Source organism: Pandoraea sp. (assembly GCF_041919235.1).
Lineage (GTDB): Bacteria > Pseudomonadota > Gammaproteobacteria > Burkholderiales > Burkholderiaceae > Pandoraea.
The window spans coordinates 114,264-171,215 of record NZ_JAYRUC010000008.1 but is presented as its reverse complement, the minus strand read 5'-3'; the positions used below and the strand labels follow the sequence as shown (position 1 = coordinate 171,215).

The window sequence follows — 56,952 nt, the reverse complement described above, 5'->3', positions numbered from 1 at the left end:
CAAGGAAAAGATTCTGCTTTGCTGCGGCAATGTGAAGGGCGTCGAGAAGGTGGACGACAAGATGTCGGTTTCGACGGCGTCGGCCGAAGCGACATTTCACACCGTAGAGAAGGGCGACACGCTGTCGGCCATCTCGAAAAAGGTCTACGGCGACGCCAACAAGTACAACGCCATCTTCGAGGCCAACAAGCCGATGCTCTCCAGCCCCGACAAGATCTATCCGGGGCAGGTGCTGCGCATTCCGCCGGCCTGATCCGCCACGCGTCTCCCGATGCCCAGCCCGGCCCCGCGCCGGGCTGTTTCGTTGTGGCGGACGGCATGCCCCCTGAGCCCGCGCACGCCAGGCCACACGCGGCTTGCAGCCAGCACCGCGCGTTGCGGAAACCCCCGATTGCGACTATATTGGCGCTCATGAATTCAGGCGCCATCCCGGCTTCGGGCCTTCCTCTCGCACCGCCCTCGCTAAGCCGTTTCGCCATCGGCGGGACGGCCATGCCCGCGCGCGTCGCGCGCTGACTCCCTCCCGGTCGTTACCCGTGCGTGCGGCGATCCGCTTGCATGGGTGCAATGCCGTGAGTGGCCGTGGTGCTGCGGCACACGATGGCGTCGCCTCCAGACATCAAGTACAAACCGAACCCTAAAAGATCCCCACAGGAGAAAGTCATGGCCGACAAGCTGATCATTTTCGATACGACCTTGCGCGACGGTGAACAGTCGCCGGGCGCGTCGATGACACGCGAGGAGAAAATCCGCATTGCGCGTCAATTGGAGCGCCTGCGCGTGGACGTCATCGAAGCCGGCTTCGCTGCCAGCTCGAACGGCGACTTCGAGTCCATTCGGGCGATTGCCGGCATCATCAAGGACAGCACCGTCTGCTCGCTCGCCCGTGCCAACGATCGCGATATCGCGCGCGCTGCCGAGGCGCTCAAGGGTGCGAACTCGTCGCGTATTCACACGTTCATCGCCACGTCGCCGCTGCACATGGAGAAGAAGCTTCGCATGAGCCCGGACCAGGTGCTCGAGCAGGCGAAGCTCGCGGTGCGGTATGCCCGCCAGTTCACGGACAATATCGAATTCTCGCCGGAAGACGGCAGCCGCTCCGAGCTGGATTTCCTCTGCCGGGTTCTGGAAGCCGTCATCAACGAGGGAGCCACGACCATCAACGTGGCCGATACCGTCGGCTACGGCGTGCCGGAACTCTACGGCCAACTCGTGCGCACGCTGCGCGAACGTGTGCCGAATTCGGACAAGGCCGTCTGGTCGGTACATTGTCACAACGACCTGGGCATGGCCGTGGCGAACTCGCTGGCGGGCGTGCAATTGGGCGGCGCACGTCAGATCGAGTGCACGATCAACGGCCTGGGCGAGCGTGCGGGCAACACGTCGCTCGAAGAGGTCGTGATGGCGCTCAAGACGCGCAAGGACTACTTCGGGCTGGAGCTTGGCATCGACACGACGCAGATCGTGCCTGCCTCGAAGCTCGTCTCGCAGATCACCGGCTTCAGCGTCCAGCCGAACAAGGCCGTGGTGGGCGCCAACGCGTTCGCGCACGCCTCCGGTATTCACCAGGACGGCGTGCTCAAGGCGCGCGACACGTACGAGATCATGCGTGCGGAAGATGTGGGCTGGACCGCGAACAAGATCGTGCTCGGCAAGCTCTCGGGCCGCAACGCATTCAAGCAGCGTCTCCAGGAGCTGGGCATCGAGATGGACTCCGAGCAGGATGTGAATGCCGCATTCACTCGCTTCAAGGAACTGGCCGATCAGAAGTCCGAGATCTTCGACGAGGACATTCTCGCGATCGTGTCCAACGAAGCGCAGGCCGAGGGTGGCGAGCATTTCTACCTGGTGTCGATGGCGCAGCATTCCGAGACGGGCGAACGCCCGAGTGCGCGCGTGGTTTTCACCGCGCAGGGCAAGGAGCTCGTGGGCGAAGCCGAGGGTAACGGCCCGGTCGACGCCGTGCTCAACGCCATTGAATCGCAGGTGCAAAGCGGCGCCGAGCAACTGCTTTACTCGGTCAACGCGATCACGACCGGTACGCAATCGCAGGGCGAAGTCACCGTTCGACTGTCGAAGGGCGGGCGCATCGTGAACGGCGTGGGCACGGATCCGGATATCGTGGCGGCGTCCGCCAAAGCGTATCTGTCGGCGCTCAACAAGCTGTATTCGAAGGCCGAGAAGCTCAATCCGCAACTCACGCCGTAATCGATCGTGCGAAGTCGCAGGTGACGGTCGAGGTATTCGTCAGCGTGCCCGCAGCCGGAAGTCCGGCATGCGGGCATTTTGTTGTCGGCGGCGCTTGCGCGATGCGCGCTCAGAACAGGTTGTTCTCGCGCTTCTCATGCAGCGGATCGGGGCTGATCTGCGTGGTTTTGACAATGCCGCTCGGGTCGAAGTAGAAGTTCATCATCGAGAACCAGACGTCGTCCTGCTTGAAGCGATAAGTCCAGACTTCGCGCTTCATGCGCGGAAAATACGACGTTTCCACCGGCTCGCCGAAGTGATGCAACACGTCGGTTTTCGTCCACTTGTCGATCTCGACCTTGTTGAACTCCGGCATCGAGAGCACTTGCGCGGTGCGTAGCAAACGGCCTTGTGCGTCGAAGTCGGCCGCGATCGTTTCTTCACCGAACGGCTTGGTCGGGTAGAGCCAGCGCGTCACGCCCGGGGCGAGCGGGTAGACTTCCTTCGGTTTGCCCAGCCGGGCTTGCACGTCGGCCTGAGACGCGCTTGGCGGCACTTGCTGCCAGGCGGGCGTGTAACAGGCACCAAGCGACAGGGCGAGTGCGCCGGCCGCGAGCCAGCGCAGTGCTGCGACAGGCCGCAAAGCGTTGAGAAGGGCGCGGGTCGGTATCGTCAGGCGGGCGATGTCCGCGCGTGTCCGGGGTGAATGGATCATGGATGGCCTCGCGTCAGTGGGGAGCGGCCGCGCAGCGGCAGGCCCATAGCATACCGCCGTGTGTCGTATCGTGGGGCGCCTCGGCTTGCCGGGGGTGGGTTGGGGCGTTATGATTCGCGCCGAGACAGTCACTGGGGCCTCGATGAAAGTTCAAGTTTTGCTGGCGCGCTTGTGCGCAGCGGTGTGTGCGGCCGGCCTGCTGGCCGTGTCCGGCCTTGTGCACGCTGCGCCGCCGATCCGCCTCGCGCTCATCGAAGGCATGAGTGGACCTTTCGGCAATGCCGGCGCCATGGTCGAGCGCAATATACGCTTCGCTATCGAACGCGTGAACGCGCGCGGCGGTGTGATGCTGCGCGACGGCGCACACCCGTTCGAGTTGACGGTGTTCGACAGCAAGGGCAGCGTGGAGGACAGCCTGGTGCAACTCAAGGCCGCTGGCGATCTCGGTATTCCGTTCGTCTTGCAGGGCAATAGCTCTGCCGTCGCTTCCGCGTTGATCGACGCGATCAACAAGCGAAATGCGCGCGAGCCGGGGCAGCGCATGCTGTTCTTCAATTACTCGGCCGTCGACACGGCGCTTACCAACGAGCAGTGCAGCTTCTGGCATTTTGCCTTCGACGCCAATGCCGCCATGCGCATGCAGGCGCTGACCGAAGCCATCAAGCAAGACGCGAGTATCCAGAAGGTCTACCTGCTCAATCAGGACTACAGCTTTGGCCGGCAGGTCGCCGGACTGGCCCGTCAGATGATCGGTGCGAAGCGTCCCGATATCCAGATCGTGGGCGAGCAGTTCAGCCCGGTGGGACGCGTGAAGGACTTCACGCCGTACCTCGCGCGCATCCGCGCGGCGGGTGCCGATACGGTCGTGACGGGAAGCTGGGGCAACGACCTGACACTGCTCGTCAAGGCGGCGCGCGAACAAGGGATGGAGCTCAAGTTCTACACGTTCTACGGTAACGCGCTTGGCGCACCGGCGGCGTTGGGCGATTCCGGGGTTGGCCGCGTGTATGCCGTGGCCGAGTGGCACCCGAACGTTGGCGGCGAGGCGTCGGATGCGTTCTACAAGGCGTTTCGTGCACGTTATCCGGCGGCGCGCGACGATTATCCGCTGCTGCGCATGAGCGTCATGATCGACATGATCGCCGCAGCGCTCGAGCAGGCAGGCACCACCGACGTGACGACGGTGGCGCGCGCGCTCCAGAACCGTCGAATTCGCGAGGCGCCGGCCGACGCCTGGATGCGCCCGAATGATCATCAGTTGATCGAGCCACTATATGTGTCGGTCATGCGCCGCGCGGGAGAGCCGGGGGTGAAGTTCGACAACGAAGGCTCGGGCTTCGGTTTCAAGACGGTCATGGAACTGCCTGCGAGCAAGGTGGCGTTGCCAAGCACCTGTCGCATGGCCCGTCAGCGGTGAAAGAGGGCGGCGGCGGATCGTTGATTTGTCGTGATTTTGTGGATAATTTATTGAAATTTCCCGGATTGTTCGAGAAATTACGTGACATTTTGACGTGATAACGCCCCGCCGGGCCCCGTCGCTGGCGGCGAAGCATGGAAAACTATGGCGTGCGGATGACAACTCCCGTATAATCGCGCACTTGCAGTTTTGTTTATGTGCGGCAGCGCCGCGCATGTTTTTGTAAGTTCACGGCACGGCCTTTCTTCCGTGACCGCGTGTATCCAAAGGAAAGCAAATGTCTGAAGCAAACACCAAGAAGTCGGACGTCGTGGCGCAATTCGCCCGTGGCGCCAACGATACGGGTTCCCCCGAAGTGCAAGTTGCGCTGTTGACCACGCGCATCAACGAACTGACGCCGCACTTCAAGGCTCACATGAAGGATCACCACAGCCGCCGCGGTCTGCTGCGCATGGTGAGCCGTCGTCGCAAGCTGCTCGATTACCTCAAGGGCAAGGATGCGGATCGCTACCGCGCCCTGATCGAGAAGCTGGGCCTGCGTAAGTAAGCGATTACGATTACGACGAGATGCCTGTATCAGCGTGCTGATGCAGGCATTTTGTTTTTGGGCGCTGCCTGACGGATGTCCTGAGGACGTCTTGCGGGTCGCCAACCTGGCCGTCGTGCCGGGTTCCCGGTTCATGGGGCCTCGTCGGCAAGCAGGGCTTGTGTCATTCCAGCGTCGCCTCAAGACAGGCACGGCAACGGCCGGGCAACGCTGGAATGGCATAACACTCCCCCCTGCAAGGCGTCGGGATCACCCCGGCAGCGATGTCGCGCCGCTGCTGCATTCGCGCGATTCGATATAGGAGTGCAAATGTTCAATAAAGTCGTCAAGTCTTTCCAATGGGGACAAAACACGGTTCGCATGGAGACCGGTGAGATTGCCCGTCAGGCATCCGGTGCCGTGCTCGTCGATATGGACGATACCGTCGTGCTCGCAACGGTCGTCGGCGCAAAGAACGCCAAGCCGGGGCAGGACTTTTTCCCGCTGACCGTCGACTATCTGGAAAAGACTTACGCCGCCGGCAAGATTCCGGGGGGCTTCTTCAAGCGTGAAGGCCGTCCGTCGGAAAACGAAACGCTGACGTCGCGCCTGATCGACCGTCCGATTCGCCCGCTCTTTCCGGAAGGCTTCTACAACGAAGTGCAGGTTGTCGTGCAGGTCGTCTCGCTGAACCCGGAAGTGCCGGCCGATATCCCGGCCCTGATCGGCGCCTCGGCTGCGCTGGCCATCTCGGGTCTGCCGTTCAACGGCCCGGTGGGCGCCGCACGCGTGGCCTACATCGACAGCCAGTACGTGCTCAACCCGTCGCGTGAGCAGATCGCCAAGTCGAAGCTCGACCTGGTTGTGGCCGGTACGGAACAAGCCGTGCTGATGGTCGAATCGGAAGCGCGCGAATTGCCTGAAGACGTGATGCTGGGCGCTGTGGTGTTTGGCCACGAGCAACTGCAAACGGCGATCAACGCCATTCACGACCTCGTGCGCGACGGTGGCAAGGCCGAGTGGGAATGGGCCCCGGCCAACAAGAACGACGCGCTGATCGCGCAAGTGACCGAACTGGCGGAAGCCTCGCTGCGCGCCGCTTACCAGACGCGCGAGAAGCAGGCGCGTACGCAACAACTGCGTGCCGTGACCAGCAACGTGATGGCCAAGCTGGGCGAAGCGGCTGCCGCCAAGGGCGACGCCGCACCGGACGCCATCGAAGTCGGCAACATCCTGTTCGATCTGGAAGCCAAGATCGTGCGTAGCCAGATTCTGGCTGGCGAGCCGCGTATCGACGGCCGCGACACGCGCACCGTGCGTCCGATCTCGATCCGCACGGGCGTGCTGCCGCGCGCGCACGGATCGGCGCTGTTCACGCGGGGTGAAACGCAGGCGCTGGTGGTGGCAACGCTGGGCACCAAGAGCGACGAGCAGATCATCGACGCGCTGCAAGGCGAGTATCGTGATCGCTTCATGCTGCACTACAACTTCCCGCCGTTCTCGACGGGGGAAACGGGGCGCGTGGGTTCGCCCAAGCGTCGCGAAATCGGTCACGGTCGTCTGGCCAAGCGTGCTCTGGTGGCTTGCCTGCCGGGTGCCGACGATTTCGGCTACACCGTGCGTGTGGTGTCGGAAATCACCGAATCGAATGGATCGTCGTCGATGGCGTCGGTGTGCGGCGGTAGCCTCGCCATGATGGACGCGGGTGTGCCGCTGACCTCGCCGGTCGCCGGCATTGCCATGGGGCTGATTCTCGAAGGCAACAAGTTTGCCGTGCTGACCGATATTCTCGGCGACGAAGATCACCTGGGCGACATGGACTTCAAGGTGGCCGGGACGTCGAACGGCGTGACGGCACTGCAGATGGACATCAAGATCCAGGGGATCACGAAGGAGATCATGCAGGTCGCCCTGGCGCAAGCCAAGGAAGGCCGTTTGCATATCCTCGGCAAGATGGCGGACGCGCAGTCGGGCGTGCGTACGGAGCTGTCGGAATTCGCACCGCGCATGGTCACCATCAAGATCAACCCGGAGAAGATCCGTGATGTGATCGGCAAGGGCGGTTCGGTGATCCGTGCACTGACGGAAGAAACCGGCACGAGCATCGACATCTCGGACGACGGCGTGGTGACGATCGCCAGCCCGAGCGCTGAAGGTATCGCAGAAGCCAAGCGCCGCATCGAGTTGATCACGGTGGAAGTCGAAGTGGGCCAGGTCTACGACGGTACCGTGCTGAAGTTGCTCGAATTCGGCGCGATCGTTTCGGTGCTGCCGGGCAAGGATGGCCTGCTGCACATTTCCGAGATCGCCAACGAGCGCATCAAGGACATCAACGAGTACCTCAAGGAAGGCCAGGCGGTGCGCGTGAAGGTGATCCAGCAGGACGACAAGGGTCGTCTGCGTCTGTCGCACAAGGCGCTCACCGACGAGGAAAAGCAAGGTAGCCCGGCGCTGGTCAAGCGCGAGGGCGACGCCCAGTAATTCGGGTGTCGGCATGATGCCGGGTGGCGCGCCCATGTGCGCCGCTTCGCAAGGGAAAACGGCGACGCTTTCGGGTCGCCGTTTTTTTCATGCGTCGCATGGATCGGCGCAATAATGCGGAAAAAATGCGAGGAAGCTATTTACAGAGAAGGGGTTTGTCATTAGAATCTCACTTCTCTGTTCGGGGGGTATAGCTCAGCTGGGAGAGCGCTTGCATGGCATGCAAGAGGTCAGCGGTTCGATCCCGCTTACCTCCACCACGAATTCGAAAGCCTGATTTTCTGGCACATCGAACAAGCAAGATTCTTGCGAAAACGATGTGAAAACTTGAAAATAAAGCTTCACAAGCGAAGAAATGTTGTTTAGAATGGCGTTCTTCGCGAAATGCAGTAAAGCGAAACAGACAAAGTTGTGACGATTTTGTCCCCTTCGTCTAGAGGCCTAGGACATCACCCTTTCACGGTGAGTACAGGGGTTCGAATCCCCTAGGGGACGCCAGAATTGGCGCCGGTAGCGAGTCGGTGTCAGTTTCAAAATGCCAAGCAGTTGGTGGCGTAAAGCCCGCTGAAAGTCAGGCGGGTTTTTTTGTCGGTTTTGGAGCGGTAGTTCAGTTGGTTAGAATACCGGCCTGTCACGCCGGGGGTCGCGGGTTCGAGCCCCGTCCGCTCCGCCAAGACCTACGAAGTTCGGTTGCCTGCGCGTGAAAACGCTGCAATGCCGGACAAGCAGCAAGAATGCAAAGTGAATGACTTCACGATGCTGAAGCAAGTTTGGAGCGGTAGTTCAGTTGGTTAGAATACCGGCCTGTCACGCCGGGGGTCGCGGGTTCGAGCCCCGTCCGCTCCGCCAAACAAAGAAAGCCCAGGCTGATGCCTGGGCTTTTTTTTATCTCCCGACGTACCTATTTCCAGGCCCCGCAGCTGCGTTGTCAGGGTGCGTCGATATCGCTTCCCATCCCTCGAATGCCGTTGCCATCATCGATGCGCGTTTCACGCGCAATTTATTGTATGTGCGCGAATCGTGCGCATTGACGTCCGCCAGCGGCAGAGCGTGGCGGACTGTCGAGCCGCGACGCCCTGCGTCAGCTCGCTCAGCGCACCAGGCACGGTCGTTTCGGATCGAACGTCCAGTCCGGAACGAGATATTGCATGGCGATGCTGTCGTCGCGCGCGCCGAGGCCCTCTTCGAGGTACAGCGCGTGAGCGGCTTCGACCGCGTTCATGTCGATCGTTACGCCGAGGCCCGGTGTGCTCGGCACCTGGACATTGCCGCCGACGATTTGCAGCGGATTCCTGGTCAGGCACTGACCGTCTTGCCAGATCCAGTGCGTGTCGATCGCGGTGATGTTGCCAGGGGCTGCCGCCGCCACATGGGTGAACATCGCGAGCGAGACATCGAAGTGATTGTTCGAGTGCGATCCCCACGTCAGGCCCCAGTCATGGCACATCTGTGCGACGCGAACGGCGCCCTGCATCGTCCAGAAGTGTGGGTCGGCCAGAGGAATATCGACGGACTGCAATTGAATCGCGTGGCCCATCTGACGCCAATCCGTCGCAATCATGTTGGTTGCAGTCGGCAAGCCGGTGGCTCGACGAAATTCCGCCATCACTTCGCGGCCCGAGTAGCCGTGCTCTGCGCCACACGGATCTTCGGCGTATGCGAGCACGTCGTGCTTGTCGCGGCACAGGCGCACCGCCTCGGCGAGCGACCATGCGCCGTTCGGATCGAGGGTCACGCGGGCTTGCGGAAAGCGTTTGGCGAGCGCAGTGACCGCTGCCATTTCGGCGTCGCCTTCGAGTACGCCGCCCTTGAGCTTGAAGTCCTGGAAGCCGTAGCGGGCGTGGGCCGCCTCGGCTAAGCGCACGACCGCGTCGGGCGTCATGGCGACCTCTGTGCGCACGCGTTCCCAATCGTCGCCGGCGGCGCGATTGTCCGCGTAGGGGAGGTCGGTTGCGCGCCGGTCGCCGATAAAGAACAGGTAGCCGAGCATCGCGACTTCACTGCGTTGCTGCCCTTCACCCAATAGCGCAGCGACCGGCACTTCGAGATGTTGGCCCAGCAGGTCGAGCAACGCCGCCTCGAGTGCGGTCACCGCGTGAATGGTGGTGCGCAGGTCGAATGTCTGCAGGCCACGTCCACCGGCATCGCGATCGGCAAATGCGCGCCGCACCCGGCCGAGAATGGCTTGCAGGTTCGCCACCGATTGCCCGACCAAATACGGACGTGCGTCTTCGAGCGTCCTGCGGATCGCTTCGCCACCCGGGACCTCGCCCACGCCTGTGTGCCCGGCATTGTCCTGAAGGATGACGAGATTGCGCGTGAAGAACGGGCCGTGCGCACCGCTCAGGTTCAATAGCATGCTGTCGCGGCCGGCGACGGGAATAACGCGCAGCTCAGTAACAACGGGGGGTCGGCTCATGGCAGGTGGACGTCGATCGGACAATAAAGAAGGGAATGTCGCAACATACGAATTTGTTGTATGTCGTCAGACAACATTTTAAGGAAAGTTCGAACGAATGCCTTTGCGGGTTTACCCGTTTTGCCCGCTAGATGCTGCGGGACATGGCATCTGCTTAGTCGAGACGGTTCGGTGCGGGTGCCGTATCGTCATGTGATCGTACGATGTTGTCGTATAACATCGCATCGACACGCCGAGGTCAGCTTTTGACGCGCACGATCCAGCGCAAGTAGAGCAGCAGGCCCAGCGCGGCAACCGCCAGACTGGCGCTATTGGCGAACCAGAACCCCGCAGCGCCGTGCAGCCAGGCGGGGGACACCCCGCCGATGTTGAAGCCCAGCACGTAACCGCCGCCCAGCCCGACGCCCCAGAGCGATACGGCATAGATGACGGTCGGCACAACCGCGACCTTCCATGCGCGCAGCACGAAGACGGCGTTCACTTGCAGGGCGTCGAATACGTGGTAGAAGGCGACGATGGCAAGTAGGGGCGTCGTGATCGCCGCGACCTGCGGGTCGGAGGTATAGGCTGCCAGGATCAACGCACGACCCAACCACATGAGGGTGGCCAGCGCCACGCCCAGCGTACCGGCAAACTCGATGCCCCGGCGGCCGATCAGACGCGCCCATGCAAAATCGCGCGAGCCGATGGCTTGTGCGGCGAGCGTCGCCGTTGCAATCCCGATCGACATCGGCAACATATACAGGAGCGCCCCGAGGTTGGCGGCAATCTGGTGACCCGCCAGGGTCACATCGCCCAGACGCGCAATGAAAATGGCCATGAACGAGAACGCGGTCACCTCGATCAGGTAGCTCAGCCCCATCGGCACGCCTAGCTTGAGCAGTGCGCGAATGGCCTGCCAGTTCGGCCAGCAGAATCGCGAGAAGATGCCAAACTCGCGCAACGTTGCATGACGCGCCATCAGCGTGAGCCCAAGCGAGCAGGATACCCAGTTGATGGCGGTCGTGGCGATCGCGCAGCCGGTGCTGCCGAGTGCCGGAATCCCCATGCGCTCGACGCCATATATCAGTGCCAGGTTCAGCGGGATCTTCAGTGCCAGCCCGGTCACCTGAATGGCCATGACGATGCGAGGCCGCCCTACGGCCGTCGACAGCGACGAATACACGCGAAAGAGCAGCGCGGCGGGTAAGCCGAACGCCAGAATCTGAAGATAGGCGCTCGCGCGCGCTTCGAGTTCAGGCGTCGCTTCGGAGAGTCGCAGAATGAACTGCGGATGCGACAAGAGAAGGAAGCCCGGTACGGCGAGGAACCCCGCGAGCCAGAACGCCTGACGGACTTCTTCGCCGATACTTTCGCGCTCGCCCGCCCCGAAGCGCTGCGCGACAATCGGGGAGAGGGCGACGAGAATGCCCATCAGGCCGACATACACGGTGATGTAGATCGACCCGCCGAGCGCGAGCGATGCGAGATCGAACGCCGAGGCCCGCCCGACCATGGCGGTGTCCATCACGCCGAAGGCGATCACGGCCAATTGGCCGATCAATACCGGCCAGGCCAGCCCGGCAATGCGCTTGATGTCGTGCCACATGGCGTTGCGCGATTATCGCGGCCGCGCCCCGCGACGCCACGGTCGCTCTTGCAACACGTAGAGGCGGAAGCGCTCGTCCCGGTCGGCTGCGCGGCGGCCTTCCCAGAGTTGACGCCACTCATAGGGGGCCAGCGACAGGGGTTCGCTGTAGTCCTGCGCGTCCTGACGCAGCAGCACGTCGCAATCGTCGCTGGCCGAACCGAAGCGCATCTTGCCGAAGTACGCAAACGAGGCGAGCTGGGCGTCACCCACGCGGGCAGTGCGAATGCAGGTGTAGTCGGCCGGCAAATGCGCGGCGATCTGTGCCGCCACATCGCGATACGTTCTGCCGTAGTTCACCACGGGCAGCCATAGCGTCATGAGCAGCACCCACATAAGCGTTGTGCCGCCCGACGACAGCACCACGCTGCGCCAGAGTACCTTCGGGCTGCGCGACACACGCCATGCGACCAGCGCAACCCAGGCGCCCGTCACGATCAGGGCGCTGACGAGTGTGACCCAACTGAATTCGGGGGCGAAGCCAGGCACCAAACGACGCAGGTTACGCGCCGTCGACGCCGGAAAGCCGGTAATACCTGCCAGCCACACGATCCAGACGAAGCCTGCAAGTACGGTAAACGACAGCACGGCGAACCAGTCGATGGCGTTGACCGTGCCGCGCTTGAGGGTGGGCAGCCCGAAGGCGGCGACGATCGACAGTGCGGGCAACGCGAGCATGAAGAGCTGGTTGCCCTGATGCGCCTGCAGGACGATGAGCACGAGAATCGCGATGGCAAAGGCTAGCGCAATGGCAATGTGCGGCGCGCGTCGCATGCCTCGCCATGAGTACAGTGACCACGCGGCCAGGGGCCATGCGGGCCAGGCGAACAGCGCAAGGTTCTTGACGATGTAGCTCAGCGAGTTGAGCGTCGGGCCGCTGAAGGCGTCCACGCCGATATCCGCCCACTCGCCAAGCCAGCGCCGGGCGCCGTCGGCATATTTGAGCGCCGCGAGCGGCCAGGTGCAGGCGATGACTAGCGTCACCGGGGTGGAGACCAACAGCAACATGCGCAAGGGCAGTGCGCGGCACACGACTGCGGCAGCGATGCCGGCCAGCCAGAGTGAGAGCGTCATCAGCGGTGAGGACGCGAGCGCCATGCCGCCCAGGGCCAGGCCGAACCACACAGCGCCCTGGCGCGGCTTGTCGAGGCTGCGCACCAAACCGTAGATGGCCATCGAGATGAGCGTGAGCTGACCGACGGCCGACGTCGTTTCGTGGCCACGTTCGGCCAGGCCGAAGCAGGCGAGCAGAATCAGCAGGGCGCCGTCTGCGAGTGTGCGGCCGTAGTCGCGCGGCTCGGGCTCGCCGCCGAAGGCGTATTTGAACGGTTGCACTTCGGGGCGACGGCCAAGCAGGTAGGTGCCGTACCAGATGAAGGTGCAGGTGATGTAGAAGCAAAGGCCGGTGACGATGCGTGCCGCGTCGGGGGCGTCGAGCCATGAGAAGGCACGAATGGCGAGTGCGCCGAGCCATGAGACGAGCGGGCCGTTGTCGTAGATGGGTTTGCCGGCGATGTTCGGCAGCAGCCAGTCGGACAACTGACCATGCGCCATCGTCCACATGATGCCGAAGCCTGCGGCATCTTCGTTTTTCCACGGATCGCGACCGAACAACCCCGCCAGCACATAGATGACACAAATAGCGATCAGCAGCGAACGCGGTAGCGCGCTGGTGGCGGAGGCGGTGATGCGAACTCGTTTCATAGGCCGGACGACAGGACCGGCGCAGCGGCCGGATCGGGGAGACTCAGGGAGCGAGCCGGAACTGGTTCGAGGGTGAAACCTGGGACGAAGCTCAGGGCAAACCTTGGGGACAACTCGCGTAAAGCTCGCGTAAAGCGGGAAAGCCGACAGTATGACAGTAACCCATGCAGTGGCGCAGGCCAGACCCAAGGAAAAAGGGCAGCCTGAGCTGCCCTTTTTCCAATGCCTTTCACAACGCTGGGGTGTTGCCCCTGATGTGTTGACCCGAAAGTGTCTGCCGGGTCCCGCATCGCATTGTATGGCGCGTCGCCGATAATGCTTAGGCGATCTTGCCGCCAGCGCGGTTGCCGAACTTCTGGCGGAACTTGTCGACGCGGCCGGCCGTGTCCATGATGCGCTGCTCGCCGGTGTAGAAGTTGTGCGAAGCCGACGACGTTTCGATCTTCACGAGCGGGTAGGTCTTGCCATCTTTCTCGGCCGTTTCCTTGCTGTGGATCGTCGAGCGGGTGATGAACTCGAAGTCGACGCCGGGCGTCATGTCGCGGAACAGGACTTCGCGGTATTCGGGGTGAATGCCTTCTTTCATGATGTACCTTGGGTTAAGTCGGTAGCCAGTCTGCGCGGGAGGACGTTCGCCTGAGTTCATTGTCCCAGGAGGCGCCCCGTTGGCCCATTGGCCTATTGCCCCGCTAACGCCGCCACAATCATACCGGTGGGAAGGCGCCAACCACTTTCCGGGTGAGTAAAACGCGCATTATGCCATGAAAACAACGACTTTCGCAAAGTTTTCATCGGGTTTTGGTGGGGGCGGGCGGGCCTTGCAGGTGGACTAGGTGGCTGCCGGGTCTTGCAGGAAATAGCGCGAAAACAGCGAGTAAAGGGCTGGATATTCGTTGTGGAAGGCCTCCGGGGCCACAAAGAAGGCCTCGGCGCAGACGGCGAAGAACTCCGATTCGTGCTCGGCGGCGTATGGATCGAGGAGCGATGCCGAGGCGAACGCATCCCAGTGTTCGTCGGGGACATTGGCCACCTCGTGGCAGAACGCCTCGTAGGCGGGATCGAAGACGTCGCACCAGATGTCCGGCGTCAGGTCGCCGTGCAGGCGACGCAGCATCGGCGGCACCCCGTCGGCCTCACCGCCTTCCATGTCGATCTTGTGGACGAACTCGTGAATCACCACGTTGTACGCCAGCACATCGCTCGCTTGCACGTCCTGCCAAGACAAGACCACGGGGCCGCCTTCCCAGGCTTCGCCGCTTGCCTCCTGCGCGACGTCGTGCACGACACCCGCTTCGTCCTGCACGGTCTTGCGGATCAGGAATTCGCCTGGATACAGCACGATGCCGGTCCATCCGCGATAAAGCGCGCTCGGCAGGTTGAGAATCGGCAGGCAGGCTTGCGCGGCCACCGAGACGCACATCGCTTCGGTGAGCGGCAAGTCGTGCGCCGTCGAGAAGTGTTTGCTGGCCAGGAAATCGGTTGCGAGGACGCGGAGCTTGTCCAGGTCGGCCGCGTTTCGGCGTGCCAGGAACGGCAGCGCGTGCACCACCTCATGCCAGACGGCGTCGTCGAGGCGGGTGCGCTGGCGCGAACGCCTCAGGCGGGCGAGCAGGGTTTTGAGCATGGCGAACGTGGCGGGAATCCCGGTGCGGCGGCTGGATCGTAGGGAGCATGCGTGTACTGATGACATGACGCATCGATGCTAATTTAACTGCTTTTGCATTGCCGCGAAGACTGCGCCGCACAGCGCGACGATAGCAATGAAGCGAAAGCCGTCGATAAACGTGAGGAACGACGCTTGCCGCTGAATCGTTTGGGCGATTTGCGCGAGGGCTGCGCCCTGTGCCTGCGAGGCGGGAACGCCCATATGCGTGAGCGCATTGGCGAGCGTATCGAGCGTCTGTCTGAAGATCGGGCTATACGGATTGGCCGCTTCCGTCAAACGAGTGCGGTGCAGTGCCTCGCGATGCTGTTCGAACGCCACGATCGTCGAGACGGCGAACGAGCCGGAGAGTTGGCGCAGGATGTTCTTCAGCCGGTAACCATGGACGAAGCTTTCGTGATCGAACGTGCGGAACGTCAGGTTGGCGACCGGCAGCACGGTAAAGATGCCGAATACGGCCTTGAGGGCCAGCACGCCGTAAAGCTGCGACTGACCGGCGTCGGGCGGCATGGCGGCGAGCCACAGACTGGTAGCGATCGTCATCGCGAAACCGCTCACGATCAGCAATTTTTTGTGCGTTATGAATTTCGCGATGCGGAAGTACGCGACCAGCAGAAGCACGGTGAGCAATGCCGAATAACCGAGCAATTGCCCGGTTCGCTCGAGCGTGAACCCGAGCCCTTGTTCAAGCATGCGCGGCATCAGATAGCTTTGCGTGTTCGCCAGGTAGTAATACGCGGCGTATAGCAACAATCCGACCTGAAACTCCCGTCGGCGCAGCGTTTGCAGGCGAATGAAGGGGGCCGGGTGTTGCCATTGGTGGTAACCGAATCCGACGAGGGCGGCCACGCCCGCGGCGGTCAGCAATGGCAGCCAGGGCGTTTGCAGCCAAAGCGTATACCGCATTTCCTGCATCACGACCTGAAGTGCACCCATGGCCAGCGCGAACGCCATGAACGGCACGAACGGGTAGCGTCCGCCCGTTGCGCGCTCGCGCATGCGACCGGCGTCGGGCACCGTGAACCAGGCGAGCCCCGCGAGCAGCACGGCGGGCGGCGCAGTGCACAGGAACAGCATTCGCCACGAGTATTCGGACACGAGCAGTCCACCGATGAGCGGTGCTGCCGCCGCGCCGGTGAAGAGCAGCAGGGCGAACGTTTGCACGGCTTTGCCGCGACGCTCCGCCGGCACACTCACTTGCGCGAGAATGCGACACGAACTCATCCAGCTTCCCGCACTGAAGCCCTGACAGGCGCGCGCGATCACGAGTTGCGTCACGCTTTCGCTGGTGCCTGCGAGCAGGGCGCCGCAAGCGTAGAGCAGCAATGACGCGCTCAGATACCGCCGATAGCCGATGCGTTCGACGAACCATTGCTGCTTGAGAATGGCGAGGACCGACGCCACGCCGTAGGCCGTCGTCATCCACACGAACTCGTTGGGCGAAGCGTCGACGCCGCCGGAGATGTACACGGCAAAGTAGACGAGCAAGGCGTTTTCGAAGAACTCGAGCCCCGGGATCAGGCCAAGCGCGTAGCGGTACGCTTCGGCGCGTATCGAGCGTATCGGGCGTATCGGGCGCATCGGCAGAGATGGCGGCGAGGCGGCGGAGGCGGCGGAGGCGGTCGGCGTGAGGACAGATTTCATGGCAAGCGTCGCGGGCGATGTTCGACGACGGGCGTGGGGGTTAGCGCGACGAACGCTTGCGCATGCTTGCGGCGCGTTCGGCCAGCAGTTCGTCGGCGGGCACGCCGCGAAGACGCTGCTCGATGTACTTCAGGTCGTGCGCAATTTGGGCTTCGAGTTTTTCCGCCTCGCGCAATTCGCGGCGGACTTGCGACGTGCGCTCGCGTAGCGTATCGAGCTGCGAGTGCAAGGCGTCGCGAACGACATGCAGGTCCTCGTCGCTCATCCGCGATTTGCCGGATTCGACCTGTCGCATGGGGCGCTTGAGCATCTCGGTGATCGCGGCCGTCGAAAAGCCGAGTGAGCGCATGCGCAGAATGCGGCCAAGCGTCGCGAGATCGGCCTCGGTGTAAAGGCGATAGCGCCCACCGCTGCGGGCCGGCACGACGAGGTTGAGTTCTTCGTAATACTTCAGCGTGCGGGCCGTCACGCCGAGCGCGGCGGCGGCCTGACCGACGCTCAGCAGGCGCATGTCGTCAGTCGGCGTTTGCGGGAGTGTCGAGAGAGGAAGATTTGCGGGCATGGCCTGCCTCCGGTCGCAAGATGAACCGAATATTAGCACAACATGTACGTGAACGTTCACGTTTGGGTGGGGCGGTCATCGGAAGCGGGCGATTGGGGTGGCAGAAATGCATCGGCCCGGCCGGCACTGACGCATCTGCGTTTGTACCGGCCGGGCCGATGGGGGGGGGGCTTTCGAGGCGGGGTAGGTGGGGTAGGTGGGGCGTTATCGAGCCCCGAGATTCGGCGCCGTCTCCCAGCGAATGGCGCGAACACCGGGTGTATCGCCGAGCGTCGAAACAAGATGCACGAGCGCTGCGCGACGGCTGCGTTCGCAACGCAGTACGTAGTCAAGTTCCAGCAGATAGCCGCCCGAACGGTCGACGCGAGTGGCTGACTCGGGGGCGAGTTGCTGCGAGCGGAGCGCGTGGCGGACCTTGGCGTCGATCGCGTCGGCTTTCGAGGCGAGCGTGAGCACCACAAGTCGGTATTGAGGCGGCGCGAGCGTGCCTGCCGAGGCAGTGACGGGAATCGACGTCGCAGATGCGGGCGTCAGGCGGGCGCGTGCGCGATCGAACAGGGTGGGGATAAGCATTTGCAGCGTCATGGTGTCCTCCTGAATCAAGGGCATGAGACGGCGGTTGCCGGGGCTTGGCGACGCATCGCGATGCGTTTCCCGCACACTTCCTGCGCCGCGAGGACGCAAGAAGTGTGCGGGAGATGCACGGCGATGCATGAATTCGACGCAAGCGTCGGCAGGCTTTGCGCGCGGTTTGCTGCCGACAGGTCGAGTCGGAGGCAAAAAGACGCGCTAAACGTGCCTTGATCCGAATGTGCGAACACATCCGTCAATCGCTGAACTGCGGCTGAAGTGCGGAAAATCGTGAGCGCTGGGCGAAGTCGCTGGAGACTTTGAGGTCACCAGGATTCGATGCGATCGATGCACTACCGCTGCGGCATGAAGACCGGCAGCGGCAGTCGGTGACGACTGCGGGTTACCGGGCCAACGCCTCGCCGGACATTGCCGACGCTTGCGTGCTACTAGAGCAACTGCCCACGGAAAACTCCGTCGTAATTGGAAAGCACCGATTCTAGGGTTTTGAGACGCGCCTGTAAAGTCGGCGGCCGCGATTTTCGGCGTTTTGTCGCCCAATTGCCCCCATTGACGCCACTTCTTGTGCGATTTGGGAAGTTTCCTGTCTCGTGGGCGCTTGGCCCACTCGCGAGCGTGTACGCGGGCACTGGGGGAAGCGGGCGGGCTTCAGTCGGGCAGGACCTTGCCCGGATTCATCAGGCCGAGCGGGTCGAAGGCGGACTTCAAGGTCCGCATCAACGCAAGTTCGACGGGCGATTTGTATTTCGCCGACGCGTCGCGTTTGAGCTGTCCGAGTCCGTGCTCCGCACTGACGGTGCCGCGATGGGCATGTACGCTGTCGTGGACGGCAGCGGTGACGGTCGTCTGATATTGCTGCAGGAATTCGGCGGGATCGACGCCCTCGGGCGCCATGACGTTGTAATGCAGATTCCCGTCGCCCAGATGGCCGAAGGTGACCATGCGCGCACCGGGCGCAATGCGCTGCACGATCGGATCGGTCGCGTCGAGAAACGCGGGCACCTGGGAAACCGGCACGGCGATGTCGTGCTTGATGTTGAGCCCTGTGGCCGATTGGGCGAGCGGGATGCTCTCGCGCAGATGCCAGAGTGCGTTCGATTGGGCCAGACTGCTCGCAACGATGGCGTCGCGCACGATGCCTTGTTCAACGGCCGTATTCAGCAATCGTTCCAGCAGATCGCGCGCGTGGGCTTCGCTCTCGTTGTCGGAGAGTTCGAGCAGCACGGCCTGCGCATGCGGCTGCGCGAACGGGTAACGCAGCTGCGCGAAGACTGTCGCCACGAGCTGAAGGCAAAAATGCGACATCAACTCGAAGCCCGTAAGCAGCGGTCCCGCCATGCGCTGCGCCAGATTCAGGAGCGCGAGGGCGTGTGCTGGGCTCTCCAGTGCAGCCAGCGCTGTCATGCGCGCGGCCGGTTGTGGGAAAAGTTTGAGCGTCGCCGCCGTGATCAGCCCCAGGGTGCCTTCCGCACCGATAAACAGATCGCGGAGATCGTAACCGGTATTGTCTTTACGCAGCCCGCGCAGCCCCTCCCACAGCGCGCCTTGCGGCGTGACCACTTCCAGGCCGAGGCACAGGTCGCGCGCATTGCCGTAACGCAAGACAGCGGTGCCTCCCGCGTTCGTCGCGAGGTTGCCGCCGATGGTGCAGCTGCCCTCTGCCGCCAGACTCAGCGGGAACAATCGTCCCACCGCCGCTGCGGCTGCCTGCACATTGGCGAGGAGGCAGCCGGCTTCCGCGATCAGCGTCAGATTGTCCGCGTCCACCTGACGGATGCGGTCGAGACGGCGCAGGCTGATGACGACCTGTTGCCCGCTCGTGTCGGGGGTTGCGCCGCCGGCAAGTCCCGTGTTGCCGCCTTGCGGCACCATCGGCACGCGATGACTGACGCACAGACGCACGAGTGCGGCGGCCTGTGCAGCGTTCGCCGGGCGCAGGACGGCGAGGGCGTGTCCCGTATAGCGCTTGCGTTGATCGACGAGATAGCCGCTCGTGTCGGCGTTCTCGAGCAGAACATGGTCGCGGCCCAGCAGGTCGCGGCACGCGGTAAGGAAGAGCGAGTCGTTCATGGCATGGGACTTCACACTGTTCACACTATTCGCAGTATCGCAACGCTTGGCGTCATGGCGTCATGGCGTCATGGCGGCTATGAGGCGATCGCGGTACGTGCCTTTGCCGCCTGTTTGAAGGGCCGCAGGTAAAAGATCGTCGAGACGAAGAACACCACGCACAGCGCCGTTTCCACCCAAGCGAGCGAGGCCGACCTGCCCGTGTCCGTCATGCCGCGCACCACGCCTTCGGCGAGAAACAGCAGAATGAACATGCTCGACCACTGCAGCGTATACAGATTGCCGCGCAACACGCCGCGCAGGGGCAGCATCAGGAGCAGCGCTTTGAGCACCAGCCATGATCCACCGGGACGCAGCGGCGCGAGCCACAACTCCCAAGCAACCGAGAGTGCGATCAGCGTGAGCAGACTCACCGTGCTTATCAGGCGAAGCCCGCGAGCCCCGACAGGCGTGGCGGGTGCAGCGGGTGCTGCGGGTGCGCTGGGCTGCGGGCGGGCGCCGTGGGCATCGGCGACGTGGGGCAAGTCGGGCGGTGTGGCAGTCATGGGCTTGTCTCGAGGGCCTGAACTACTGCGGGGACGGGCGACGCTACGCCCGACGCGGTTCGGCGGACAGCGCGGCGCGCCCGCTTATTCTGCCAGCTTGCACGCGGCACGCGCGAGTCGCGCGCCGAGCGCCGACGCCAACTGGCGCTCATCCGCCGAGAGCGGATTGCCGTCGTGCGCGAAATGGGTCGCGCCGTATGGCGAGCCACCGGTACGTGTGCTGGAGAGCGCGGGCTCAGTATAGGGCAGGCCCATCAGCAGCATGCCGTGATGCAGCAACGGAATCATCATCGATAACAGGGTGCTCTCCTGACCACCGTGCAGGCTCGCGCTTGACGTGAACACGCAGGCCGGTTTTCCGGCGAGCGCACCCGAGAGCCATTGGGGCGTGGTGCCGTCAAGAAAATATTTCAGTGCGGCCGCCATGTTGCCGAAGCGCGTGGGCGATCCGAGCGCGAGTCCCGCGCATTCTTCGAGATCGCGCAATTCGACGTAGGGCGGGCCGCTGTCCGGAATGTCGGGGGCACTGGCTTCGCACACCGTCGAGACGGCAGGCACGGTGCGCACGCGCGCTTGCGCGCCGGGCACGCTGTCGATACCCGCCGCGATGCATTGTGCGAGTTGTGCGGTGGTGCCGTGGCGGCTGTAGTACAGGACGAGGATTTCAGTCATGAAGTCGAATCGGCTGAGGCAAGAGGGCGGGCAAGTCGATGCCGGGAACGTTCGCGAGGAATGGCGACGTCAAACGCAGGGTGGCGTGTTGCGACGTCGCCGATCGATCGGTCACCCCGGCATTCCAGGGCGAGTCGCGGGGCGGAAAAAGACATTGGGCCTTGGGTCGCGCGTGAAAAACGAGCGAAAAGTGCGGGTATTATAGGGCGTTCCTAATGGCGTAACGGATCGGGCGAGATGAACGGTCTTCGGTCTGCCGTGCCAGCGTTATCACTCAGGAGCCCGATTTGCTCAAACTGTCCCGTATCAATTGGAACAACGTTCGCCAACTGCTGAGATACGCGCTTGCGCGTGCTCAGGACGACCGGATTCCCCAAGTGGCGGGTAGTTTGACGTTCACCTCGATCTTGTCGATCGTGCCGCTGTTCGCTGTGACGTTCGCGCTGTTTACGGCCTTTCCGATTTTCAATTCGTTTCGCGACGCCTTGCAGGGCTTCCTGCTCGAGCACTTGATGCCCGAGAGCGTCAATGCCCAGATATTCAACTACTTGAATGAGTTCGCGTCGAAGGCGAAAGGCCTGACGGCGTTCGGTCTGATCGGTTTGCTGGTGACGGCCGTACTCACCTTGATGACCATCGAATCGGCGTTCAACGTGATCTGGCGCGTGCCACGCCCTCGACCGCTCGCGCAGCGCCTGCTGATCTACTGGGGCCTGCTGACGCTCGGGCCGCTGTTGATCGGGGTGAGTCTGTCGATCAGTTCGTACGTCTTCACCCAATCGGTGTCGCTGGTGAGCACGATGCCGCCGGCTGCGGCATCGATGCTCGCGCTGATTCCGCTGGCACTGACCAGCGTGGCGTTCATGCTGATGTATCTCTACATGCCGAATTGCAAGGTGGACTGGCGCGACGCGCTGGTCGGCGGTGTCGTGGCGGCGCTGGCATTCGATCTGACCAAGCGCGGCTTCGGCCTGTACGTGCGGCAGTTCCCGACATACACGGCGGTGTACGGTGCGTTTGCGGCGGTACCGATCTTCCTGCTCTGGATCTATCTGTCGTGGCTGGTGGCGCTGCTCGGTGCGACGATCACGTCGGTGCTGCCTGCGCTGCGCCTCGGTCATTTTCAGTATCCCCGCTTCCCGGGAAGCGACCTGCTCGACGGCCTGACGCTCATCCATTTGCTCAATCTCGATCGGGAGGCTGGCGGTGGCGGGCGCACGGTGGCGCAATTGGCGCGCACGATGCGCACGAGCCTCGATCACGCCAGCGACCTGCTCATTCGGCTTGAGCGCATGGGTTGGGTGGGACGATTGACGATGCAGCCGCCGGCGGAGCGTTGGCTGTTATTGGCGAACCCGCGTACGACGACCCTGGCGCCGCTGGTGGCGCAACTCGCGCTCAACGTCGACGAGTTGGCCCGACAAATGGAGCGCCACGCGCTCGATGGGGCGCACGTTGCCGAAATGCTGCGTGAAGGCAAATGGGACGTGCCGCTTGCCGACGCGCTGCCACGCGACGTCACGCCGGACGATGCCTGTGACGACGCGAGCGAGGACGCGTGCGGGGATGCGGGCGGGGATGCGCCGGGTACGCAGGTCGGCGGTGCTGCGGGGGGCGAAGCCCGCGACGGCAGCGCTAGAGCTTGATGCGGCCGAGGCAAATATCCCGAAACATGACCCAGTCGCCCATCAGGCTGTAGATTGGATGGCGAAACGTGGCGGGCCGGTTCTTCTCGAAAAAGAAGTGACCTACCCACGCGAACGCGTAGCCGCAGACTACGGCTGCGGGCAACCACCACGGATTGCCTGTCGCGGCAAACGCAGCCAGAAAAGCGATCACCCCCCACGAGCCGATGAAATGCAGACGGCGACAGACCGCATTCCGGTGTTCGCCGAGGTAGAACGGATAAAAGTCCGCAAACCGGTGAAACGCAGGTCCATCGTCGCGCGTATCTCGCATGGCAGGTCTCCTCTTTGTCGAAGGTAACGCACTGGGGTGATGTGCTCAGGCTCGCAAGAATGGTACGAGGGCATCGAGCAGCGCGTCCGGCTGCTCCGTCATGATCGCGTGGCCAGCGTTGACGAGCGCTGTCTCAACCGGCGCACCGGCTTCGCGCAGGGCGTCGAGCAGGGTTTGCGCCGCGCGGGGCGGGGTCATCTGATCGCGCCGTCCCAGCACGGCGAGCACTGGACATTTGACGCGTGCGGCCTCCTCCATCCCCTGATCGTAGCGATTGCAGGCCTCGAAATCGGTGAGAAACACCTTGGCGGGATTGCGCCGTGACACGCGCTCCATCAGCCGTTGGTTGCCTCCCCATGTCCAGAAGCCAGGGCCGGGCGCAGAAGGTTTGGCGGCGAGCGTGCTGTGGGACCAGGCATTGACGAGGGCGATGGCTTGCGGTTCACGCTCGGCGGCGGCTTCGAGCAGGGCGTCGGAGACCTTCATTGGATACGCGGTGCCTACCAGGGCGATCCGGGATACCCGCTCGGGATGGCGGGCGGCAGCGTCAAGCGCAATCAGCGAACCCATGCTGTGTCCGACCCAGGCCGCCTTGCCGATCCCGGCGGCATCGAGCACGGCGACGACGCAATCGGCCATCTCGCCAATCGACTTCAACGGGGCGCCTGTGCTGCGGACGTGCCCCGGCAAATCGAGCGCGAGCACGTTCATGCCGTGATGAGCAAGGTACCGGCTCTGTAACCCCCACACGCTGTGATCGTGCTGTGCGCCGTGCAAAAAAACGACCGTCGGCTGTGCGGGATTCATCGATTTGCCGCCGGTGTAAGCGTAGACGTTGCCGCCGTCGATGTCGAAGTTCATCGCGCTTGTCCCCTGGAGGTGGATTTGGCGGCCGCCTTGAGGCCGTGTTTGAGGTCCTCGATCAGGTCGTCGGGGTCTTCCAGCCCGATCGACAGGCGTAGGGTGCCTTCTTCGATGCCTGCGGCCGCGAGCGCCGCGGCGTCCATTCGGAAATGCGTCGTCGAGGCCGGGTGAATGACAAGCGAGCGCGCGTCGCCGACGTTGGCCAGATGCGAAAAGAGCTGTAGCGACTCGATGAAGCGGCGCCCCGATTCGCGGTCTCCTTTCAGGTTGAAGCTGAACACGGCGCCAGCACCGCGCGGCAATAGCCGCTTGGCGAGCGCGTGATCGGGGTGCGACGACAGCTCGGGGTAGGCGACGCTTGCCACGGCGTCGTGCCCGGCCAGAAATTCCACGATGCGACGCGCGTTGTCCACGTGCCGGGCCATGCGAAGCGGCAGCGTCTCGATCCCTTGCAGCAATTGCCACGCGGCTTGCGGATGCAGGCATGCGCCGAAGTCGCGCAATCCCTCGCGTCGCGCGCGCAGCAGGAACGGCGCGACGGTATTTTCCTCGGCGAAAACCATGCCGTGGAATCCATCGTAAGGCTCGGTGAGTTCGGGAAATTTGCCGCTGCGCTCGAAATCGAATGTGCCGCCGTCGATCAGAACGCCGCCGATCGTCGTGCCGTGCCCCCCCAGGAATTTGGTTGCCGAGTGATAGATGAGATCGGCGCCATGATCGAAGGGGCGGATAAGCCACGGCGTGGTGAACGTGCTGTCGATCAGCAAGGGCACGCCTGCATCGTGAGCGATCTCGGCGACTTGCGGAATGTCGAGAACATCGAGCCCCGGGTTGCCGAGCGTTTCACCGAAGAACAGACGGGTCTCGGGGCGCACTGCGGCCCGCCAGCCGGCCAGATCGCCAGGACGAACGAAGGTGGTGTCGATGCCGAAACGGCGCAGCGTGTAATGCAGCAGATTGTGCGATCCGCCGTACAGCGCACCCGACGCCACGATGTGTGAGCCCGCGCCCATCAGCGTGGCGATGGCCAGATGCAGCGCGGCCTGACCGCTTGCCGTAGAGATAGCGCCCACCCCGTTCTCCAGCGCGGCCATGCGCTCTTCGAAAACGGCATTGGTCGGATTCGAAATGCGCGAGTAAACATGGCCGGCGCGCTCCATGTTGAAGCGTGCAGCGGCCTGGTCGGTGTCGGCGAAGACGAACGACGTGGTTTGATAGATGGGGGTGGCGCGCGCCCCCGTGACAGGGTCGGGCGCAGCCCCGGCGTGCAGGGCGAGCGTGTCGAAATGCGGTGCAGACATGTCGGAGAGGGCCTCGCAGTTGGCTTGATGTTGGCGCGTGATCCGGACGCGACCTATGCGGCAATCCTAGCACCACCGCCGTGCCCGCCAACAGGCTTTGCTGCACGCGTTCGAGAAATTGCGGTGTCGTCCGATGCCTCGGGTGCGCAGATGTCTGACCGATGGCACAGAATCGGCTGAAAACCCACGCCGCACGGCCATGTGCACGTCGTGTTCCTTTCCTTTTCAAGCGCTTTCCGATAGCATCTTTCGAACATGTTCTAATAATTATTCGCGCGGAGACAACGGCGTGCCCGCCGGCGATCCGTCTCGCTTGCCGAAGTGTGGCAATACGTCCGGCGGCAGCGTTCTGCCACGGTTGCCCGAGCAACACAAAGAGGAGTGTGTGCCATGCGTGTGTCTGACATCCTGAAAGTGAAGGGCAACACCCTTTTCACCGTGACCCCGGAGACGTCGTTGGCCGATGCCGTCGACACAATGGCCGAGCACGACATCGGTTCGCTTGTCGTGATGGAGTACGGCGATCTCGTGGGTATGCTCACGTTCCGCGAAATCATCAACACGATCAGCCAGAATGGGGGTACGGTCGGCGGCTCGACGATTCGCAAGGTCATGGACGATCATCCGCTCACGTGCACGCCGGAGACCGATGTGAACGAAGTGCGGCGCATGATGCTCGAGCGGCATGCCCGTTACCTGCCGGTGATGGATAATCGCACGCTCATGGGGGTGATTTCCTTCTACGACGTGGCGCGCGCGGTCGTCGAGGAGCAATCCTTCGAGAACCGCATGCTCAAGGCCTACATTCGCGACTGGCCGGCCGGGGAAGCGGAAAACGCCAAGTGAGTGAGGCCAGTCAGCGCGGGGCACGCGGCGAGGGCCACCAATCACGATTGCTGAAGGAACGACGCTTTGCGCCGTTTTTCTGGACGCAGTTTCTGGGCGCGATGAACGACAACGTGTTCAAGATCGCGTTCACTTCACTTGTCACCTATCACGCATCGCTTTTTCAGGACGTCGACGGCAAAACGGCGGCGTTCCTCATTTCGGCCATCTTCATTGCGCCGTTCCTTTTGTTTTCCGCCACCAGCGGCCAGATTGCCGATAAGTGGGACAAGGCGCGCCTGATCCGCTTCGTGAAGACACTGGAGATCGCGATCATGGCCGTTGGCGCTGCCGGTTTCCTCTGGACGAGCGCACCGTTGCTATACGCCTGTACGTTTCTGATGGGGCTGCATTCCACGCTCTTCGGACCGGTGAAGTACGCCTATCTGCCTCAGCATCTCGCCAATCACGAACTGGTGGGCGGCAATGGTCTTGTCGAGATGGGCACGTTCGTCGCGATTCTGATCGGCACGATCATCGGCGGCGAGATGGCTGGCGCGGGCGGCGGCTCACTGCCGTGGATCGGGGGCGTTTGCGTCGGATTGGCATTGTTGGGGCGTCTGGTGTCGACTTGGGTGCCGCAAACACCTGCAGCGCAGCCGGATCTTCGCATCAACTGGAATCCGTTCACCGAGACCTGGCGAAATCTCCGCATTGCACGCACGGACCGCGCGGTCTTCCAGAGCCTGCTTGGCATTTCCTGGCTTTGGTTTCTCGGGGCAACCTTTCTCGCCTCGTTTTTCAATTTCGCCCATGACGTGCTGGGGGCCGGCCCAGGCGTCGTAACGCTGCTGCTGGCCATGTTCTCCTTGGGTATCGGGGCCGGCTCGCTGCTGTGCGAGCGGCTCTCGGGCGGCAAGGTGGAAATCGGTCTGGTGCCGTTTGGCTCGATCGGCATGACCGTGTTCGCTGTCGATCTATATTTTGCGAGCCGGGGCGGCGGCGCCGGTGCCACCGGCGCCGCATTGCAGACCGTGGGGCACTTCGTCGCGCAGCCCGGCCATTGGCGCATTCTGGCGGATTTGTTCCTGCTCGCGATGTTCGGTGGTTTCTACAGCGTGCCGTTATACGCGTTGATCCAAAGCCGTAGCGCGCCGTCGCACCGCGCACGCATCATCGCGGCGAACAATATTCTCAACGCGCTGTTCATGGTCGTGTCGGCACTCATGGCGATGGCGATCACAAGCGCCGGCTTCAGCATCGATCAACTCTATCTATTCACCGGCATTCTCAATGCGCTGGTTGCGATCTATCTATACACGCTGCTCCCGGAGTTCCTGATTCGCTTCGTGATGTGGCTGCTGTTGCACACCCTCTATCGCATTGACGTCAAAGGGGCTGACCAGATCCCGGATGACGGGCCATGCCTGCTGGTTTGCAATCACGTGAGCTTCGCCGACGCCGTGGTGATCGGCGCGTCGATTCGGCGGCCGATTCGCTTTGTGATGGACCATCGGATTTTCCGCATTCCAGTGCTGTCATGGTTCTTCCGCGCGGTGGGCGCGATTCCGATTGCCCCCGCCCACGAGGACGCGGCCGGGCTCGACGGGGCCTACAAGCGGATCGCAGAAGCGTTGGACGCGGGCGAGGTCGTTTGCATTTTTCCGGAGGGCAAGCTGACGGCGTCCGGCGAAGTGCAGGTCTTCCGCCAGGGCGTGCGGCGCATTGTCGAACGCACGCCGGTGCCGGTGGTGCCGATGGCCTTGCGGGGTCTTTGGGGCAGTTTCTTTTCGAGACATGGCGGCGCGGCGATGACGCGGCCATTCAAGCGCGGCATTCTGAACAGGCTTGAGCTGGTCATCGGTGAGCCGGTGGCGCCCGCCCAAGCCACTCCCGAGGCGCTGCGCGAAAAGGTGCTCAAGCTTCGTGGACCCTGGCCGGTCTGAGCGGGCGCGTCCGGCGTTGAGCGCGACGCGGCTCGGAACGCTCCGAAGCCGTGCCAGATCGGCGCGCAAAATGCCGCGATTGCGTCATTTTGCGCCACGGTGTGCCGCACGGGACGGGGCGGCGCAGCGGGATCGCTGGCATAATAGGCCTTTCCCGTCCTCCCCAAACCTGATCCCCGTATGTCTGGCAATACGCTTGGAACTCTGTTTACCGTCACCACTTTCGGCGAGTCGCATGGCCCGGCCATTGGCTGCGTGATCGACGGCTGTCCGCCGGGAATGGCGCTCGTGGAGGCCGACATTCAGATGGAACTGGATCGGCGCCGTCCTGGCACGTCTCGCCACGTCACGCAACGCAATGAGCCGGACGCCGTCGAGATTCTCTCCGGCGTGTTCGAAGGCGTCACGACGGGTACGCCGATCGCGCTGCTTATCCGCAATACCGATCAACGCAGCAAGGACTACGGCAATATCGTCCAGACATTCCGCCCCGGACATGCCGACTACACCTATCTGCAAAAATACGGCGTGCGAGATTATCGGGGGGGCGGACGTTCATCGGCGCGTCTCACGGCGCCGGTCGTCGCGGCGGGGGCGGTCGCCAAAAAATGGCTGGCCGAGCGGTATGGGGTACAGATATACGGCTGCATGACGCAGCTCGGTGACATCGAAGTTGCGCAGACGGACTGGTCGCAAGTGTCGCAGAACCCGTTCTTTGCGGCCAATGCGGAAATCGTCCCGCAACTGGAAGCGTATATGGACGACCTTCGCAAGGAAGGCAATTCCGTCGGGGCCAGGATTCGTGTGGTGGCGACCGGTGTTCCGGTGGGGCTTGGCGAGCCGCTGTTCGATCGTCTGGACGCCGATATCGCCCACGCAATGATGGGGCTGAATGCGGTCAAGGGGGTGGAGATCGGCGCAGGTTTTCGCAGCGTCACGCAAAAGGGGACGGAGCACGGCGACGAACTGACACCGGAAGGTTTCGTCGGTAATAACGCCGGCGGCATTCTCGGTGGCATTTCGACCGGGCAGGACATCGACGTGTCGATCGCCATCAAACCCACGTCGAGTATTCGTACGCCGCGTCGTTCGATCGACGTTGCCGGTCAGCCGTCGATGGTGGAGACTTTCGGCCGCCATGATCCGTGCGTAGGTATTCGTGCGACGCCGATCGCTGAAGCGTTGCTGGCGCTTGTGCTGATCGATCATGCGCTGCGTCACCGCGCGCAGTGCGGTGACGCGCAGGTGAGCACGCCGGTCATCGCCGCGCGCGCACCGGAGTGAAGGCGCGGGGCTGACGAGTCGCGTGGTGGCTACCGCGCGTCGTTGACCTGCGTCGAAGCGAAAAGCCAGACAAGTTGTCTGGCTTTTTTGCGTCCTATTCCTTGCAATGGGTAACAGGGCGTTCGTCCCCGGCCGTGTAGAGCGTGCCTTCCGGCCCTTTGCTCCACCAGATGAGCGTCGGCCCGACGTGCTTTTCCCCGCTCGCGGCACGTGCAGGCTTGAGGACCTCGCGCTTCCCCAGCCAATAGAGTGTAACGTTGCCGCCGAGGTTGTGATCGTCATAGACGACCAACGCGACGTGGCGGTTGTCACACAGGTAGGACACCGATTTTGCCTGCACGGCGCTGCCGCTGAGCGCGAGGCTGGCCATCAGTGCCAAGCCTGGCAGCCTTGCGGAAATTCTCGACATCACGCCTCCTTCCCGTTGACGTTGATATGGAACCGACATTGCGACGCCCCGGCGTGATGGGGTGATGGGGTGATGGGGCAATAGGGCAATAGTGCGCTCAAACAAAAACCGCCGGACGAACCGGCGGCAGTACGCCATCACATGTTCGGATAGTTCGGCCCGCCCCCCCCTTCCGGGGTGACCCACACGATGTTCTGCGTCGGGTCCTTGATGTCGCACGTCTTGCAGTGGACGCAGTTCTGGGCGTTGATTTGCAAACGTTCGGCGTCGTCGTCGTTCTTCACGAATTCATAGACGCCGGCCGGGCAATAACGCTGCTCCGGTCCGGCGTACTCGGCCAGATTGATACCGACCGGCACGCTGGGATCCTTGAGCGTGAGGTGCGCCGGCTGATTCTCTTCGTGGTTGGTATTGGAGATGAAGACCGACGACAGACGATCGAACGTGAGCTTGCCGTCCGGCTTCGGGTAGACGATCGGCTGGCATTGCGCCGCAGGAAGCAGGCATTCGTGATCGGCCTTCTTGCGGTGAATCGTCCAGGGCATCTTGCCGCCAAGCAATTTTTGCTCGATGCCGGTCATGAGCGTGGCCACGGTCAGGCCCTTCTTGAACCACTGCTTGAAGTTGCGCGCCTTGTTGAGCTCTTCATGCAGCCACGACTGCTCGAACGCTGCCGGATAGGCCGTGAGCTCGTCGCGCTGACGCTCGGCGATATGTGCGTCGAACGCGGCGTCGGCCGCCATCATGCCGCTCTTGATGGCGGCGTGGCTGCCCTTGATGCGGCTCACGTTCAGGAAGCCCGCCTCGCAACCGACCAGTGCGCCGCCCTTGAAGACGAGCTTGGGCAGTGCCAGCAATCCGCCTGCCGTGATGGCGCGCGCGCCGTACGAGACGCGTTTGCCGCCTTCGAGGAAATGACGAATCGACGGATGCGTCTTGTAGCGCTGGAATTCTTCGAACGGCGACAGATACGGATTGCTGTAATCGAGGCCGACGATGAAGCCGACGGCAACCTGGTGATTCGGCAAGTGATAGAGGAAAGATCCGCCGTAGGTTTGCGCATTGAGCGGCCAGCCGGCCGTGTGGATGACGAGGCCCTCCTTGTGCTTGGCCGGATCGATTTCCCACAGCTCCTTGATGCCCAGACCGTAGGCCTGCGGATCGCGGCCGCTATCGAGATTGAATTTGCGCATCAACTGGCGGCCGAGGCTGCCGCGGGCGCCTTCGGAGAAGATCGTGTACTTGGCATGCAACTCCATGCCGAGTTGGAAGTTCTCGGTCGGCTCTCCGTCTTTGCCGACACCCATGTTGCCGGTGGCCACGCCCATGACCGCGCCGTTCTCGTCGTACAGGATCTCGGCGGCCGGGAAGCCCGGGAAGATCTCGACGCCCAGCGCTTCGGCCTGCTGGCCGAGCCAGCGCACGACGTTGCCAAGGCTGATGACGTAATTGCCGTGATTCTGGAAACAGGCAGGCAGCAACCACGACGGCGTGGCGGTCGCACCGGTCTCGTTCAGGAACAGAAAGCGATCTTCGACGACGGGGGTGTCGAGTGGCGCGCCGCGTTCTTTCCAGTCGGGGATGAGCTCGGTCAATGCCCGCGGATCCATGACCGCGCCGGACAGGATGTGGGCACCGATTTCCGAGCCCTTTTCCAGCACGCACACGGAAATTTCCTTGCCCGCCTCCTGCGCGCGTTGCTTCAAACGGATTGCCGTGGACAGGCCGGCCGGGCCGCCGCCGACAACGACGACGTCGTACTCCATCGACTCCCTCGGGCCGTACTGCTCAAGCAGCTTGGGATCCATTGATGCTCCTGTTATAAACGTTAGAATTCGTGGGTGCGGCCATTTTCCGGGAATGGGGAACACCTCGCAACCGCATATTAATAGCACGATCGTTCAGTTTGGTAGGTAGGAAGCTCTAGCGGCAAGCCATGCGGCGTTGCCGTTTTTCAATGGCTGTCCGGGCTTGAGGGAGAAGACGATGGGGCGTTCGCTGAATCTGGAAGGCAAAGTGGCGATGGTGACGGGGGCGTCGAGCGGGCTGGGGATGCAGTTTGCCAAGGTGCTTGCCCAGGCTGGGGCAAAGGTGGTGCTTGCCAGTCGACGTGTGGAGCGGCTCAAGGAATTGCGCGCGGAGATCGAGTCGCAAGGCGGCGCGGCCCACGTCGTTCCGCTCGATGTGACCGATTACGACAGCATTCGCGCGGGGGTGGCCCATGCCGAGACCGAGGCGGGTGCCATCGACATTCTCATCAACAACTCAGGCGTTTCGACCCAGCAACGGTTAGTCGATGTCACGCCGCAGGAATACGACTTCGTCCTCGACACCAACACGCGCGGCACCTTCTTCGTGGCGCAGGAAGTCGCCAAACGGATGATTCGGCGCGCGAAGGGTGACCCGCAGCGACAACATCGCATCATCAACGTGGCGTCGGTGGCCGGACAGCGGGCGATCTCCATGCTCGGTGTGTACTGCGTGAGCAAGGCGGCCGTCATCCACATGACGCGCGCGATGGCGCTGGAATGGGGGCGCTTCAACATCAACGTCAACGCGTTGTGTCCCGGGTATATCGACACCGAGATCAATCACGAACACTGGCAGACCGAAGCCGGTCGCAAGCTGATCCAGATGCTGCCTCGTCAGCGTGTGGGCGAGCCCAGCGATCTCGACGGGCTGATTCTGCTCCTTGCTTCAGACGATTCCAGATTTATCAATGGCTCGATCATGACGATCGACGATGGGCTGGCCGTCGTCTAAGTCTTGTCAGGTCGGATTTGGCGATGGTTCGATCGATTGCGCAGGCTCGCTGCAATGCGGCAATCGGGGATTGTCCGAGGCAGTCAGCCTCATGACGATGAGCGCATAATTCGTTGATGCTCACGGGATTGTGAAGGGCGTCGCGTTGACGTCGGATCCCGAATCATCTTGAGGACAACATGCCGAATCAAGGCTGGCGGGGGCTCGTCGGAGTCGCGCTTGCCCTCGCCTCATTCGCGCTGCCGGTGGCCGCGCATCCCTATAAAGCCGAATACGCGTTATCGATCGTGCCCGATGCGGGGACCCCGTGGGGTAAGGGCACGCAGCTCTGGGCGGATATGGTGCGCGAGCGCACGCACGGACGCATCAACATACGACTGCACCCGGGCGCCGCGCTCGTGGGTGGCGATCAGACGCGCGAATTCTCCGCATTGCGTCAGGGCGTGATCGATATGGCGGTCGGCTCGACGATCAACTGGTCTTCGGCGATTCCCGAATTCAATCTCTTTTCTCTGCCGTTCCTGCTGCGTGGCTATCGGTCTCTCGACGCGATCACGCAGGGCGAAGTGGGGCGTGAACTGTTCCGCCGTGTGGAAGAGCAGGGGGTCGTGCCGCTCGCCTGGGGCGAGAACGGTTTTCGGCAACTGAGCAATTCTCGCCGGGCGATTCGCTCGCCCGAGGATATGCGCGGGCTGCGCGTGCGTGTCGTTGGCTCGCTGCTGTTCAACGACATCTTCACGGCACTGGGTGCCGTGCCGGCCCAGATGACTTGGAACGACGCCATGCGGGCGCTGCGCGAACGCAAGATCGATGGCCAGGAAAATCCGATCACGGTCTTCAACAACGTGCGGCTCGACACCGTGGGGCAGCGCTTCGTCACGGTGTGGGATTACGTGGCCGATCCCATTGTGTTCGTCGTCAACCGGCAGGTCTGGGATAGTTGGACGCAACAGGACCGCGATATCGTTCGCGACGCGGCGATGGAGGCGGCGCGCTTCGAAGTGACCCTGGCACGCGAGGATTTTCTGAGCAACGGGCGTGGCATATGGGACGACTTGGCCGCACGCGGCGTGAAGGTCACCCGACTCACTCCGGAACAACGCCAGCGCTTCGTCGATGCCACGCGTCCCGTCTATGCCAAATGGAAGGCCCTCGTCGGGCGCGATCTGGTCGACAAGGCTGAAGCCGCCGTCAATGGCGACACGACGATCGGCAAATCGCACGAGGTCGGTTTTCGCAAGTAGTTGCGCCGCCATGCCTCGGAAATGTCCGAGGCGGCGGGCTCACGACATTCCGAAAAGGCGGCCGGGCGCGGCGAGTCGCGACGCGTTGACGCGCGCCAATCGATCCGAAGCGCTACACTTTATCCCCATGACGTCCTGCCAATGCGCGGCAGGGCGTCGATTTTTCTACATGGGGAATTTGCAGTGTCGGCAGAGTACAAGGAAGTCTTTCGCATGAGCATGCCTATTCGCTGGGGCGATATGGATGCATTCGGGCATGTCAACAACACCGTCTACTTCCGTTATATGGAACAGGTGCGTATTTCGTGGCTGGAGTCGCTGAATATTGCGTCGGAGGAAAGCGCGACGGGGGAGGGGCCGGTGATCATCAATGCGAACATGACGTTCTTGCGTCAGTTGCGCTATCCGGGCGATATCGATTGCCGCATGTACGTGGGTGCGCTGGGGCGCAGCAGTGTCGACACTCGCTTTGCACTGTGGCGTGCCGATACGCCTGAGGTGCTCGTTGCCGAGGGGGGCGCGAAGATCGTTTGGGTGAACTACAAGGAAGAGAAGTCGGTACCGCTGCCGGCAGCGGTGCGGGCGTTGATGGTGTGAGCCCCGTATCGAAGACGTGAGCGGCGGTGGGGGCACCCCCACCCGCTCGCGCGGGTCGGTCAGTTGCCGAGCAGACGTTGAACGAGTTCGGTGGCGGTGCCGGCGCCGTACTTCTGCAGCAGGCGCGCGCGGTAGATGTCGACGGTGCGCGGGCTGATGTCGAGAACCTTGCCGATCTGCTTGCTCGTTTTGCCTTGCACGAGTTGCGCTGCAATTTCGCGCTCGCGGGCGGTCAGCGCCACGGCGACGCGGCGTGTGGCGGACATGTCTTCGAAGGTCCAGAGCCCGGCGGCATGCGTGTCCTTCACGTCGAGCGATCGTCCCGTCACGTGACACCAGAACAGTTCGCCGCTGGCACGTCGCATGATGCGCTCGTCGGAATAGACCCCTTGGGCGCTCATGATCGGTGGAATGCGCTCGCCAATGCGTTCGAACTCTTTGGGCGACGGATACAGCACCTGGAACGACTGGCCGATAAGGGCTTCGGGCGCGTAGCCGAAAATCTGGCCGAGTTGGCGGTTGCAGTCCTCGATGATGCGCTGGCGAGAGATAACCAGGCCGACGGGGGCGATATGGAAAGCTGTCTGGTAGTCGAACGTCGGCATGGGGGTAGTGCAGATCCGGTCGAGCCGCGGGCCGGTGCATCGCGTGCTGCGGCTCGGCGCGCAGGGAGATATGTAATTTCACGTATTGTGCCCGATTTGCCTGCCACCGTAAGCTTTATGATTGCATGAGGTGCGTGGCTGCGGAAATTCGCGGGGCGACGCAAGCCTCGCAACGCGTGAGAGCGCGTCATAATTTCAATTCTCAACCGAGGGAAAGGGACAAACGATGAACAAGGTATACGCCAGCGCCAAGGAGGCGCTCGCCGATGTTGTCGCAGACGGCCAAACGTTCGCCGTCGGCGGCTTCGGCCTGTGTGGCATTCCGGAGGCCCTGATCGCTGCGCTGCGCGACTCGGGTGTCAAGGGACTCACCTGCATCAGCAACAACGCCGGTGTGGATGGCTTCGGCCTCGGTCTGTTGCTCGAGACGCGTCAGATCAAGAAGATGATTTCGTCGTACGTCGGCGAGAACAAGGAGTTCGAGCGCCAATATCTGGCCGGCGAACTCGAACTCGAATTCACGCCGCAGGGCACGCTGGCCGAAAAGTTGCGCGCCGGCGGTGCCGGCATTCCGGCATTCTTCACGAAGACGGGCGTGGGTACCGTCGTCGCCGAAGGCAAGGAAACGCATGAGTTCGATGGCGAGACTTATATCATGGAGCGCTCGTTGCGCGCCGACGTCGCGCTGGTGAAGGCCGCCAAGGCCGATCGCGCCGGTAATCTGGTGTTCAATCGCACCGCCCGCAACTTCAATCCGATGGCCGCCATGGCCGGCAAGATCACGATTGTCGAGGTCGAAACGCTGGTCGAGACCGGTTCGATCGATCCGGACGACGTGCACTTGCCCGGCATCTTCGTGCAACGCATCGTGCTGAACGCACACCCGGAAAAACGCATCGAACAACGCACGGTACGTGCCAAGTAAGCGCCGAGATCAAGGAGATAACCATGGCATGGAATCGTGATGAAATGGCTGCGCGCGCGGCGCGAGAGCTTGAAGACGGCTTTTACGTGAACCTCGGCATCGGTTTGCCCACGCTGGTGGCGAACCATGTGCCGGAGGGTATGGAAGTGTGGCTGCAATCGGAGAACGGCTTGCTGGGCATTGGTCCGTTCCCGACGGAAGATGAAGTCGATGCCGACATGATCAACGCGGGTAAGCAAACGGTGACGACGCTGCCGGGTTCGTCGATTTTCTCGTCGGCCGACTCGTTCGCGATGATCCGGGGCGGTCACATCAATCTGGCGATTCTCGGGGCGATGCAGGTCAGCGAAAAGGGCGACCTCGCAAACTGGATGATTCCGGGCAAGATGATCAAGGGGATGGGCGGCGCGATGGATCTCGTCGCGGGCGTTGGCCGCGTGGTTGTGCTCATGGAGCACGTGGCCAAGGGCGACGCTCACAAGATTCTCAAGGCGTGCGATCTGCCGCTCACGGGCGTGGGCGTTGTCAATCGCATCATCACCGACCTCGGCGTGATCGACGTGACGCCGGACGGCCTGAAGGTTGTCGAGCTTGCGCCGGGCGTGACGAAGGAAGAGATTTCGCAGAAGACCGGGGCACCGCTCGATACGAGCGCCGTCTGAGGTTTTGGCGATGTGTCGGCCGCGCCCTGATTTTCCTGATGCTCCCGGTGCTCCCGGTGCTCCCGGTGCTCTCGAGCGGGAGAGGGCGTTTGACGCGCAGCTTTGCTGAGGATCGCCGTGGCCGTTGAACCTCGGTGATCGGTGGAAGGCAAAACGGGCGGGGATTTCCCCGCCCGTTTTGTTTTTCCGATACCCGCGCGTCGTCCGCGGGCGATTCGAAGGTGGTCGGCGCCGAGCGCAGGAATTACTGTGCGACCCAGCCGCCGTCCATGTTCCAAGCCACGCCGCGCACCTGGTTGCCGGCGTCGCTGCACAGGAAGACGGCGAGCGCGCCAAGCTGCTCGGGCGTAACGAACTCGCCCGACGGCTGCTTTTCGCCAAGCAGCGAGCGTTTCGCGGCGTCGCTGGAGAGTTGATCTCGCGCGGCACGGTCGTCGACTTGCTTCTGCACGAGCGGGGTGAGCACGAAGCCGGGGCAAATGGCGTTGGCCGTCACGCCGGTCTGCGCATTTTCCAGTGCGGTCACTTTCGTGAGGCCGACGATACCGTGCTTGGCCGCGACATACGCCGATTTTCCCGCCGAGCCCACGAGTCCGTGGACCGACGCGATGTTGATGATCCGTCCCCAATTGCGGGTACGCATGCCGGGAAGCGCCAGCCGCGTGGTATGAAATGCCGAGGTCAGGTTGATCGCGATGATCGCGTCCCACTTCTCGGTCGGAAAATCCTGAACTTCGGCAACGTGCTGAATGCCTGCGTTGTTGACGAGAATGTCGACTCCGCCGAACGTCGACTCGGCATATTGCATCATCGCTTCGATCTCGCTCGCACGGCTCATGTCGGCACCGTGATACCCGACTTTGGCATCGATGTGGCCGGCGCTGGCGGCGGCGTCGGCAATCGCTTTTCGCGCAGCATCGGCGTCGCCGAAGCCGTTCGTGATGAGGGTTGCGCCTTGTGCGGCGAGCGCCTGTGCCATGCCCAGACCGATGCCGCTGGTCGAGCCGGTCACGAGGGCGATTTTTCCTTTTAGCATTACTTCGTCTCCGTGCAGGTGGAGGGGGAGGGATTGGAGCCATGTCGATGGGCCCGCCGCGACCTGCCATTTGATGCGGCCCATGAGTCGCCTCATTCTAGCTTACGGTTCGTGGCAAGCGCGGTAGAATTCGGGTCTGGAAGCCAATCCGATGAGTCCGCCATGTTGAGCCACGCACCGCGTCTGTCGAATGTTCAGTGTCTGAGTCCGTCGGGTTTGCATCGCATGGCGTACGCGGAATGGGGCGACCCGGAGAATCCTCGCGTACTGATGTGCGTGCATGGACTCACGCGATGCGGGCGCGATTTTGACGTTCTGGCGCAGACATTCGCGAGCGACTACCGCGTCGTGTGTCCAGATGTGGTCGGGCGCGGGCAGTCGTCGTGGTTGGCAAATCCCGCGGGTTATGTCGTGCCGCAATACGTCGCCGATATGGTGACGTTGATCGCACGGCTCGGTGTGGCGTCGGTCGACTGGTTCGGCACGTCGATGGGTGGATTGATCGGCATGGGGCTCGCCGGTTTGCCGGATACGCCGATTCGCAATATGTTGCTCAACGATGTCGGGCCGCACATCGATGCCGGTGCGCTGACGCGTATCGGTCAATATGTCGGCATACCGAAGCGTTTTGCCTCGATCGACGAGGGCGCCGATTATCTCTGGTCGATCTCGTCGGCGTTCGGCCCGCACACGCGTGAGGAATGGCGTGCGTTGTCCGAACCGCTGTTCAAGGCCGACGGCGGCGGCTACGTATTGCGTTACGATCCCTCCATCGGGACGGCATTTTCGGGCATTCCGCCCCAGGCCATTGCGGCGGGCGAAGGGATGCTCTGGGCGTCGCTCGCTGCGTTTTCCGGGCGCATGCTGATCGTGCGCGGCGAGCAGTCGGATCTGCTCTCGCGCGCAACGCTCGAACAAATGCTGGTGCACGCGCAGCGCGCGCGCGCGGTGGAGATACCGGGCGTGGGGCACGCGCCGACCTTTGTGCATGCCGATCAGATCGCGATCGCGCGCCGATTTTTTGACGGACACGACGACTGACACCCGCCTTGGCGGGCGGGTTCGGTGGCGAGTCCGACGTTCGAAGAACACGAGGAGTCTTACATCATGGCAGTACAACGTTTCTACGTCGAAAAGCGCTGGTCGGACATGGCCGTGCACAACGGTACCGTCTATCTGGCCGGTCAGACGCCGGATGATCGCTCGCAAGACATGGCCGGTCAAACGCGTCAGGTACTTGCCCATATCGATCGTCTGCTGGCTGAGGCGAATAGCGACAAGTCACTGATTTTGTCGTGCCAGATCTTCATCTCCGACATGAAGTACTTCGGCGAAATGAATCAGGTGTGGGACGAGTGGGTGCCGGCCGGCCACGCGCCCCCGCGCGCCACCGTGCAGGCGTTGCTCGCCGACCCTGCCATGCTCGTTGAAATCGTGGTCGTCGCGGCGCAGCGCGAAAGCTGAGCGCACGACCCGCATCATCACGGGCGCACGTTGGCCCACGTTCCGACATGAACTCACATCAAACACCGACATCCGCTGGCACGAATTCCACCACGGCGCCCGACGCCAGGCATTCGGCCCCGGGCGTGGGTGACGCACCCCTGCCCGCTACGCTCCACGACGCACTCGCGTTTGCCGAGGCGCTCTGCGGTGACCAGGTGCTTTCGTCCGGCGAGCCGATCGTCGCGCACGCGCGCGGCATGATCGCGATTCTCGATACGCTGCGCGTGGACGAGGCGACGCATCAGGCGGCGGCGCTCTTTTCTGCCGCCGAATTCCTGCCAGATCCGCAATCCACGTTGACGCAGACGTTTGGCGCCGAGGTCGCCGCGCTGGTGATCGACGTGCGTCGTCTGCAGCGGCTCTCGGGTGCGGGCTCGCGTGCAGCGCAGGCCATGCCGTCCGACGGGCGCGATCGCGACGCCGCGGCAGAGCGCAAGTCCCAGGTGGAAGGGCTGCGCAAGATGTTGCTCGCGTTCGCGCAGGACATCCGTGTGGTGATGATCCGGCTGGCCTCGCGTCTGCAATCCTTGCGCTGGTATGCGGCGCAGAAGAAAGACCCGCCCGAAGACATGCCGCACGAGGTGCTCGAGATCTACGCACCCCTCGCGAATCGCCTCGGTATCTGGCAACTGAAGTGGGAACTCGAAGACCTCGCTTTTCGCTTCCTCGAGCCTGTCACGTACAAGCAGATCGCCAAGTTGCTCGAAGAGAAGCGAGTCGAGCGTCAGTCGTTCATCGAAGGGGCGATCCAGCGGCTTCAGGACGAATTGGCGCGCGCGGGTGTCAAGGCGGAGGTGTCCGGGCGACCGAAGCATATCTACAGCATCTGGAAAAAGATGCGCGGCAAGGCCGTCGATTTCGCCGAGTTGTACGATGTGCGCGCGTTTCGCGTGATTGTCGACGACATCAAGGATTGCTACACGGTACTGGGCATTGTCCATAACCTTTGGCAGCCAATTCCGAAAGAGTTCGACGATTACATCTCGCGCCCGAAGCCCAACGGCTATAAGTCGCTGCACACCGTGGTGATCGGCGACGACGGACGGGCGTTCGAAGTGCAGATTCGTACGCATGAGATGCACAACTTCGCCGAGTACGGTATCGCGGCGCACTGGCGTTACAAGGAAGCGGGGCAGCGGGGCTACGGCGGTGCGTTTTCGGCGAACGAGGCCTACGACGAGAAGATTGCATGGCTACGCCAGTTGCTCGCGTGGAAGGACGACGTGGCCGACACGGTGGGCGTCGAGGGGGCGATGCAGCCCTGGGAGCAGCTCAAGCGGGCGACGATCGACGATCACATTTACGTGCTCACACCTCAGGCGCGTGTGATCTCGTTGCCGCAGGGCGCGACACCGGTCGATTTCGCGTATCACTTGCACTCGGAGCTCGGGCATCGCTGCCGTGGCGCACGCGTCGACGGCGCGATGGTGCCACTCAATACGCCGCTTCAGAACGGCCAGACGGTCGAAATCGTGACGGTCAAGCAGGGCGGACCGTCACGCGACTGGCTCAACGCGCAGTTGGGGTATCTGCAAAGCCACCGGGCGCGCCAGAAGGTGCGGCAGTGGTTCAATGCCATCGATCTCGAGGAGACGATCGCTCAAGGCCGCACGCTGATCGACAAGACGTTGCAGCGTGAAGGCAAGACGTCGGTCAATCTTGAGGACTTGGCCGCTCGGCTTGGATTCCGGACACCGGACGATCTCTACGCGTCGATCGCCAAGGACGAGTTCAGCCTGCGCCACGTCGAGCAAGCGCTTTCGGGCAACCTGCCGGGACCGGAGCCGCGCGACGAGGACACGCTTGTCGCGAAGAAGAGTCTCGAGACCAGTGTCACCCAGGGGGCCAAGAGCGGTGTGCTGGTCGTCGGGGTCGGTGCATTGTTGACGCAATTGGCCAAGTGCTGCCGTCCGGCACCGCCGGACCCGATTGTGGGGTTTGTCACGCGAGGCAAGGGCGTATCGATTCACCGCCAGGATTGCCCGAGTTTTCAAGCCATGAAGGCCCGGGCGGCCGAGCGGGTAATTCAGACGGCGTGGTCGGCCGACGTGCTCGAAGGACGCGGCGTTGCTGCGTATCCGGTCGATATCCAGATCGAGGCGACCGATCGTCAAGGGTTGCTGCGCGACATCTCCGAAGTGTTCTCGCGTGAGAAGCTCAATGTCACGGGCGTCAGCACGCAGTCGCGCGGCGCTCAGGCGTTCATGCAGTTCACCGTTGAAGTGCGCGATGGTGGGCAACTGCAGCGAGCGCTCGCGCAACTCACCGGGGTGTCCGGCGTGGTGTCGTCGCGCCGGCGGTAAGCGGTGCCCGGCGGCCTTGCCGACAGAAGTCTGGCCGGTATGTTGTGCACGCGCGTGACGAGGGCGATTCGATCGTGTGGGCGAACCCGCATCGACGGCTTGTCTGCCGTGCCTTTTCATCGGCAGGCACAATAATCGCTTGGCGAGTTGCTGAAATCTTGCTAGAATCTCGTTCTCTTGTAGTAGGCTCGTAGCTCAGCTGGTTAGAGCACCACCTTGACATGGTGGGGGTCGTTGGTTCGAGTCCAATCGAGCCTACCAACGAATTTGATGCATCACAGTCCGCGAGACCCCGCAGGCACAGGCGCTGGAAAAACACTCATGCTGAAGATCGCCCGAACTTTCACAGTGGTGAAGGTGCGACATTAAGTCGAGGGTGTTTTTCGTCTGGATGTAAGGAATGAAGAGACGGCCTCGACGACAGTCGAGGCCGTTTTTTTTCGTGGTTTGCCGCGTGGCGTTGGCCGCGCGTGACGTTTTTGCGCATGGGAGTGCGACATGATTTCGGTACGTTTGCCTGACGGTTCGCAACGCCAGTACGAAGCCCCCCTCACGGTGGCGCAAGTCGCCGGTTCGATCGGCGCGGGGCTGGCCAAGGCGGCCCTGGCGGGCCGCGTCGACGGCAAGCTGGTCGATACGTCCTATCTGATCGAACGCGACGTGAGCCTCGCCATCGTGACGGATAAGGACGCGGACGGCCTGGACGTCATTCGCCACTCGACGGCTCACTTGCTGGCCTACGCCGTCAAGGAGCTGTTCCCCGAGGCGCAGGTCACGATCGGCCCGGTCATCGAGAACGGCTTCTATTACGACTTCTCGTTCCACCGCGCTTTCACGCCGGAAGACCTCGCCGCCATCGAGGCGAAGATGCACGAGTTGGCCAAGAAGGACGAGCCGGTGACGCGCGAGGTGCTCGCGCGCGACGATGCCGTGCGTCTGTTCATGTCGATGGGGGAAAAGTACAAGGCGCAGATCATCGAATCGATTCCGGCGACGGACGAAATCGGTCTGTACCGTGAAGGCAAGTTTGTCGATCTGTGCCGCGGTCCGCACGTTCCATCGACAGGCAAGCTCAAGGTCTTCAAGCTGATGAAGGTCGCGGGCGCCTACTGGCGCGGCGATGCCAAGAACGAGCAGCTTCAGCGCATCTACGGCACGGCCTGGACGAAGAAGGAAGATCAGGACGCGTACTTGCACATGCTCGAAGAGGCGGAAAAGCGCGATCACCGCAAGCTCGGCCGCGCACTGGACTTCTTCCATATGCAGGAGGAAGCGCCGGGGCTCGTCTTCTGGCACCCGAAGGGCTGGACGCTCTGGCAGCAGGTCGAGCAGTACATGCGCCGCGTCTATCGCAATAACGGTTATCAGGAAGTGAAGGCACCGCAGATTCTCGATCGCGCGCTGTGGGAAAAGTCGGGACACTGGGATAACTACAAGGACAACATGTTCACGACGGAGTCGGAAAATCGTGCTTATGCACTCAAGCCGATGAACTGTCCGGGACATGTCCTGATTTTCAACTCGGCGCTGCACAGCTATCGCGATCTGCCGCTGCGCTACGGCGAGTTTGGTCAATGTCACCGCAATGAGCCGTCGGGCGGCTTGCACGGCCTCATGCGCGTGCGCGGTTTCACGCAGGATGACGGTCACATCTTCTGTACGGAAGACCAGATTCTCGAAGAATGCGTGAATTACACCGCCCTGTTGCACGACGTGTATAAGGATTTCGGCTTCACGGACATGATTTACAAGGTCGCAACGCGTCCTGAGCACCGTGTCGGCTCGAATGAGAATTGGGATAAAGCTGAATTTGCGCTAATGGAATCGCTGCGCCGTTCGAACTGCGAGTTCGTGATCGCCGAGGGGGATGGGGCGTTCTATGGGCCGAAAATCGAATACACGCTCAAGGATGCGCTTGGCCGCCAGTGGCAGTGTGGCACCATGCAGGTCGATTTCTCGATGCCGGAGCGTCTGGGGGCCGAGTATGTCGCGGAGGACAACAACCGCCGTCGCCCGGTCATGCTGCACCGTGCGATCCTGGGTTCGCTCGAGCGTTTCATCGGTATTCTGATCGAGCACCATGCTGGTGCAATGCCGGTCTGGCTCGCGCCGGAGCAGGTGATTGTGCTGAATGTGTCCGAAAAAACGGCCGATTACGCCCTTGAAGTAACGAAAAAGTTGAAAGAACAAGGGCTTAGGGCTCGCGGCGATTTGCGCAACGAGAAAATTAGCTATAAAATACGCGAGCACTCGTTGCAGAAAGTCCCCTATCTCGTCGTAGTGGGGGACAAGGAGCAAGAGGCAAATACGGTAGCCGTGCGTGCCCGTGGCGGTGCGGATCTGGGCGTAATGCCCGTTGACGCGCTCATCGAACGTCTTGTGCAGGAATGCGCGACGTTCCATTAACGCCTGTCGGACAGCGCGGCTAAATTTTTGTTATTTTTCGAGGATAAGCAACATCGCTACCGATAAAGCGCATCGCATCAATGGCGAAATCACTGCGCCTGAAGTGCGTCTAACCGGAGTCGACGGTGAGCAGCTCGGCATCATGAAACTCGCCGACGCTTTCCGTATGTCCGAAGAGGCCGACGTCGATCTGGTGGAAATCGCGCCGCAAGCGCAGCCGCCGGTGTGCCGCCTGATGGACTATGGCAAGTTCAAGTATCAGGAACAGAAGAAAGCGCACGAGAACAAGCTCAAGCAGAAGGTTGTTCAGATCAAGGAAGTCAAATTCCGGCCTGGCACCGACGACGGCGATTACAACGTCAAGTTGCGCAATCTGAGGCGGTTCCTCGAAGAAGGTGACAAGACCAAGATCACGCTGCGTTTTCGCGGTCGTGAGATGGCCCACCAGGAAATCGGCGCCCGTATGCTGGAACGTCTGAAGACCGATCTCGAAGAGTTCGGCCAGCCGGAACAGATGCCGAAGATGGAAGGTCGTCAGATGATCATGGTCATCGCGCCGAAGAAGAAGTAACGCCGTGGCGGTATCGAGTGATGCCGCCGGGCAGTAAGAAATTGCCGCCGCGCCCCGCAAGGACGCAGCAGCGATGCAGGGTGCAGTCCGACCCTGAACACAAGTGATCCCGGGTTCTACAAGGGGCGCGATTTTGGCGTCACACCTGTGATCATGTTAAAAACCCGGAGTTTTTCATGCCCAAAATGAAAACCAAGAGCGGTGCCAAGAAGCGCTTTCGCGTGCGTCCTGGCGGTACCGTCAAGCGTGGTCAGGCCTTCAAGCGTCACATTCTGACGAAGAAGACCACCAAGAATAAGCGTCACCTGCGCGGTGCCGTCGGCGTTCATGAGTCTGATATGAACTCCGTACGCGCAATGCTGCCCTTCGCTTAAACCCCGACTTAGATAGGAGAGAAACATGCCTCGAGTCAAACGTGGGGTCACCGCACGGGCCCGCCATAAGAAAGTCATCGCTGCTGCCAAGGGTTTCCGCGGCCGCCGCAATAACGTCTTTCGCATTGCCAAGCAAGCGGTCATGCGCGCCGGGCAGTATGCCTATCGCGATCGCCGTAACAAGAAGCGCGTGTTCCGCGCTTTGTGGATTGCGCGTATCAATGCAGGTGTGCGTCAGCACGGTATGACCTACAGCGTGTTCATCGCTGGTCTGAAAAAGGCCTCGATCGAACTCGACCGCAAGGTGCTGTCCGACATGGCCATCAACGACAAGCCGGCGTTTGCCGCGATTGTCGCTCAGGTGAAAGCCGCCGTCGCAGCCTAAGCTGTAGTTAGCGTATAGCGCGTTTAACCGCGTGCCATTCGCCAAGAGGGGGCTCTCACCGGAGCCCCCTTTTGTTTTTCGCTCGCCTTTTCGCTTGTCCATGCGGCCATTCCGACCGCCTAACTTGAGTCTGTAGCATATGGATCTGGAACTTATCGTCAGCGATGCGCAGCGTGCGTTCGCCGCCGCTCCCGACGCCGCCGCGCTGGAAAACGAGAAAGCGCGCTTTCTCGGCAAGACCGGCCAACTGACCGAGTTGCTCAAAGGCCTCGGCAAGCTCGATCCTGAGACGCGCAAGACCGAGGGCGCACGGATCAATGCGGCCAAGCAACAGATCGAAGGCGCCCTGCAGGCGCGCCGCCAGGCCATGGCCGATGCGCTGCTCGACGCGCGTCTGTCCGCCGAAGCGATCGATGTCACGCTGCCCGGCCGAGGCCTGGGCGCCGGTAGCCTGCACCCCGTGCTCACCACCTGGGAGCGCGTCGAACAGATTTTCCGCTCCATTGGGTTCGATGTGGCCGACGGCCCGGAAATCGAGACCGATTGGTTCAACTTCACTGCACTGAACAGCCCGGAGAACCACCCGGCCCGCTCGATGCAGGACACTTTCTATATCGAAGGTAACGACGACGCCGGCAAGCCATTGCTGCTGCGCACGCACACGAGCCCCATGCAGGTGCGTTACGCACGCATGAACAAGCCGCCGATCAAGGTGATCGCACCGGGCCGTACCTATCGTGTCGACTCCGATGCCACGCACTCGCCGATGTTCCATCAGGTCGAAGGCCTGTGGATTGCCGAAGACATCAGCTTCGCCGATCTGAAGGGCGTGTATACCGATTTCCTGCGCAAGTTCTTCGAACGCGACGACATTCAGGTGCGTTTCCGCCCGTCGTATTTCCCGTTCACGGAGCCGTCCGCCGAGATCGACATGCAATTCGAGACCGGCAAGAACGCCGGCAAATGGCTGGAAATTTCGGGCTCGGGGCAGGTGCATCCGACGGTGGTGCGCAATATGGGACTCGACCCGGAGCGCTACATCGGCTTTGCTTTCGGCTCGGGGCTCGAGCGTCTGACGATGCTGCGCTACGGCGTGCAGGATCTGCGCCTGTTCTACGAGAACGATCTGCGCTTCCTGCGCCAATTCATGTAATCGATGCCGACAGCCCCGGGCGGGCGCGCGAAGTCGCTGCCGCTGGGCTCTCGGAAGTGAAGACTTAACTGCGAGCGAACTGATCCATGCAATTCTCTGAATCGTGGCTGCGTACCCTGGTCGACCCGGATTTGTCGACGGACGCATTGGCGCACGCCCTGACGATGTCTGGGCTCGAAGTCGAGGAAACCGACCCGGTCGCGCCGCCCTTTACCGGCGTGGTGGTGGCCAAGGTGCTCGAAGTCGCGCGTCATCCGGACGCCGATCGCCTGAACGTCTGCCAGGTGGACGCCGGCACCGGCGAGACGCTCACCATCGTGTGCGGTGCGCCAAATGTGGCGCCGGGCATCAAGGTGCCATGCGCGACCGTGGGCGCTGCGCTGCCGCCGGCTGAAGCCGGTGGTGCGCCGTTCCAGATCAAGATCGGCAAGCTGCGCGGCGTGCAGAGTTTCGGCATGCTGTGCTCGGCGCGCGAGCTGAAGCTCTCTGAAGATCATGCCGGTCTGATGATCCTGCCGGACGATGCGCCGGTCGGCATGAATATCCGTGAGTATCTCGATCTGGACGACACGGTATTCGTCGTCAAACTCACGCCGAACAAGGCCGATTGCCTGTCGCTGCTCGGTATCGCCCGCGAAGTCGCCGCGATTACCGGCGCACCGCTCAAGGATTTGCCGGGACAGGGCGCTCAAGGCGCTCAAGCTGCAACGATCGCCGACACGCTACCGGTGCGCATCAGCGCGCCGGAAGGCTGTGGACGCTTCGGTGGCCGCATCGTCCGTAACGTGAACGCTGCCGCTGCGTCGCCGCGCTGGATGGTGGAGCGACTCGAGCGTGCCGGTCAGCGCAGCATTTCCGCGCTGGTCGACATCACCAACTATGTGATGCTCGAGCTGGGCCAGCCGTTGCATGTCTACGATCTGAATCGTCTGCAAGGCGGTATCGACGTGCGCTTCGGGCGTGCGGGCGAGACGCTCAAGCTGCTCAACGAACAGATCGTGACGCTCGACGAGAGCGTGCTCGCCATTACCGATGCCAGCGGCCCGATCGGCCTTGCCGGCATCATGGGCGGCGATTCGACCAAGGCGGGGCTGGAAACGCAGAACATCTTTCTCGAAGGCGCGTTCTTCTTCCCGCAAGCGATTCAGGGCCGCGCGCGCAAGTACAACTTCACCAGTGACGCGTCGCACCGCTTCGAGCGCGGTGTCGATTTCGCCGGGAACGTGCGTGCCCTCGAGCGCGCCACGCAGTTGGTGCTCGAGATCTGTGGCGGTCAGGCCGGGCCGCTCGACGATCAGGTCGCGAAGTTGCCCGAGCGTTCGCCGGTGAAGATGCGTGTTGCCCGTGCCGTCAAGATTCTGGGCGTGCCGGTCACCGAGCCGGAGATGAGCGCGATCTTTACCCGTCTGGGGTTGCCCTTCACGCTGCACAACGGTGTGTTCGAAGTCACGCCGCCGTCGTATCGCTTCGACATTGAGATCGAAGAAGATCTCATCGAGGAGATCGCACGCATTTACGGTTTCGATCGGATTCCGGCCAATCCGCCGGTCGCCGCCAGCGAAATGCGACCGACGCAGGAGGGGCGCCGCTCGCAGCACGCCGTGCGTCACGCGGTGGCGGCGCGCGATTATCACGAGACGGTGGGCTTCAGCTTCGCCGACGCGGAGTGGGAAGCCGACTTTGCCGGTAACGATCATCCCATCAAGCTGCTCAATCCGATTGCCAGCCACCTTGCGGTGATGCGCTCGACGCTCATCGGCAGCCTGATCGCGACCACGCGCTACAACCTGAATCGCAAGGCGTCGCGCGTGCGCGTGTTCGAAATCGGCCGCACGTATCATCGCGATAACACGATCGCTTCGGGCGAGTTGAGCGTGGGCGGTTACCGTCAGCCGCTCACCGTTGCGGCGCTGGCCTACGGCCCGGTGCTCGAGGAGCAGTGGGCGGCGGCGACGCGTCAGGTCGACTTCTTCGACGTGAAGGGCGATCTCGAAGCCTTGCTGTCCCCGCGCACGGCGCGCTTCGTGAAAGCCGAACATCCGGCGTTGCACCCGGGGCGCAGCGCGGCGATCGAAGTCGATGGCAAGCGTGTCGGTTACCTCGGTGAGTTGCATCCGCGTTGGCAACAGAAGTACGATCTTCCGCATGCGCCGGTGCTGTTCGAGATCGAAGCAGAGGCACTCTTCGTGCGCGATGTCGCGAGCTATGAGGACATCTCGAAGTTCCCGCCGGTCACGCGCGATATCGCGCTGGTGGTGGATCAGGCACAGCCGGTGCAAGGGTTGCTCGACGCCATGCTGGCGGCGCGGCACGACGATCCGGCGTGCAGCGTGGTGCAATCGGTAAGGTTGTTCGACGAGTTCCGACCGAAGGCCGGCGCGGTGTCTGGCTCGCTTGGCGCGCAGGACAAAAGCGTGGCGTTTCGTGTTACTCTGCAAGACCCCTCGGGTACGTTGCAGGACGAGACGGTCCAGGGTGCTATTAACGCACTGGTACAACGGGTAGAAGGGTTCGGCGCACGTTTGCGCGCCTGAAACTCAGTAGAAATCCGCTTGCGAGTTGGGTTATCGCACTGTCATCGCCATCGCGTGGGACGTATGAACGAAATGAATCCTGGTGAATTTGAAGCCATGCTGGCGGCGCAACGTATCGCGCTGGGTCGCAGCGAAACGAACGAGGTCTCGACCGAAGCGCCGACGCTGACCAAGGCCGAACTGGCCGAGCTGTTGTTCGAGCACGTGGGCCTGAACAAGCGCGAAGCGAAGGATATGGTCGAGGCGTTCTTCGAGTCGATCCGCGACGCGCTCGAGTCTGGCGATAGCGTCAAGCTCTCCGGCTTCGGCAACTTCCAGTTGCGCGACAAGCCACAACGGCCAGGTCGGAATCCGAAGACCGGCCAGGCCATTCCGATTGCCGCACGACGCGTTGTCACTTTCCACGCGAGCCAAAAGCTCAAGTCGATGGTGGAATCCGGCGTGCTGAGCAAGTAGTTCCCGGCCGCCGCCCTCTGTGGCGGCCGCTAGTTTTCATCCGCTGGTTTTCATTCGCAATCTAACCGTCGTCCGATTCCGCTAACGCCGCGATGGATCACGTTGCCTTGCCGCCGATTCCCGCCAAGCGTTACTTCACCATTGGTGAAGTGAGCGAGCTGTGTGGCGTCAAGCCGCACGTTCTGCGCTATTGGGAACAGGAGTTCACGCAACTTCGCCCCGTCAAGCGACGCGGTAACCGACGGTACTATCAACACCACGAAGTCCTGCTGATCCGGCGTATCCGGGAACTGCTCTATGAGCAGGGCTTCACCATCAACGGTGCTCGTAACCGTCTCGAAGCCGATACACCGCGAGGCCCGCGTGCGACGGGGGGCGGCGCCGGTGAAGGGGGCGGGCAGATACCGTCGAGCGAGCCGGATGGCGTGCTCGACGTGGTTGATTTGCGTCATCGTCTCGAAGCTGTCATCGATTTACTCAAATCCTGAGTGGATGGCCGCGTTGCGGCCATCGCGCATGCCCATTCCCTCCGGTGTCAGGCCGCCACGCGTCGGCTTGCCCGGCCCCGAGCGTTGGCATTCAGTCGCCTCCGAGCGAGGTCGGGCAACCCGGTCGCGCGAACCAAGGGATTCCACCAATGCGGCCGTTGCCGAAATATCCGTAATCCGAAATAGGGTACGCCGCCGTGGCGGGGAGGCGCGCGCCCGGTGCGATTGGGTTCGGACCCTCAAACGTTGTGAGACGCCCAACGGCTTCCGGGCGTGCTGCGATTGCCTTACACTTGCCTGAAACAATGGCGTGTGTCTGACGCCCCCTGGATCCTGTTGATAACCGGCGCAACACCGACCGTTTCGCGCAGCCGCGCGAAGGATAAAAGGATCTCGACCTATGGCGGACCCGAGAACGACGGAAACGCGACACGGACGTTGGACGACGTCCCATCGCTCAATCGCCGCGATCCTGATTTTCGGCGTCCTGATTCTGGCCCTGGTCTGGACGGCCGTGCTGTGGCGCATCTCCATCGAGCACCAGGTCATTCTGCGCGATACGGCGGCATCGGCATCGACCGTGGCGACCGCGCTCGAGCAACAGACGCTACGTGCGATCCGTCAGGTCGATCAAGTCACCCGGTTCGTCAAATATGAATTCGAGCGCAGTCGCGGCGACTTCGATCTGAAGCAAACGCTTGCCAAAGGTATCGTCGCGGATCGTTACCTCGTGCTCGTCAGTGTGGTGGACGCCAAAGGCGACGTCACCGCGGCGACGATGCCCGGCGCCGCCGGCGTCAACATCGCAGACCGAGAGCATTTCCGGGTACATCGCGACGACGCGAACGATAGCTTGTTCATTAGTCATCCGGTCTTCGGGCGGGTGTCGCGCAAGTGGGTGCTTCAGTTCTCCCGGCGTCTCAATCACCCCGATGGCAGCTTCGCCGGAGTGGTCGTTGTGTCGCAGGCGCCCGGTTACTTCACCTCCGATTTTTACACCAGCGCCATGCTCGGCCAGTACGGCCAGATCGCCGTGATCGCCGACGATGGCACGGTCCTCGCGCGTAGCACCGGTGCAAGTGTCGCCGTTGCAGGCTCAGGGGAGTTGCCGCCGTTCTCGGCAGAGCAGCGTACCTCCGGCGTGCAACGCGATCCGATCGACGGCATTGAGCGCATCGTGGCGTATCGCCATCTGCGCGATTATCCGTTGGCCGTTCAAGTGGGCTTGTCGATGGACGAGGAGCTGGCCGAATACCGGCACGTGGTGCGGGTCTATCTGACGATGGCGACCTTCGTGTCGGTGGCGCTCATAGTGTTCTTCGCAATGATCGCCTATCTGATGCAGCGACTCATCGGTCGCGACCAGCAGCTCACACGCCTGATCTCGTATGACGCGCTCACTGGTCTTCCCAACCGATACGCCTTGATGGAGTCGCTGCGTCGCGCGCTGGCCGATCCCGATCAAATCGGCAAAGTTGCGCTGTTGCACATCGATCTCGACAACTTCAAGAGCGTGAACGACACGCTTGGCCACGCTCACGGAGACGAGATCATCCGCCAAGTGGCCGAGCGCTTCGCCCCGCGCATGCCGCCAGGCGCCATGCTGGCGCGCTTCGCCGGCGATGAGTTCATGGTGCTGGTGGCGGGAGACGGCGTGCCGCTCGACGCCGAACCGCTTGGCGAAACGCTGCTCGCCGCGCTCAAGGCGCCGATGGTGGCGGACGGCACGTCGTTCGCGTTGCACGCGAGCATCGGGGTGACGTTCTGGTCGAAGCCAGAGGAGACCGAAGCGGATCTCATCAAGAAGGCGGACCTGGCCATGTACTCGGCGAAGGAGGCCGGCAAGAGCTTGGTGCGCGTCTATACGCAGCAGATGACGTATCAGGCACACCAACTCGTCGTTTGGGAGCGCCAGATGGAGCAAGCACTGGCCAATGGCGAATTCTTCCTTGCGTATCAGCCGATCATTGCGCTCGAGTCGGACTGCGTGCGCGGCCTGGAGGCGTTGATTCGCTGGCGTCACCCGGAGCGCGGCGTGCTCAATGCGGGCGAGTTCATCCCCCTGGCCGAGACGACCGGGCAGATCGTGGCAATCGGCGAGTTCGTACTCACGCAAGCGTGCCGACAATTGGCCGCCTGGCGCGGCACGCCGAATGCGTCGCTGCGGCTCGCCGTCAATGTCTCGTCGGTGCAGTTCTGGCGCGGTGACATCGGCGAGCTCGTGGAACGTCTCATGAAGGAGCACGCCATCGAGCCGAGTCGTCTGGAGCTGGAAATCACCGAATCGGTCATGGTCAAGAATCCGGCGCTTGTGGAAATGAAAATCGAGCAGTTCAAGCGCGCGGGCGTGCGCATCGCACTGGACGACTTCGGTACCGGATATTCGTCGTTGTCCTACCTGACGCGTTTCCCCGTCGATACACTCAAAGTTGATCGATCATTTGTGGAGTCGATTCCCGATTCGTCGCGGTCGTGCCTCATGATTTCGAACATCGTCAATATTGCGCGTTCGCTGGGGATCGAATTGATCGTCGAAGGTGTGGAGAACGATCGGCAACTGGATTGGTTGCGTCATTTTGTGCCGCTGTGCGCACAAGGTTATTTATTCTCCAGGCCGGTCGAAATCGACAAGCTTGATGCGGTAATCGCTCGATTTGGCATTTGCAGATAAGGAACTTGGAGTTTGAAAATGGAAGTACTCTGTTAATCGATGAATTAAATAGGTATTCGTAATAAATCGATCATTGGATCGGTTGTTCGTGTGGGAGCTTCGTCGGCGTGCTATAGAATTGCCCGGCCGTCGCCACGGTAACGAACGACGCGCCCGGAGGGTGTCGACGCGGCAGCCCGCACTGGGCAACGGTGCGGGTGCAGGGCGCTCGATGCCCTGCAATGACGAAGATGTGCGGTGCATGAAGATCGGAATCCGAAGGCGCGGGGCGCGACAAGCCGAGGATCGGAAGCGAGGAAAAAGTTCGACGCGCAGATCGGAATTGGCGGCAATTCGCTGACACGACGAATGCCGGTCGCGACCAGAATTTCTGTCCGGGGACATGACGGAAATGCGACTTGGGTGAGGCGAATACCCGGCCAACGGAAGAGGTGAATAATATGAGAACGAGCGTTTGATTTTCGGATGAGGATAAGGCATTGGCTTTATGCCGCGAGCGTCTCGGTCGGCGTGCTGGCCGCCTGTTGGGTTGCGGCGGATCGGACGGCCACGTCGCTGGTTGGAGATAAGCTTGCACAGAGTGTCGACGCTGGGCAAATGCTGGCCGACCGGGTCGCCGACGGCATGGTTCACGCCATCAACACGGATCTGGCGATGGTGCGGGCCATTCCCTCCACGTTGGCCGAAGTGGATCTGCTGCGCGATGTGCTGCGCCCGGCGAGCGGCGGGGCGGCGCCGGCCGACGTCGTTGAGCGCGCCAACGAATTTCTACGCAGTGCACAGGGATACTTCGGCGTCGATCGGGTGTGGGTGATCGACCTGCATGGTATCTGTGTGGCCGCGAGTAATTTCCGAGATGCACCGTCGCCGATCGGGCAGTCCGTGGCCGGCATGCCTTATGTCACCCAAGCACTGTTGGGTGCGCGTTTCGAACGCTATGCCGCAGGCTGGGAGCATGAAGCGCCCGGCCTTTATTTCAGCGTTCCGGTCTATCGCGATGGTACGCTGATCGGTGTCGTGATGACCAAAATCGGTCTCGCGCGCTTGCGCCATTGGGTGGGCAGCGGCGAGTCGTTCATCGTTGACGGCAACGGCGTTGTCATCATGGCCAACGACCCGCGTTTCGAGAATCGTTTCATGCTCGATGGCAAGCTTGGAACGCTGTCCGACGCCGAGCGGCTGGCGTTGTATCAGCGCCACGATTTCGCGCGCATGCCTATCTCGACCTTCAAGCAGGCGCCGGGGCGGGCGAACGCCTGGGTGTCGCAGGAACTGCTTGAGCGAATGTCGGCGTTCGACGAATTCCGGAAGCCTTTCGTCATCGCATCGCGTCCGAGTTCGAGCAACGGCCTGATCGTCTACGCCGTAGAGGGCGTCGACGCCTGGGAGGCGCTCACGCGCCAGCATGCCAAGGATCTCGCGCTATGTTTCCTGCTGTATCTGGGCGGCGTCGTCATTGTGGTGCTCGCCGGCTGGACTTACTGGCGTGAGCGTGTACAGCATCGCGAGGCACGTCAGTCGAACGAGGCGTTGCGAGCCGCCAATCATCAACTGGCCTTCGAGGCGAGTTACGACGAGTTGACGGGCAGCCTGACGCGCCGCTACTTCTTTCATCGCTTCGAGCGGTTGCTGGAGAACACGCAACGCAAGAACGAGCCAATGAGCCTCATCGTGGCCGATCTCGATCATTTCAAATCGATCAACGACACGTACGGGCACGCCATTGGCGATCAGGTCCTGTGCCGCTTTGTGCTGGTGTGTTCGTCGACGTTGCGAGGTGACGACCTGATCGGGCGCATCGGCGGCGAGGAGTTCGCGATTCTGCTGCCCGGCGCGAGCGAGCGCGACGCGCTGCGTGTGGCGGACCGCATTCGCGAGCGCTGCAAGCGCGAATCGCTGGAAGGCAGCGAACCGCCGCTGCGTTTCTCGGCGAGTTTTGGTATCACGGAATGGCAGGAGGAAGATTCGCCGACCAGCATGATCGAGCGCGCCGATATGGCGTTATACCGCGCCAAACGTGCCGGCCGCGACCGTTGCTGGGTATTCTGAGTCCAGTGGGGGCATCGAGTGGACGCGGGCCGCTCGCCTGATGCCATCGCGGTTACCAATGTCACGTTTGGTAACCAAAGAAGCTGCACCTCGCGTGCATTTTGCGCGAACCTGTATGTCTAACGAGTCAACCCGACGCTGCGAAGATCGACGGGACGTTGAGCGCCAGTGGTCAATTGCCGCGGTGCAAGACTCGGACAACTCATGCGGGAGACTTCATCGTGAAACGCTTACTCATGCTGGCGGGCGGCGCTGCCGTCGCCGTGATGATGGCCGGTTGTGTGGCCGTGCCGTATGGGCCATCGGCATACGATAACGCCTACTACGACGGTTATGGCTACGCGCCGGGCTACGCAGTCGCGCCCGCGCCGGTCGTGACGTTCGGGGTTTCGGGCGGTTACTACGGCGGCGGATATGACCGCGGATGGCGCGGCCGGGGCCGTGGATGGGGTTGGCATCACTGATGCCGTGCTCGCCTGATCGACCTGCGCAACATCGGTGTCGGGCGTTTTGCGGCGATGTAAATCAGATCTCGGATAGCACGAAATCTGCCGTCGATACGTCGCATTCGGGGCAGCGCCAATCGGCATGCGCGCCGGGGACGACCGGCGCGGCAGACCTTACCAGTGAATCTGGTTGAGGAAGATGGGCGCCATTTGCGCGAGCGAGTTGAGCAGCGATATGGCGGTGTCGCGGTGCGAGACCTCTTTCCACAACCGGCTTTCCTTGACCACCCGCTCGCGGTCCTCGGGGGTTTTCACTTCGGGAGCGCGTAACTCGTTGATCAGGTCGATCACGGACGCACGGTCCACGGTTTCCGTGACCGAGTGGTGCGCGAGCAGGTCGTCCAGATGGACGCGCTCCGCTTCGGACTGGGAGGCGTCGGCAGGTGATGCGGCAGGTGATGCGGCAGGTGTAAGGGACGGTTTGTCGGATTGAGTCATACGAAGCGTTCTCCGGAAGTCACTGAAAAGCGAAACGGCCGCTGAACGGCGGATCCTGTGAGGGATCCCAGGTCATGCATGGCGAGGTATCGCGTGCTTCCATCATAGGCCGATTCCCTGACGCTGCGAACCCTCTCCTGAGCGCGACGGCCAGGGTTTTCGCGCCAATCGAGGGAGCAATTGCGCAGGGATTGCGTCATGTCAAAGCCGTGGCGCCTGGGCACAGAAGGACGGCAAAACGTCAAGCCTAAAAAATTTGCCCAAGGCTGACGCCGAAACGGGCAATCCTCTTGACAGCGTGTAACGGCGGGCGTCTTGGCCGGGTGGTGCCGGGTTATCCAGTGGGTTATCCACAGAAGCTGTGGGTAACTCATCGATGCGACGAGACGGTTACCGGAACAGCGGGCGCAACATGAGCAGCGCGAAGAACAACGCGACGCCGACCGGCAGCAGGCCGGTGAAGAACGCGGGCCATGGCGATCTCGCGCGGCGACGCGCACCGAACGATGAGATCAGGCCCGCGCAAAGACACATCACACCGACACCCCACGTAGGGTGCGCACTCTTGAGCACCCATGCGGCAGAAGCCAGCAATCCGATCCAGGCAAGCGGCAGCGCGCCCGGCGGCGGCGGTATGCTGGCGGGCGAGGATTTGGCGCTACGTGACTTGTCGCGTGCGTTGGGCGTGTCGGGCGTGTCGGGCGAATTGGCGGGCATTGCAGTTCCGGAAAATCTACGCGCGCGACAGGGTTGGCGCGCGCAACACGCAGCATAGCAAACGTCGCGCACCACTGCTCAGAACACGCGAGCGCGTAAGGTGCGCTAGGTGCGTAATGTGCGGACACCGGAACGTTGCGCGCGCGCGTGCATGCGTCCTTCAAGAGCATCTACGTACCAGATGGAAGTCGAGTCGATGTCACGCGTCGGTGCGAACGCAGGCGGCGTGGCGCAACGGTTGTCGAGATCGACGTATTGCTTGCGAGCGGCGCGGGCCGTGGCGGGCGGCATCGCGGCAATCCGACGGGGGGCCAAGGCGCGGCGTGTGCCGAACGCGTCGCGCGAGGATGTTCCCTGTGAACCGCGAACGGCGACACATGGCTGATGAAACGGGTCGGCGGGCGCGGTCGCGTCAGGTGGCGCCGGTTGCGCGTGGGCGCGGCCCCCGCACCACGCAAACAGCAGCAGGCAGAGCGTGACGAGGCCGAATCGCAGCGAAGCCGCATGGCGGACGGCGGATGGGGGCGGGCGCGTAATGTGACTCGGCGGCATGGCGGGCTCCGTCGGGGCGATTGTTGGGACGTTGCGCCGGGCGAGCATCGCGAGCGCCTGCGTAGCGTTTTCGCGAACCCGAAGCCAGTATCGTGCCGGGATTTATAAGCCTATGATTTTTATGGAATTGTTTGAGGCTTGTGGCACATTCGCATGGTTTGCCTCGCATCGTGTGTTGCAGTTCCGAAACATGCGCCCGAGAATCGACGCATGTGTGGACCCGGACGCGACGCGATTCGCCGCTTCGTCGGGTACTGTATATAATTACAGCATTCCATTTCACGGCGAGACAGAACATCTCATGAAAGCCATCTATTCCATCGCCGAAATCGAGCAGGCGATCAACTACTGGACGGGCCGTCAGGCTGCCGATAGTCACTGGTCGTTGTGCCCGTCGGCCCGTGTTCTGGCCAACGTTTATGGCGAGATGATTTACCGTCGTGAGACGAGCATCGCGGCCGAAGCGCTCGACGCCGAGCAGAGTCAGGCCGTGGAAACGGCGCTGCATCAGATGGAACTGGGGCTCGCGCCGTGATTCAGGAGGCAACCGGGGTCACCGAGTGTCGCCGTGCCGACCACTGGTCGAGCCAGCGTTCGAGG

51 protein-coding genes and 5 tRNA genes (2 of these 56 running past the window's edge) are annotated in these 56,952 nt (G+C 62.4%); 34 read left to right on the top strand and 22 right to left on the bottom strand.

Annotation, left to right across the window (positions count from 1 at the left end; translation table 11 throughout):
• Window positions 1–253 carry the 3' portion of a peptidoglycan-binding protein LysM gene (gene lysM, locus ACE3UG_RS08835; protein WP_374622420.1) on the top strand. 233 nt of this gene lie to the left of the window's left edge, so only the last 253 of its 486 coding nucleotides appear in the window; its start codon lies off the left edge, out of view; it ends in the stop codon at window positions 251–253.
• 410 nt (window positions 254–663) lie between these two features.
• A complete protein-coding gene (locus tag ACE3UG_RS08830) occupies window positions 664–2,208 on the top strand; it encodes a 2-isopropylmalate synthase (protein ID WP_374622417.1) in 1,545 nt (514 codons plus the stop codon).
• Window positions 2,209–2,317: 109 nt separating this feature from the next.
• On the opposite strand, the gene ACE3UG_RS08825 is transcribed toward ACE3UG_RS08830, so the two are convergent.
• Complete coding sequence (locus ACE3UG_RS08825) at window positions 2,318–2,902, bottom strand: hypothetical protein (protein ID WP_374622415.1); 585 nt, start codon at window positions 2,900–2,902, stop codon at window positions 2,318–2,320.
• Window positions 2,903–3,044: 142 nt separating this feature from the next.
• Between ACE3UG_RS08825 and ACE3UG_RS08820 the strand changes: the two genes are divergently transcribed.
• The 7 genes from ACE3UG_RS08820 to ACE3UG_RS08790 all read left to right on the top strand — a co-directional run bounded on the left by ACE3UG_RS08820 (window position 3,045) and on the right by ACE3UG_RS08790 (window position 8,175).
• Entirely contained in the window at window positions 3,045–4,319 is a 1,275-nt protein-coding gene (locus ACE3UG_RS08820) for a branched-chain amino acid ABC transporter substrate-binding protein (protein ID WP_374622412.1), read from the top strand.
• A 277-nt stretch (window positions 4,320–4,596) separates the two neighbouring features.
• Complete coding sequence (rpsO, locus tag ACE3UG_RS08815) at window positions 4,597–4,866, top strand: 30S ribosomal protein S15 (protein WP_374622410.1); 270 nt, start codon at window positions 4,597–4,599, stop codon at window positions 4,864–4,866.
• Between the two features lie 303 nt (window positions 4,867–5,169).
• On the top strand, window positions 5,170–7,326 hold the full coding sequence (gene pnp, locus ACE3UG_RS08810) for a polyribonucleotide nucleotidyltransferase (RefSeq protein WP_374622407.1): 2,157 nt from the start codon (window positions 5,170–5,172) through the stop codon (window positions 7,324–7,326).
• A 184-nt stretch (window positions 7,327–7,510) separates the two neighbouring features.
• A tRNA-Ala gene (locus tag ACE3UG_RS08805) sits at window positions 7,511–7,586 on the top strand.
• Window positions 7,587–7,748: 162 nt separating this feature from the next.
• Window positions 7,749–7,824, top strand: a tRNA-Glu gene (locus tag ACE3UG_RS08800).
• A 98-nt stretch (window positions 7,825–7,922) separates the two neighbouring features.
• A tRNA-Asp gene (locus ACE3UG_RS08795) sits at window positions 7,923–7,999 on the top strand.
• Window positions 8,000–8,098: 99 nt separating this feature from the next.
• Window positions 8,099–8,175, top strand: a tRNA-Asp gene (locus ACE3UG_RS08790).
• A 241-nt stretch (window positions 8,176–8,416) separates the two neighbouring features.
• Here the strand turns inward: ACE3UG_RS08790 and gudD are convergent.
• The 11 genes from gudD to wrbA all read right to left on the bottom strand — a co-directional run bounded on the left by gudD (window position 8,417) and on the right by wrbA (window position 20,823).
• Complete coding sequence (gudD, locus tag ACE3UG_RS08785; protein WP_374622404.1) at window positions 8,417–9,745, bottom strand: glucarate dehydratase; 1,329 nt, start codon at window positions 9,743–9,745, stop codon at window positions 8,417–8,419.
• Window positions 9,746–9,983: 238 nt separating this feature from the next.
• Window positions 9,984–11,333 carry an MATE family efflux transporter gene (locus tag ACE3UG_RS08780; protein ID WP_374622401.1) on the bottom strand — a complete coding sequence of 450 codons (1,350 nt, stop codon included), beginning with the start codon at window positions 11,331–11,333 and terminating at the stop codon, window positions 9,984–9,986.
• A gap of 12 nt (window positions 11,334–11,345) precedes the next feature.
• Window positions 11,346–13,076: an ArnT family glycosyltransferase gene (locus ACE3UG_RS08775; RefSeq protein ID WP_374622398.1), complete on the bottom strand. Its 1,731-nt coding sequence runs from the start codon at window positions 13,074–13,076 to the stop codon at window positions 11,346–11,348.
• A gap of 319 nt (window positions 13,077–13,395) precedes the next feature.
• A complete protein-coding gene (locus ACE3UG_RS08770) occupies window positions 13,396–13,662 on the bottom strand; it encodes a type B 50S ribosomal protein L31 (protein ID WP_374622395.1) in 267 nt (88 codons plus the stop codon).
• A 243-nt stretch (window positions 13,663–13,905) separates the two neighbouring features.
• Window positions 13,906–14,700: a zinc-dependent peptidase gene (locus ACE3UG_RS08765; protein WP_374622514.1), complete on the bottom strand. Its 795-nt coding sequence runs from the start codon at window positions 14,698–14,700 to the stop codon at window positions 13,906–13,908.
• Window positions 14,701–14,778: 78 nt separating this feature from the next.
• Window positions 14,779–16,383: an MFS transporter gene (locus tag ACE3UG_RS08760; protein ID WP_374622393.1), complete on the bottom strand. Its 1,605-nt coding sequence runs from the start codon at window positions 16,381–16,383 to the stop codon at window positions 14,779–14,781.
• Between the two features lie 40 nt (window positions 16,384–16,423).
• Window positions 16,424–16,945 carry a MerR family transcriptional regulator gene (locus ACE3UG_RS08755; protein WP_374622391.1) on the bottom strand — a complete coding sequence of 174 codons (522 nt, stop codon included), beginning with the start codon at window positions 16,943–16,945 and terminating at the stop codon, window positions 16,424–16,426.
• A 204-nt stretch (window positions 16,946–17,149) separates the two neighbouring features.
• The gene (locus tag ACE3UG_RS08750; RefSeq protein WP_374622388.1) at window positions 17,150–17,530 is read right to left on the bottom strand and encodes a hypothetical protein; all 381 of its coding nucleotides are present in this window, start codon (window positions 17,528–17,530) and stop codon (window positions 17,150–17,152) included.
• Between the two features lie 654 nt (window positions 17,531–18,184).
• Window positions 18,185–19,606: an FAD-binding oxidoreductase gene (locus tag ACE3UG_RS08745; protein WP_374622385.1), complete on the bottom strand. Its 1,422-nt coding sequence runs from the start codon at window positions 19,604–19,606 to the stop codon at window positions 18,185–18,187.
• A 77-nt stretch (window positions 19,607–19,683) separates the two neighbouring features.
• Window positions 19,684–20,151, bottom strand: coding sequence for a DUF2069 domain-containing protein (locus tag ACE3UG_RS08740; RefSeq protein ID WP_374622383.1), 468 nt, complete (start codon window positions 20,149–20,151; stop codon window positions 19,684–19,686).
• A gap of 84 nt (window positions 20,152–20,235) precedes the next feature.
• The gene (gene wrbA, locus ACE3UG_RS08735; RefSeq protein WP_039397667.1) at window positions 20,236–20,823 is read right to left on the bottom strand and encodes an NAD(P)H:quinone oxidoreductase; all 588 of its coding nucleotides are present in this window, start codon (window positions 20,821–20,823) and stop codon (window positions 20,236–20,238) included.
• A gap of 287 nt (window positions 20,824–21,110) precedes the next feature.
• Here wrbA and ACE3UG_RS08730 point away from each other — a divergent pair, with 287 nt between their 5' ends.
• Window positions 21,111–22,469, top strand: a complete 1,359-nt coding sequence (locus ACE3UG_RS08730; RefSeq protein ID WP_374622380.1) for a YihY family inner membrane protein — start codon at window positions 21,111–21,113, stop codon at window positions 22,467–22,469.
• On the opposite strand, the gene ACE3UG_RS08725 is transcribed toward ACE3UG_RS08730, so the two are convergent.
• Genes ACE3UG_RS08725 through ACE3UG_RS08715 form a run of 3 tightly spaced genes read right to left on the bottom strand, consistent with a single transcriptional unit; the run spans window position 22,459 to window position 24,947 of the window.
• On the bottom strand, window positions 22,459–22,782 hold the full coding sequence (locus ACE3UG_RS08725; protein ID WP_374622377.1) for an Mpo1-like protein: 324 nt from the start codon (window positions 22,780–22,782) through the stop codon (window positions 22,459–22,461). The genes ACE3UG_RS08730 and ACE3UG_RS08725 overlap by 11 nt on opposite strands.
• 45 nt (window positions 22,783–22,827) lie before the next feature.
• Window positions 22,828–23,643 carry an alpha/beta fold hydrolase gene (locus ACE3UG_RS08720; protein ID WP_374622374.1) on the bottom strand — a complete coding sequence of 272 codons (816 nt, stop codon included), beginning with the start codon at window positions 23,641–23,643 and terminating at the stop codon, window positions 22,828–22,830.
• A complete protein-coding gene (locus tag ACE3UG_RS08715; protein WP_374622371.1) occupies window positions 23,640–24,947 on the bottom strand; it encodes an O-acetylhomoserine aminocarboxypropyltransferase in 1,308 nt (435 codons plus the stop codon). Before ACE3UG_RS08715 ends, ACE3UG_RS08720 begins: the two co-directional genes overlap by 4 nt.
• A 390-nt stretch (window positions 24,948–25,337) precedes the next feature.
• Between ACE3UG_RS08715 and ACE3UG_RS08710 the strand changes: the two genes are divergently transcribed.
• The 3 genes from ACE3UG_RS08710 to aroC all read left to right on the top strand — a co-directional run bounded on the left by ACE3UG_RS08710 (window position 25,338) and on the right by aroC (window position 29,002).
• Window positions 25,338–25,793 (top strand): CBS domain-containing protein, encoded by a 456-nt coding sequence (locus ACE3UG_RS08710; RefSeq protein ID WP_374622369.1) that lies wholly within the window; start codon window positions 25,338–25,340, stop codon window positions 25,791–25,793.
• Window positions 25,790–27,718, top strand: coding sequence for an MFS transporter (locus tag ACE3UG_RS08705; RefSeq protein ID WP_374622366.1), 1,929 nt, complete (start codon window positions 25,790–25,792; stop codon window positions 27,716–27,718). The genes ACE3UG_RS08710 and ACE3UG_RS08705 overlap by 4 nt, the downstream gene beginning before the upstream one ends.
• 180 nt (window positions 27,719–27,898) lie before the next feature.
• On the top strand, window positions 27,899–29,002 hold the full coding sequence (gene aroC, locus ACE3UG_RS08700) for a chorismate synthase (RefSeq protein ID WP_374622364.1): 1,104 nt from the start codon (window positions 27,899–27,901) through the stop codon (window positions 29,000–29,002).
• 94 nt (window positions 29,003–29,096) lie between these two features.
• On the opposite strand, the gene ACE3UG_RS08695 is transcribed toward aroC, so the two are convergent.
• Together ACE3UG_RS08695 and ACE3UG_RS08690 are read right to left on the bottom strand one after the other, a co-directional pair.
• Window positions 29,097–29,411, bottom strand: coding sequence for an MliC family protein (locus ACE3UG_RS08695; protein ID WP_374622361.1), 315 nt, complete (start codon window positions 29,409–29,411; stop codon window positions 29,097–29,099).
• A 137-nt stretch (window positions 29,412–29,548) separates the two neighbouring features.
• Window positions 29,549–31,219 carry an electron transfer flavoprotein-ubiquinone oxidoreductase gene (locus tag ACE3UG_RS08690; RefSeq protein WP_374622358.1) on the bottom strand — a complete coding sequence of 557 codons (1,671 nt, stop codon included), beginning with the start codon at window positions 31,217–31,219 and terminating at the stop codon, window positions 29,549–29,551.
• A 178-nt stretch (window positions 31,220–31,397) separates the two neighbouring features.
• Here ACE3UG_RS08690 and ACE3UG_RS08685 point away from each other — a divergent pair, with 178 nt between their 5' ends.
• The 3 genes from ACE3UG_RS08685 to ACE3UG_RS08675 all read left to right on the top strand — a co-directional run bounded on the left by ACE3UG_RS08685 (window position 31,398) and on the right by ACE3UG_RS08675 (window position 34,015).
• Window positions 31,398–32,174 carry an SDR family oxidoreductase gene (locus ACE3UG_RS08685; protein WP_374622355.1) on the top strand — a complete coding sequence of 259 codons (777 nt, stop codon included), beginning with the start codon at window positions 31,398–31,400 and terminating at the stop codon, window positions 32,172–32,174.
• Window positions 32,175–32,353: 179 nt separating this feature from the next.
• Entirely contained in the window at window positions 32,354–33,418 is a 1,065-nt protein-coding gene (locus ACE3UG_RS08680) for a DctP family TRAP transporter solute-binding subunit (protein WP_374622352.1), read from the top strand.
• 141 nt (window positions 33,419–33,559) lie between these two features.
• Window positions 33,560–34,015, top strand: coding sequence for an acyl-CoA thioesterase (locus tag ACE3UG_RS08675; RefSeq protein WP_374622350.1), 456 nt, complete (start codon window positions 33,560–33,562; stop codon window positions 34,013–34,015).
• Window positions 34,016–34,074: 59 nt separating this feature from the next.
• Here the strand turns inward: ACE3UG_RS08675 and ACE3UG_RS08670 are convergent, their stop codons facing one another.
• Complete coding sequence (locus tag ACE3UG_RS08670; RefSeq protein ID WP_374622347.1) at window positions 34,075–34,620, bottom strand: LuxR C-terminal-related transcriptional regulator; 546 nt, start codon at window positions 34,618–34,620, stop codon at window positions 34,075–34,077.
• A 226-nt stretch (window positions 34,621–34,846) separates the two neighbouring features.
• Between ACE3UG_RS08670 and ACE3UG_RS08665 the strand changes: the two genes are divergently transcribed.
• The gene (locus ACE3UG_RS08665) at window positions 34,847–35,545 is read left to right on the top strand and encodes a CoA transferase subunit A (protein WP_374622345.1); all 699 of its coding nucleotides are present in this window, start codon (window positions 34,847–34,849) and stop codon (window positions 35,543–35,545) included.
• A 23-nt stretch (window positions 35,546–35,568) separates the two neighbouring features.
• The gene (locus ACE3UG_RS08660; RefSeq protein WP_199070824.1) at window positions 35,569–36,207 is read left to right on the top strand and encodes a CoA transferase subunit B; all 639 of its coding nucleotides are present in this window, start codon (window positions 35,569–35,571) and stop codon (window positions 36,205–36,207) included.
• Window positions 36,208–36,451: 244 nt separating this feature from the next.
• Here ACE3UG_RS08660 and ACE3UG_RS08655 read toward each other — a convergent pair whose 3' ends face one another.
• Complete coding sequence (locus tag ACE3UG_RS08655) at window positions 36,452–37,243, bottom strand: 3-hydroxybutyrate dehydrogenase (protein WP_374622341.1); 792 nt, start codon at window positions 37,241–37,243, stop codon at window positions 36,452–36,454.
• A gap of 165 nt (window positions 37,244–37,408) precedes the next feature.
• On the opposite strand from ACE3UG_RS08655, the gene ACE3UG_RS08650 reads away from it, so the two are divergent.
• The 15 genes from ACE3UG_RS08650 (at window position 37,409) to ACE3UG_RS08580 (ending at window position 54,603) form a co-directional block, all read left to right on the top strand.
• A complete protein-coding gene (locus ACE3UG_RS08650) occupies window positions 37,409–38,284 on the top strand; it encodes an alpha/beta fold hydrolase (protein WP_374622512.1) in 876 nt (291 codons plus the stop codon).
• Window positions 38,285–38,350: 66 nt separating this feature from the next.
• Window positions 38,351–38,707, top strand: coding sequence for a RidA family protein (locus ACE3UG_RS08645; RefSeq protein ID WP_374622339.1), 357 nt, complete (start codon window positions 38,351–38,353; stop codon window positions 38,705–38,707).
• Between the two features lie 47 nt (window positions 38,708–38,754).
• Window positions 38,755–41,052, top strand: a complete 2,298-nt coding sequence (locus ACE3UG_RS08640; protein ID WP_374622336.1) for a bifunctional (p)ppGpp synthetase/guanosine-3',5'-bis(diphosphate) 3'-pyrophosphohydrolase — start codon at window positions 38,755–38,757, stop codon at window positions 41,050–41,052.
• Between the two features lie 184 nt (window positions 41,053–41,236).
• Window positions 41,237–41,313: transfer RNA gene (locus ACE3UG_RS08635), tRNA-Val, on the top strand.
• Window positions 41,314–41,550: 237 nt separating this feature from the next.
• Window positions 41,551–43,458 (top strand): threonine--tRNA ligase, encoded by a 1,908-nt coding sequence (gene thrS / locus ACE3UG_RS08630; protein ID WP_374622334.1) that lies wholly within the window; start codon window positions 41,551–41,553, stop codon window positions 43,456–43,458.
• A gap of 52 nt (window positions 43,459–43,510) precedes the next feature.
• Complete coding sequence (infC, locus tag ACE3UG_RS08625) at window positions 43,511–44,029, top strand: translation initiation factor IF-3 (RefSeq protein ID WP_374622509.1); 519 nt, start codon at window positions 43,511–43,513, stop codon at window positions 44,027–44,029.
• 176 nt (window positions 44,030–44,205) lie between these two features.
• A complete protein-coding gene (rpmI, locus tag ACE3UG_RS08620) occupies window positions 44,206–44,403 on the top strand; it encodes a 50S ribosomal protein L35 (protein WP_150550186.1) in 198 nt (65 codons plus the stop codon).
• A 25-nt stretch (window positions 44,404–44,428) separates the two neighbouring features.
• Window positions 44,429–44,788, top strand: a complete 360-nt coding sequence (gene rplT, locus ACE3UG_RS08615; protein WP_010806048.1) for a 50S ribosomal protein L20 — start codon at window positions 44,429–44,431, stop codon at window positions 44,786–44,788.
• A gap of 139 nt (window positions 44,789–44,927) precedes the next feature.
• The gene (gene pheS / locus ACE3UG_RS08610; RefSeq protein WP_374622330.1) at window positions 44,928–45,941 is read left to right on the top strand and encodes a phenylalanine--tRNA ligase subunit alpha; all 1,014 of its coding nucleotides are present in this window, start codon (window positions 44,928–44,930) and stop codon (window positions 45,939–45,941) included.
• Window positions 45,942–46,027: 86 nt separating this feature from the next.
• A complete protein-coding gene (pheT, locus tag ACE3UG_RS08605; RefSeq protein WP_374622328.1) occupies window positions 46,028–48,475 on the top strand; it encodes a phenylalanine--tRNA ligase subunit beta in 2,448 nt (815 codons plus the stop codon).
• A gap of 63 nt (window positions 48,476–48,538) precedes the next feature.
• Window positions 48,539–48,931, top strand: coding sequence for an integration host factor subunit alpha (locus ACE3UG_RS08600; protein WP_374622325.1), 393 nt, complete (start codon window positions 48,539–48,541; stop codon window positions 48,929–48,931).
• A gap of 92 nt (window positions 48,932–49,023) precedes the next feature.
• Window positions 49,024–49,419 carry a MerR family transcriptional regulator gene (locus ACE3UG_RS08595; protein ID WP_374622323.1) on the top strand — a complete coding sequence of 132 codons (396 nt, stop codon included), beginning with the start codon at window positions 49,024–49,026 and terminating at the stop codon, window positions 49,417–49,419.
• Between the two features lie 400 nt (window positions 49,420–49,819).
• Window positions 49,820–52,090, top strand: a complete 2,271-nt coding sequence (locus ACE3UG_RS08590; RefSeq protein WP_374622320.1) for an EAL domain-containing protein — start codon at window positions 49,820–49,822, stop codon at window positions 52,088–52,090.
• Between the two features lie 465 nt (window positions 52,091–52,555).
• A complete protein-coding gene (locus ACE3UG_RS08585) occupies window positions 52,556–54,139 on the top strand; it encodes a diguanylate cyclase (protein ID WP_374622317.1) in 1,584 nt (527 codons plus the stop codon).
• Between the two features lie 221 nt (window positions 54,140–54,360).
• Entirely contained in the window at window positions 54,361–54,603 is a 243-nt protein-coding gene (locus tag ACE3UG_RS08580) for a hypothetical protein (RefSeq protein ID WP_374622314.1), read from the top strand.
• A gap of 156 nt (window positions 54,604–54,759) precedes the next feature.
• On the opposite strand, the gene ACE3UG_RS08575 is transcribed toward ACE3UG_RS08580, so the two are convergent.
• Window positions 54,760–55,083 (bottom strand): hypothetical protein, encoded by a 324-nt coding sequence (locus ACE3UG_RS08575; protein ID WP_374622311.1) that lies wholly within the window; start codon window positions 55,081–55,083, stop codon window positions 54,760–54,762.
• Window positions 55,084–55,473: 390 nt separating this feature from the next.
• Complete coding sequence (locus ACE3UG_RS08570) at window positions 55,474–55,800, bottom strand: hypothetical protein (protein WP_374622308.1); 327 nt, start codon at window positions 55,798–55,800, stop codon at window positions 55,474–55,476.
• Window positions 55,801–56,653: 853 nt separating this feature from the next.
• Between ACE3UG_RS08570 and ACE3UG_RS08565 the strand changes: the two genes are divergently transcribed.
• Window positions 56,654–56,887 (top strand): DUF3717 domain-containing protein, encoded by a 234-nt coding sequence (locus ACE3UG_RS08565; protein WP_374622306.1) that lies wholly within the window; start codon window positions 56,654–56,656, stop codon window positions 56,885–56,887.
• A gap of 1 nt (window position 56,888) precedes the next feature.
• Here ACE3UG_RS08565 and ACE3UG_RS08560 read toward each other — a convergent pair whose 3' ends face one another.
• Window positions 56,889–56,952 carry the 3' end of an EAL domain-containing protein gene (locus tag ACE3UG_RS08560; RefSeq protein ID WP_374622303.1) on the bottom strand. The gene runs 2,573 nt beyond the window's last position, so the window shows 64 of its 2,637 coding nt (coding positions 2,574–2,637); its start codon lies off the right edge, out of view — the gene reads right to left on this strand; the stop codon is at window positions 56,889–56,891.

Coding starts and splice junctions, on each gene's coding strand:
- ACE3UG_RS08685 (WP_374622355.1), top strand. CDS start 31,398: ATGGGGCGTTCGCTGAATCTGGAAGGCAAAGTGGCGATGGTGACGGGG.
- ACE3UG_RS08775 (WP_374622398.1), bottom strand. CDS start 13,076: ATGAAACGAGTTCGCATCACCGCCTCCGCCACCAGCGCGCTACCGCGT.
- ACE3UG_RS08665 (WP_374622345.1), top strand. CDS start 34,847: ATGAACAAGGTATACGCCAGCGCCAAGGAGGCGCTCGCCGATGTTGTC.
- ACE3UG_RS08725 (WP_374622377.1), bottom strand. CDS start 22,782: ATGCGAGATACGCGCGACGATGGACCTGCGTTTCACCGGTTTGCGGAC.
- ACE3UG_RS08565 (WP_374622306.1), top strand. CDS start 56,654: ATGAAAGCCATCTATTCCATCGCCGAAATCGAGCAGGCGATCAACTAC.
- ACE3UG_RS08675 (WP_374622350.1), top strand. CDS start 33,560: ATGCGCGGCAGGGCGTCGATTTTTCTACATGGGGAATTTGCAGTGTCG.
- ACE3UG_RS08595 (WP_374622323.1), top strand. CDS start 49,024: ATGGATCACGTTGCCTTGCCGCCGATTCCCGCCAAGCGTTACTTCACC.
- pheT (WP_374622328.1), top strand. CDS start 46,028: ATGCAATTCTCTGAATCGTGGCTGCGTACCCTGGTCGACCCGGATTTG.
- ACE3UG_RS08740 (WP_374622383.1), bottom strand. CDS start 20,151: ATGACTGCCACACCGCCCGACTTGCCCCACGTCGCCGATGCCCACGGC.
- ACE3UG_RS08750 (WP_374622388.1), bottom strand. CDS start 17,530: ATGACGCTGCAAATGCTTATCCCCACCCTGTTCGATCGCGCACGCGCC.
- rplT (WP_010806048.1), top strand. CDS start 44,429: ATGCCTCGAGTCAAACGTGGGGTCACCGCACGGGCCCGCCATAAGAAA.
- rpsO (WP_374622410.1), top strand. CDS start 4,597: ATGTCTGAAGCAAACACCAAGAAGTCGGACGTCGTGGCGCAATTCGCC.
- ACE3UG_RS08600 (WP_374622325.1), top strand. CDS start 48,539: ATGAACGAAATGAATCCTGGTGAATTTGAAGCCATGCTGGCGGCGCAA.
- pheS (WP_374622330.1), top strand. CDS start 44,928: ATGGATCTGGAACTTATCGTCAGCGATGCGCAGCGTGCGTTCGCCGCC.
- ACE3UG_RS08660 (WP_199070824.1), top strand. CDS start 35,569: ATGGCATGGAATCGTGATGAAATGGCTGCGCGCGCGGCGCGAGAGCTT.
- ACE3UG_RS08690 (WP_374622358.1), bottom strand. CDS start 31,219: ATGGATCCCAAGCTGCTTGAGCAGTACGGCCCGAGGGAGTCGATGGAG.
- ACE3UG_RS08780 (WP_374622401.1), bottom strand. CDS start 11,333: ATGTGGCACGACATCAAGCGCATTGCCGGGCTGGCCTGGCCGGTATTG.
- ACE3UG_RS08570 (WP_374622308.1), bottom strand. CDS start 55,800: ATGCCCGCCAATTCGCCCGACACGCCCGACACGCCCAACGCACGCGAC.
- ACE3UG_RS08645 (WP_374622339.1), top strand. CDS start 38,351: ATGGCAGTACAACGTTTCTACGTCGAAAAGCGCTGGTCGGACATGGCC.
- ACE3UG_RS08585 (WP_374622317.1), top strand. CDS start 52,556: ATGAGGATAAGGCATTGGCTTTATGCCGCGAGCGTCTCGGTCGGCGTG.
- ACE3UG_RS08745 (WP_374622385.1), bottom strand. CDS start 19,606: ATGAACGACTCGCTCTTCCTTACCGCGTGCCGCGACCTGCTGGGCCGC.
- ACE3UG_RS08680 (WP_374622352.1), top strand. CDS start 32,354: ATGCCGAATCAAGGCTGGCGGGGGCTCGTCGGAGTCGCGCTTGCCCTC.
- ACE3UG_RS08820 (WP_374622412.1), top strand. CDS start 3,045: ATGAAAGTTCAAGTTTTGCTGGCGCGCTTGTGCGCAGCGGTGTGTGCG.
- ACE3UG_RS08755 (WP_374622391.1), bottom strand. CDS start 16,945: ATGCCCGCAAATCTTCCTCTCTCGACACTCCCGCAAACGCCGACTGAC.
- gudD (WP_374622404.1), bottom strand. CDS start 9,745: ATGAGCCGACCCCCCGTTGTTACTGAGCTGCGCGTTATTCCCGTCGCC.
- ACE3UG_RS08765 (WP_374622514.1), bottom strand. CDS start 14,700: ATGCTCAAAACCCTGCTCGCCCGCCTGAGGCGTTCGCGCCAGCGCACC.
- thrS (WP_374622334.1), top strand. CDS start 41,551: ATGATTTCGGTACGTTTGCCTGACGGTTCGCAACGCCAGTACGAAGCC.
- ACE3UG_RS08760 (WP_374622393.1), bottom strand. CDS start 16,383: ATGAAATCTGTCCTCACGCCGACCGCCTCCGCCGCCTCCGCCGCCTCG.
- ACE3UG_RS08670 (WP_374622347.1), bottom strand. CDS start 34,620: ATGCCGACGTTCGACTACCAGACAGCTTTCCATATCGCCCCCGTCGGC.
- ACE3UG_RS08770 (WP_374622395.1), bottom strand. CDS start 13,662: ATGAAAGAAGGCATTCACCCCGAATACCGCGAAGTCCTGTTCCGCGAC.
- ACE3UG_RS08640 (WP_374622336.1), top strand. CDS start 38,755: ATGAACTCACATCAAACACCGACATCCGCTGGCACGAATTCCACCACG.
- aroC (WP_374622364.1), top strand. CDS start 27,899: ATGTCTGGCAATACGCTTGGAACTCTGTTTACCGTCACCACTTTCGGC.
- ACE3UG_RS08715 (WP_374622371.1), bottom strand. CDS start 24,947: ATGTCTGCACCGCATTTCGACACGCTCGCCCTGCACGCCGGGGCTGCG.
- ACE3UG_RS08695 (WP_374622361.1), bottom strand. CDS start 29,411: ATGTCGAGAATTTCCGCAAGGCTGCCAGGCTTGGCACTGATGGCCAGC.
- ACE3UG_RS08655 (WP_374622341.1), bottom strand. CDS start 37,243: ATGCTAAAAGGAAAAATCGCCCTCGTGACCGGCTCGACCAGCGGCATC.
- ACE3UG_RS08825 (WP_374622415.1), bottom strand. CDS start 2,902: ATGATCCATTCACCCCGGACACGCGCGGACATCGCCCGCCTGACGATA.
- rpmI (WP_150550186.1), top strand. CDS start 44,206: ATGCCCAAAATGAAAACCAAGAGCGGTGCCAAGAAGCGCTTTCGCGTG.
- ACE3UG_RS08830 (WP_374622417.1), top strand. CDS start 664: ATGGCCGACAAGCTGATCATTTTCGATACGACCTTGCGCGACGGTGAA.
- ACE3UG_RS08590 (WP_374622320.1), top strand. CDS start 49,820: ATGGCGGACCCGAGAACGACGGAAACGCGACACGGACGTTGGACGACG.
- wrbA (WP_039397667.1), bottom strand. CDS start 20,823: ATGACTGAAATCCTCGTCCTGTACTACAGCCGCCACGGCACCACCGCA.
- ACE3UG_RS08720 (WP_374622374.1), bottom strand. CDS start 23,643: ATGAACTTCGACATCGACGGCGGCAACGTCTACGCTTACACCGGCGGC.
- ACE3UG_RS08575 (WP_374622311.1), bottom strand. CDS start 55,083: ATGACTCAATCCGACAAACCGTCCCTTACACCTGCCGCATCACCTGCC.
- ACE3UG_RS08710 (WP_374622369.1), top strand. CDS start 25,338: ATGCGTGTGTCTGACATCCTGAAAGTGAAGGGCAACACCCTTTTCACC.